The sequence below is a fragment of the Streptomyces sp. NPDC028368 genome, assembly GCF_055565615.1.
This window is the reverse complement of the sequence record NZ_JBVHTY010000002.1, coordinates 228,380-284,119: the sequence shown is the minus strand read 5'-3', so window position 1 is coordinate 284,119 and position 55,740 is coordinate 228,380. Positions and strand designations below refer to the sequence as shown.

The window sequence follows — 55,740 nt, the reverse complement described above, 5'->3', positions numbered from 1 at the left end:
CCGACCCGCTGCCGCCCTACACCCCCCAGACGCTCGGCGGCGAGGCCGAACGGCTGGGCGACCTCGAGGAGATCTACACCGCGCTGGTCGTCGGACTGCGCGCGTACGTCGCCAAGAACGGCTTCAACAGCGTCGTCATCGGGCTCTCCGGCGGCATCGACTCCGCGCTGGTCGCCGCGCTCGCCTGCGACGCGCTGGGCCCGGCGCACGTCCACGCCGTCGCGATGCCCTCGCGCTACTCGTCGGACCACTCCCTCACCGACGCCGCCGACCTCGCGCACCGCACCGGACTCGCCTTCCGTACGGTCCCGATCGCCCCGATGTTCGACGCGTACATGGAGGCCCTGGGCCTGACCGGGCTCGCCGAGGAGAACCTTCAGTCGCGGCTGCGCGGGACGACGCTGATGGCGATCTCCAACCAGGAGGGCCACCTCGTCCTCGCCCCGGGCAACAAGTCCGAGCTGGCGTGCGGCTATTCGACGCTCTACGGGGACTCGGTGGGCGCGTACGGCCCGATCAAGGACGTCTACAAGACCGTCATCTTCCAGCTCGCCCGCTGGCGCAACCAGGCGGCGGCCGACCGCGGCCAGACCCCGCCGATCCCGGAGAACACCCTCACCAAGCCCCCGAGCGCCGAACTGCGCCCCGGCCAGGTCGACACCGATTCCCTACCCGACTACGACATCCTGGACCGTGTCCTGGAGCTGTACGTCGACCGGGACCGGGGCCGCGAGGAGATCGTGGCGCAGGGCTTCGATGCGGAGCTGGTGACGCGGGTGCTGCGGATGGTCGACCGCGCCGAGTACAAGCGCCGCCAGTACCCGCCGGGCACCAAGACCTCCGCCAAGGGCTTCGGCAAGGACCGACGGCTGCCGATCACCAACCACTGGCGCGAGGGCGCGTAGCGCTTGGCTTTTGGCCCCACGTTTTTGGCTTTCCCGCCGTGGTGGTTTGTCGCCGTTACGCCTGCGGCCCCTCCGCTGCGCTTGGCGGGCCTCCCACGTTGTTGTCTTTCCCGCCGTGGTGGTGTTTCGCCGTTGCGCCTGCGGCGGGCGTGGTTTTGTCGGGTGCGGTGCCACACCTCCGGACTCCGTCCTGCGGCGCGGCCCCTCCCACGGGTGGGTGGAAGACGGGCCGGTGGGGGCGCACGTTGAGGGTTTGGTGCACCTCGGATCCACAGGGCACAGCTGACCACTGACGTGTGTCCCCACCGGCCTTTCTTTTTCCCACCCTCAACGGGGAGGGGGCGGGCCGTAGCGGCGGAGCCGTGTAGGGCCGGTCCCGCAGCCGAACAGCCCCGCGCAGCGGCACCGCCCGCCGCAGGCGCAACGGAGAGAAACCACCACGGCGGGACAGACAAAAACGTGGGGAGAAACCTAGGCGGCTCGCGCCGGCCCGGCGGCCGCGTCGTCGGAGGAAGAGGCCACCGCCTCCCGGGCCTCGCCGCGGGCCACGATGCGGGACGGGTCGTGGGTGTCGCGGTCCAGGAGGCCGGCCAGTACGGCTACGGCCAGGCCCAGGGCTGCGAGGGCGGCACCTACCAGGGTGGGGGAGGTCCAGCCCCAGCCGGCCGAGAGGGCCAGGCCGCCCGCCCAGGCGCCGCCCGCGTTGGCGAGGTTGAAGGCGGACTGGTTGGAGGCGGCGGCCAGGGTGGGGGCCTGGTGGGCCTTGTTCATGACCAGCATCTGGAGGGGGGTGGTGGTCATGAAGCCGACGGCGCCGATGAGGACGACGGTGACCAGGGCAGCCCATTTCACCTGGGCGGTGAAGTGGAAGGCGGCCAGGAGGAGGGCGAGGGCCGCCAGGGAGCCGTAGAGGGTGGGGCGCAGGGCGCGGTCGGTGAGGGGGCCCGCGGCCAGCGCGCCGAGGGTCATGCCGATGCCGAAGAGGGCGAGGACGATCGGGACCGAGCCCTCGGAGTAGCCGGTGATCCTGGTCATCATCGAGGCGAGGTAGCTGTAGACCGCGAAGATGCCGGCGAAGCCGAAGACGGTGGTCAGGAGGCCGAGGAGGACCTGGCGGTTGCCCAGGGTGCGCAGTTCGCGGGCCAGGCCGGTGCGCTCCTCGGCGGGGAGCGGTGGGACGAGGCGGGCGAGGGAAGCCATCGCGGCGAGGCCGATGGCGGCCACGACGAGGAAGGTGGCGCGCCAGCCGAGGTGCTGGCCGAGCAGGGTGGCGGCGGGGACGCCGATGATGTTGGCGATGGTCAGGCCGAGGAACATGGTGGCCACCGCGCGCGCCTGGCGGCCCTCGCGTACCAGCCGGGCGGCGACCACCGCGCCGACGCCGAAGAACGCGCCGTGCGGGAGGCCTGCCAGCAGCCGGCCGGCGATCAGCAGGCCGAAGGTGGGGGCGACGGCGGTGGCGAGGTTGCCGACCGTGAAGACCGCCATGAGGAGGACCAGCAGCCGCTTGCGGGGGATGCGGGAGCCGAGGGCGGTCAGGAGCGGGGCGCCGATGACGACGCCGAGGGCGTAGGCGGAGACGAGGTAGCCGGCGGTGGGCACCGAGGTGCCCAGGTCGTCCGCGACGTTGGGCAGCAGGCCCATCATCACGAATTCCGTGGTGCCGATTCCGAAGGCCGAGATCGCGAGAGCGAGCAGAGCCATGGGCATGTGGATCTGGACCTTCCGGGGAGACGAGGGGGTGTTCACGCACAGTTCGTTCAGGTACGGAACAAAGTGTCTCAGGTCCAGTATTCCGGCATGGGAACGGGACGTTAAGGTCCCGCGTCGGGCGGCCGCCCCGTAGCCGCGTCAGATCTTGACGGAGGCCGCGAGCGGGAGGTGGTCGCTGCCGGTGGCCTTCAGCGTCCAGGCGGCGACCGGGTCGATCCCCTTCATCATGATCTGATCGATCCGGGCCATCGGGAAGGCGGCCGGCCAGCTGAAGCCGAAGCCGTCGCCCGCGGCGCCCTGGGCGGAGCGCATCTGGGAGGTGACCGGGGCCAGCGAGCGGTCGTTCATGGTGCCGTTGAGGTCGCCGAGCAGCATCACCTTGCGCAGCGGGTCGGCGGCGATCGCCTCGCCCAGCGCCTTGGCGCTGCCGTCGCGCTGGCCCGCGGTGAAGCCCGCCTCGACCTTGACCCGTACGGACGGCAGATGCGCGACGTAGACGCCGACCTGCCGGCCGTCGGCGGCGGTGACGGTGGCGCGCAGCGCGCGGGTCCAGCCCATCTTGATGTCCACCGGCCTGGCGTCGGTCAGCGGCCGCTTGCTCCAGAGGCCGACGGTGCCCTCGACCGTGTGGTACGGGTACGCCTTCGCCAGTTCCCGCTTGTAGGTGGGCAGGGCGGTGCCGGTCAGCTCCTCGAGGGCGACCACATCGGCCTTGGAGCGCACGATGTCCTGGGCGGTGGCCGCCGGGTCGGGGTTGTCGGCGTTGACGTTGTGGGTGACGACGGTGAGGTTTCCGCCGGTGCCCGCCTTGTCGGTGAGCTGTCCGCCGAAGAGGTTGAGCCAGACGGCGGCCGGCAGGACGAGGGCGACCAGCGCGGTCGCCGAGCGGCGCAGCACCGCGAGGACCAGGAGGAGCAGTACGCCGAGGCCGAGCCAGGGCAGGAAGGTTTCGAGCAGACTGCCCAGGTTTCCGACGTCGTTGGGGATCCGGGCGTGCAGGAACATCAGCAGCGCGGTCAGTAGGGCGAGCACCGCGAGCACGATGCCGCGGCGCCACATCCCGTCCGGGCGCCACCAGTTCCGCAGGCGTCCGGCCCGGGAGCCGGCCCGCTCGGGGTTGTGCCCCTGTCCCGGCTCCGTCATATATGCCTGCGCCATGTAGCTGTCCTCACTGCCTTGCTTCTGCGCCTCGCCTGTGGTCCCCGACCCTAGGCGATGGCCTTAATGCGTCTTCTTAGATCCGCACTGCTGTCGGATCCGTGCTGGGCTGTCCTGCCGGGTGTCCCGGCCGTTCTCGCCAGTGAGGACGGGGTGGCGGCGGGCCGGGGTTCCGGCGCGCGGGATCGTGACAGCGGCTGTGACACAACGGGCATGATCCGGTCATGTGGAGCGGGACATTCCGGGCGCTCAACGGGGCGGCCCGGCGCCGGGGTTCAGCCCGCTGCCGCCGGTGGCCCGGGGCGTACGCCTTCGAGGACCATGTCGACGATGTCCTCCGCGAGCCCGTCGGGAAGTTCCTTCCATTCGTGGAGGATGGCGCGGGCCAGCATCGGGCCGACGAAGAGGTCGGCGAGGGTTTCGACGTCATGGTCGGTACGGATCTCGCCGTTGGCCATGCCGCGCCGCAGCACGCGGTGCACCGCCTCGTTACGGGCCCGTACGACCGTCTCGTGGTACTGGACCCACAGCTCCGGGTGTGCCTCGACATGGCTGACGACGGTGCGCAGCAGCGCGGAGTTGCGCTTGGCCAGTCCGCGGCGGCGCAGGAATTCCAGCAGCGAAACCAGGTCGTCGCGTACCGATTCGCCGGCCAGCGGCGGGGGCGGCGCGTCCAGGGAGCGCATGACGTCGAGCATCAGGGCATTCTTGCCGGACCAGCGGCGGTAGACCGTGGCCTTGCCCACGCCCGCCTCGCGGGCGATGCGCTCCATCGAGAGTTCACCGATGGCGGCACCGCCCTCGATCAGGTGAAGGACGGCCTCGATGATGGCGGTGTCGGCCGCGGCGCTGCGCGGTCTGCCGCGGCGCTCGGGGGCCACCGGGCCCGGCTCGGCACCGGCTGCCGCCGCCTCGGACTCTCCCGCCGCCCGGCTCATCCCTGTACGCCCGCCTCTCGCTGTCCGCTCGGCTCCGCGTCATGCGGTGCCGGTTCCATTTTGCCGGGCAGGAAGGCGGCGACCACCACGGCGCCCACCACGGCGATGGAGGCCGAGCCCAGGGCGGTGACGTGCATGGCGTGCACGAACGCGTCCCGGGCGGCGGTGACCAGACCCTGACCGGCCGGGCCCAGGTGGCGGGCGAGGCCGAGGGTGGCTTCGATGGATTCACCGGCCGCATGGCGCGCGGCGGCCGGTACGCCGGGCAGTGCGCCGAGCCGGTGCTGGATGCCATCGCGGTAGGTGGTGGACAGCACCGAGCCCATTACGGCCACGCCGAGGGTGCCGCCGACCTGCCGGAAGACGTTGTTCAGCGCCGAGCCGGAGCCGGCCTTCTCGCGCGGCAGCGACTGCATGATGGCGACGGTGACCGGCGGCATGATGTGCGCCATTCCGGTGCCCTGGAGGAAGAACAGCACCTCCAGGACCCAGATCGGGGTGTCGGTGTCCAGCAGCAGCAGACCGGACATGGTGACGGCGATGGCCAGCATGCCGGCGGTGCACACCGCGCGGGCGCCGAAGCGGTCCACGGCGTGCCGGGCCCGCGGCGAGAAGGTCATCTGGGCGACCGCCAGCGGCAGGATCAGCAGACCGGCCTCCAGCGGGCTGTAGCCGCGCACGCTCTGTACGTAGAAGACGATGAAGAAGGTGACGCCCATCAGCGCGAAGAAGACCAGCGCGACGGCGGCGACGGCGGCCGAGAAGGCGGGCTTGCGGAAGTGGCCGATGTCTATGGAGGGGTGGTCGCTGCGCTTCTGGTGCAGGACGAACACGGTCAGTACGGCGAGGCCGGCGGCTATCGTGCCCAGCACCTGCGGGTCGGTGAAGTCGGCGAGCTGGCCGCCCTTGATGATCCCGTAGACCAGCAGGACCAGGCCGATGACGGACAGCACCACGCCGAACGGGTCCAGCCGGCCGGGGCTGGGGTCCTTGGAGTCGGGCACCAGGACGGCCATCGCGGCCAGCGCCAGCAGCACGATCGGGACGTTGACGAGGAAGACCGAGCCCCACCAGAAGTAGTCGAGGAGGAGGCCGCCGGCGATCGGGCCGATCGCGATGGCCAGGCCCACGCCGCCGGCCCAGATGCCGATCGCCCTGGGCTGCTCCTCGCGCTCGAAGACGTTCATCAGGATGGCGAGGGTGGCGGGCATGACGAAGGCGCCGCCCAGGCCCATCACGGCGCGGAAGGCGATCAGCTCGGCGGGCGATACGGCCATCCCGGCGAGGACGGAGCCGGCGCCGAAGACCGCCAGGCCCGACAGCAGCACCTTTTTACGGCCGAGGCGGTCGCCGAGCAGGCCGGAGGTGAACAGCAGGCCGGCGAAGACGAGGGTGTAGGCGTTGATGGCCCACTCCAGCTCGCTCTGGGTGGCGCCGAGGCCGGCGGGGGCCGGGGTCGCGATCGTCTTCATCGCGACGTTGAGGATGGAGTTGTCCAGCACCACTATCAGCAGGCTGAGCATGAGGACGGACAGGATCGCCCAGCGGCGCCGGTAGATCTTGTCGGGGACCTGGCGGTCGGGCGGGGCGCCGGGTGCGGTGGGAGAGGAGGCCATGACGTCCACCATACGCCTTTTCGATACGGACCCGTTCCGTATCGATGAATTCGCCGTCGATGCGGCCGCCCGCGCCGGTGAATGCGCAGGTCATGACCCCGTCATCCGCGCGGGCCCGACCCTCTTCCCCTGTACACGCCACGCATGCCAGCATGGAGGGGAGTCCGGGGACGCCGTCAGGGCGCCTCGAGATGATGAACAGGAGCCGTCACCATGACGCAGCTTTCGCCTGCCCAGAAGCCGGTCGACAAGTCCCTGTACGGGGGTACCGGCTCGCGCCGCATCACGGTCCGCGACATCGCCGCCGCCAAGGAGCGCGGCGAGAAGTGGCCGATGCTCACCGCCTATGACGCGATGACCGCCTCCGTCTTCGACGAGGCCGGCATCCCCGTCCTGCTCGTCGGCGACTCGATGGGCAACTGCCATCTCGGCTACGAGTCCACCGTGCCGGTCACGATGGACGAGATCACCCTGCTGTCCGCCGCCGTCGTCCGCGGCACCAAGCGCGCCCTGGTCGTCGGCGATCTGCCGTTCGGCTCGTACCAGGAGGGCCCGGTGCAGGCGCTGCGCAACGCCACGCGTCTGGTCAAGGAAGCGGGCGTGGGCGCCGTCAAGCTGGAGGGCGGGGAGCGCTCCGCGGACCAGGTGGAACTGCTGGTCTCGTCCGGCATCCCGGTGATGGCCCACGTCGGGCTGACCCCGCAGTCCGTCAACGCCTTCGGCGGCTACCCCGTCCAGGGCCGTGGCGAGGAGGCGGCCCAGCAGCTGCTGCGGGACGCCAAGGCGGTGCAGGACGCGGGCGCCTTCGCGGTCGTTCTGGAGGCCGTACCGGCGGAACTGGCCGCCGAGGTCACCCGCTCCCTGCACGTCCCGACCGTCGGCATCGGCGCGGGCCTGGACTGCGACGCCCAGGTGCTGGTGTGGACCGACATGGCGGGCATGACGGCGGGCCGGTTGCCGAAGTTCGTGAAGAAGTACCTCGAGCTGCGTGAGCTGCTCGGCGGGGCGGCGAAGGCGTTCGCACAGGACGTGGTCGGCGGGACGTTCCCGGCACCGGAGCACACCTTCCACTGATCCCCGGTACACCGGCCCGACAGGCCGCCGACAGCCGCTCGCACCGGCTGTCGGCGGCCTGTCGGCGCGTTGTCGGTGGCCACTGGCATCTTTGGGGGCATGACGCGACAGACGATATCCACCAAGGGCGGCAACGCCGTGGAGGTGCGCGGACTGGTCAAGCACTTCGGCGACGTCAAGGCCGTCGACGGTGTGGACCTGGACGTGCGGGAAGGCACCGTACTCGGCGTGCTCGGCCCCAACGGCGCCGGCAAGACGACCCTCGTACGGTGCCTGTCCACGCTCCTGGTGCCGGACGCCGGCCGCGCCGTGGTGGCCGGCTTCGACGTGGTGCGCCAGCCCCGCGCGCTGCGCCGCACGATCGGCCTGACCGGGCAGTACGCCTCGGTCGACGAGAAGCTTTCGGGGTGGGAGAACCTCTACATGATCGGGCGGCTGCTCGATCTGTCCCGCAAGGACGCCCGCAGGCGCGCGGACGAGATGCTGGAGCGGTTCTCGCTGACCGACGCCGCCAAGCGCCCCGCCGCCAAGTACTCCGGCGGGATGCGCCGCCGGCTGGACCTGGCCGCCTCGATGATCGGCCACCCGGCGGTGCTCTATCTGGACGAGCCGACGACCGGGCTCGACCCCCGTACCCGTAACGAGGTGTGGGAGGAGGTCCGGCGAATGGTGTCCGAGGGCGCGACAGTGCTGCTCACCACCCAGTACATGGAAGAGGCCGAGCAGCTGGCCGACGAGCTGACGGTCATCGACCGCGGCCGGGTGATCGCCGAGGGCCGGGTCGACGAGCTCAAGGCCAAGGTCGGCGGCCGGACGCTGCAGATCCGGCCGGCCGAGCCCGGCGAGCTGGACCGGATGGTGGGCGCCATCGCGCAGGCCGGTCTGGACGGCATCGCGGGCGCGACCGCTGACCACGACGGGGGTGTGGTCAACGTCCCGATCATCAGCGACGAGCAGCTGACCGCCGTGGTCGGCATGCTCGGGCAGCGGGGCTTCACGCTCTCCGGAATCAGCACCCATCTGCCCAGCCTGGACGAGGTGTTCCTGGCCGTCACGGGCCAGAAGACCTCCGAGGCCACCGGCTCCGGGGACGTCAAGGACGAGAGTTACGCGGAGGTATCGGCATGACTACGGCCACACTGACGGCGCCGGCCCTGAAGCCGGGCGCCGATGAGGGCCGGATCGGCCTGCGCGCCAATCTGCGGCACATCGGTGCGCTGGCGCGGCGCAACGCCCTGCAGATCAAGCAGGACCCGGAGTCGATGATGGACGTCCTGTTGATGCCCGTCATCTTCATCCTGCTGTTCACCTACGTCCTCGGCGGCGCCATCGCCGGCAAGGGCCATCAGCACGGCTACATCCAGTACCTGGTCCCCGGCATGATGGCGATGATGGGCATGAACATCGCCATGGCGGTGGGCAGCGGCGTCAACGACGACTTCCGCAAGGGGGTCATGGACCGCTTCCGGACCATGCCGATAGCCCGGTCCTCGGTCCTGATCGCCAAGATCGTCGTCGAGATCGGCCGGATGCTGATCGCCATCGCGATCCTGCTCGGCATGGGCTTTCTGCTGGGCCTGGAGATCAAGGGCGGCGTCCTCGCCCTCCTCGGCGCCATCGCGCTCGCCGTGGCCTTCGGCACCGCCCTGATGTGGATCTTCATCCTGCTGGGGCTCAGCGTGCAGACCCCGCAGGCGGTGCAGGGCATGGCGATGCTGGTGCTGATGCCGCTGCAGTTCGGCTCGTCGATCTTCGCGCCGCCGACGACGATGCCCGGCTGGCTGGAGGGCTTCACCAAGGTCAATCCGCTCTCCAACCTGGCGGACGCGGCCCGTGCCCTGCTCAACGGCCAGGGCGCGGTGGCGCACCCGACGCTGATGACCCTCGGCTGGACGGTCGCCATCACGGCCGTCGCCATGCCGCTCGCGGTCCGGAAGTTCCGCAACAAGACCTGACGCACGTGCCGCGAAGGATCTCTCCGCGGCACATCCATCGCCCGGCTCGCGTCAGATGAGGGCGGTGGCCTCTTCCAGGGAGAGGCCACCGCCTTCGGCGTACCCGCGCTCGTACGCCGCGTCGCCCAGCAGCGCCCGCACGGCCGCCTCCGTACGTCTGCGGTCCTCCCGTACGAGCAGCGGCGGCGCGTGCGAGGCCGACCGCAGTGCGTCGTACGCCCCCACCAGGCGCGCCGCGTCCGGACCGCCCCGCTCACCGTGTACGGCCATCAACACCCGCGCCCCGGTGAGGAGTTGAATCACCGCGAGATCCGGTGCGACCATCTGCGCCAGTTCGTCCTGCGTCAGCTCCAGCGCCGCCCGGAACCTGGGCAACAGATCCGCGCCGCGCCCCTCCTCGACATCCAGCGAGACCAGCGACAGCTCCAGGACCCCGGCGAACAGCTCCGGGGCGCGCGGCCCGAACGTCTCGCGCACCGTCTCCAGTTCCGCGCGCGCCTCCGCCGTACGCCCCTGGACGGCCATATGCGTCGCCAGCGTCAGACGTGCGAACGGCACCGCGTCGCGGCCGCTGCCGGCCTCCTTGTCCTGCTCCAGGATCTCGCGCAGCAGCCGCTCCCCCGCCTCCGCCTGGCCGTCCTCGAGCAGGACGCCGCCGAGCCGGCCGCGCAGCAGCAGGGTCTGGCCGTGCGCGCCCAGGTCCTCGGCACAGACCATCGCCGCCCGGTAGTCCTGCGCCGCGAGCCCGTACTCGCCGCGCTTCTCCCGCGTTTCGCCGCGCCCCGCCAGTGCCTCGGCGGTGCCCCAGGCGTCGCCGATCCGGAGGAAGATGCGCAAGGCCTCGTCGGCGTCCGCGAGCGCCTGCTCCAGGACGCCGGCGTGGTCGTTGAGGACCTTGGAGCGCAGTTGCAGGACGTAGGCGAGCTCCCAGTCGAAGCCGAAGCCGCGGCTGGCGCGCACCGCGCCGTCGACCAGCTCCGCCAGCTGCTCGAACCGGCCGGAGATCAGCACCGCGTAGTACCACAGAACGCCCGGCATCCGGCAGGTCTGCGGCATCCCGGCGCGGTAGGCGGCGATGATCCCCGTCAGCTCCGCGCTCATCTGGGGGCTGCGCAGCGCCTCGATGTCGCTCTCGTGGCAGGAGAGCGCCACCAGGCGCACCCCACGGCGGGCCTCCAGGAGCAGCTCGGGGGCCATCGGCGGCGGCTTGTCGATGGGCCGCTCGAACAGATCGGGGGCGGCGGTGAGCGGCGCCAGGAAGGGATTGGGGCCGAGCGCTCCGGCCGCGCGCGCCCAGTGGCGGGCGTCGCCGAGGTGGTCGCGCAGCGACCAGAACCAGTGCAGGGACAGGACCAGGCAGAGCGCCTCGTCCTCGTCGCGGGCGGCGACGGCGCGGCGCAGCGCGGTGCGCAGATTGTCGTGTTCGAGCTCGAGGCGGTCCATCGCGGCGCGCTGGCCGGGGCCGCGCAGCAACGGGTCGGTGGTACGGGCCAGTTCGCGGTAGGCGACCAGATGGCGGCGCTCGGCGCCGGCCCGTTCGCCGGCCTCGTCCAGCCGCTCGCCGGCGTACTCCCCCACCGTCTCCAGCAGCCGGTAGCGCATCTGCCCGTCCGGCGCCGGCGCCGCCACCACCAGCGATTTGTCGATCAGCGAGCCGAGCAGCGCGGCCACGTCCCGCCCGTCGACGCCGTTGCCCGCGCACACCTCCTCGGCGGCCGTCAGATCGCAGCCGCCGGCGAAGACCGACAGCCGGCGCAGGACCGCCCGCTCGGGCTCGTCGGTCAGGTCCCAGGACCAGTCCACGACTGCGCGCAGGGTCTGCTGGCGGGGCAGCAGCGTACGGCTGCCGCTGGTCAGCAGCCGGAAGCGGTCGTCGAGCCGGCCGGCGATCTGCCGCGGGGAGAGCAACCGCAGCCGGGCGGCGGCGAGTTCGATGGCCAGCGGCAGCCCGTCCAGGCGGCGGCAGATCTCGGCGCAGGCCGCGGCGCTCTCCTCGTCGGCGTCGGCCCGGAAGCCGGGGCGGGCGGCGGCCCCGCGGTCGGCGAGCAGGCGCAGCGCCACCGGGTCGGGCAGTGGCTCGACCGGCCGCAGCACCTCGCCCGGTACGGCCAGCGGCTCGCGGCTGGTCGCCAGGACCGTGACGCCGGGGCACTCGGCCAGCAGCCGCTCGGCGAGTTCGGCGGCGGCGCCGATCACATGCTCGCAGTTGTCGAGGACGAGGAGCATCCGGCGGTCCGCGCACTGCTCGGCGAGCCGGGCGAGCGGGTCCAGCGCGGTGGGGTCGCCGGCGGCCCGCAGTCCCTCGGCGGCGGTGCCGCGGACGACGGTCTCGCGGGCGCCGAGCGCGGTGAGCACCGCCTCGGGCACCGTCGCGGGATCGTCCACCGGCGCCAGCTCCGCCAGCCATACGCCGTGCGGCCAGGCCTCGGGCAGCGCGGCCGCGGCGCTCTCGGCGCCCTCCTGTGAGAGGCGGGTCTTGCCGGCGCCGCCCGGCCCCAGCAGGGTCACCAGGCGGTGGGCGGCGAGGTCGGCGCACAGTGCGGCGATGTCGGCGTCGCGGCCGACGAAGGAGGTGAGGCGGGCGCGGAGGTTGCCGGGGCGCCGGGCCGTCGCGGGCCTCACGGGGGCCGGGGCGGGTGTCGTGGCAGGGGCCGGGGCAGGGGCCGGGGCGGGCGTCCGCGCCGGCGCCGGGCGCAGCAGCTCGGCGTGCAGGGCGCGCAGTTCGGGGCCGGGGTCGGCGCCGAGGCGTTCGGCGAGAGCGGTGCGTATGCCCTCGTACACGGCGAGCGCCTCGGCGCCGCGCCCGGCGGCCCGCAGGGCGCGCAGCCGCAGGGCCTGGAGGGGCTCGTCCAGGGGGTGGTCCTGGCAGAGCGCGGCCAGGGTGGGCAGTGCCCGCTCCGGGCGGCCCAGGGCGAGGTCGGCGGCGAGACGGCCGCGCTGGGCGTCCAGGCGGCGGCTCTCGGCACGCGCCGCCAGGGCGCCCGCATCGGGCAGATCGGCCAGCGCCGGGCCGCGCCAGAGCGCCAGCGCCTCGTCGAGGAGGGCGGCGGCGCTCGCCGGGTTTGCCTCCGCGAGCGCCCGGCCGCCCTGGGTGGCCAGGTGCTCGAAACGGTGCAGGTCGACGGCCTCGGGCTCGGCGCACAGGCGGTAGCCGCCGTCGACCGAGACGATGGCGGCGTGGCCCAGGGCCCGGCGCAGCCGGCCGACCAGTGCCTGGAGGGCGCCGGCCGCGTCGGCGGGCGGCTCCGTGCCCCAGACGTCGGCGATCAGCAGGTCCGCGGGCAGCGCCCGGCCGGGGCGCAGCGCGAGCGCCGCGAGCAGGGCGCGCAGGCGTGCGCCGCCGAGGGCGACGGGGGTCCCGTCGGCCCGGCCGGCCTGCGTGGTGCCGAGAATTCCGTAGCGCACCGAGCCATTGTCGTTCACGGCCGCGCCGCCCACCCTGCGCTCACACCTCTCGTATCCCTGAAAAACCCCTGATATCGCGGGGGTCGCCCCCGGATATTGCCCCTGAGGTCCACTGTGCCCGGAACCCGGCGGGTACCGCGCGGCGTTTTCCGCACGAGGTGGCCGATGGGGAACCGTGCGCCGAGGGCCGTAGCGCGGTTACGGTCATGGCTGCCCACCACGACTCTCGGGAGCACGGCACCATGACCACAGCAATTCAGCGCGCCGACCGCCGCATCAGCCCGGTCTTTCTCGCGCTCGTCGCCGTCATGGCGGTATCGGGATGGGCGGTGTGGAGCGGGACCATAGCGGCCAACACCGGCTTCGCGGTCTTCTTGTTCGTGGTGTCCGGCTGGGTGGTGTCGCTGTGCCTGCATGAGTACGCGCACGCCCGTACCGCGCTGCACAGCGGCGACATCTCGGTGGGCGCCAAGGGCTATCTGACGCTGAACCCTCTCAAGTACACCCACGCGCTGCTGAGCATCGTGCTGCCGGTGATCTTCGTGATCATGGGCGGGATCGGGCTGCCGGGCGGCGCGGTGTTCATCGAGCGAAGCCGGATCCAGGGCCGCTGGCGGCACAGCCTGATCTCGGCGGCCGGACCGCTGACGAACATCCTGTTCGCGGCGGTGTGCACCGCTCCGTTCTGGCTGCACGGACTGGACGGCGTGCCGGCTCCGTTCCGCTTCGCGCTGGCGTTCCTCGCGCTGCTGCAGGTGACCGCCGCGATCTTGAACTTTGTGCCGGTGCCGGGGCTGGACGGCTATGGCGTGATCGAGCCGTGGCTGTCGCTGAAGCTGCGGCGGCAGGTGGAGCCGTTCGCGCCGTTCGGGCTGCTGGCGGTCTTCGGGCTGCTGTGGGTGCCGGAGATCAACCACGTGTTCTTCGACTTGGTCGATGCGATCCTGCGCGGGCTCGGCGTCTCCCAGCTGGACACCTACCTCGGCCAGGAGTTCTTCCGGTTCTGGCGGGGTGAGCCGGACCTCTCGCAGTTCAGCGGCCTGTTCTGAGGGTCAGCCGGCCGCTTCGGCCTGTTGCGCCCGCTCCAGCTTCGTCCTGCGCACGTAGAACCACGCCATGTTGCTGGAGATGCCCGCCATCAGGACCCAGACGATGCCGATGAAGCTGCCGTTCACGAAGGACACGACGGCCGCGGCGACGGCGAGGACGCACAGGGCGATGGCCATGAGGGCGAGTCGCCGGGACGGGCCGGGCGGGAGCAAGCGGGGCATGGGTTCGGCTCCTGGAGGAAGGATCGGGCATTCCCACCCAGTGTCCCCCATGCCCCGACGGCACCGCGGACCGCCTCAGACGTCCGTGATCCGCAGACCGGCGTGCGCCCGGTAGCGCTTGTTGGCCGAGATCAGGTTGGCGACCAGCGACTCGACCTGATGGGCGTTGCGCAGCCGGCCCGCGAAGACGCCGCGCATCCCGGGGATACGGGCGGCCAGCGCCTGCACCAGATCGGTGTCCGCGCGGGCCTCACCCAGCACCATCACATCGGTGTCGATCTGCTCGACCTCCGGGTCCTGCAGCAACACCGCGGACAGGTGGTGGAAGGCGGCGGTGACCCGGGACTCGGGCAGCAGGGCCGCGGCCTGCTCGGCGGCGCTGCCCTCCTCCGGCTTGAGCGCGTAGGCGCCCTTCCTGTCGAAGCCCAGCGGGTTGACGCAGTCGATGACGAGCTTGCCGGCCAGCTCCTCGCGCAGCGCCTCCAGGGTCTTGGCGTGGCCCTCCCAGGGCACGGCGACGATCACCACATCGCTGCGCCGGGCGCATTCGGCGTTCTCAGCGCCCTCGATGCCCAGGCCGAGTTCGTCGGCGGCGGTCCGGGCACGCTCGGCCACCCGGGAACCGATGATCACCTTCTGGCCGGCCCTGGCGAGCCGGTAGGCCAGGCCGCGGCCCTGGTCGCCGGTGCCGCCGAGGACACCGACGACGAGGCCGGAGACGTCCGGGAGGTCCCAGGGGTCGCGCTTGAGGGCGGCCTTGGCGCGGGTCGCGGCGTTCGGGGACTGGGCAGCAGCATCAGGAGTAGTCATGACAGCGATACTGTCACGCCGATACGGCCGTACCACGACCGGTCGCGCCGTCAGCGGGCCTGCGATCGCCACGCCGGCAGGCGTCCGTTGACGCCGTGGCCCGGCCCGCGTTCAGGCCTTCACGCTCCCTTCCGTCAGGCCCGTACGCCAGTACCGCTGGAGCACCAGCATCAGCACCATCAGCGGCACCACGGACAGGAACGCGCCGCCCACCGTGTACTGGTAGAGCACCGGTTTGCGGTCGGAGAAGCCGATCCAGGACGTCAGGCCCAGCTGGATCGGATAGAGGTCGGAGTCCGAGAGCATCACGAGTGGCAGGAAGTAGTTGTTCCAGATGTGCACGAACTGGAACAGAAAGACGGTGACCAGCGCCGGCGTCATCATCCGCAGACCGAGCCGGCCGAAGATCCTCGCCTCGCCCGCGCCGTCGATCCGGGCCGCCTCCAGGAGCGAGTCGGGCACCGCGGCGGCGGCGTAGATCCGGCACAGATAGACGCCGAACGGGCTGACCACACTGGGGATCAGCACCGCCCAGTACGTGTTGGCCAGGCCCAGCGAGCTGAAGAGGAAGTAGAGCGGGAGGGCGATCGCGGTGCCCGGCACGAGGACCCCGGCGAGCACCAGGTTGAAGACCGCCTCCCGGCCGCGGAAGGGGAATTTGGCGAGCGCATAGCCGGCCGCGGCGGACAGCAGCGTGGCGCAGACCGCGCCGATCCCCGCGTAGAGCAGGGAGTTGGCGAACCAGCGGGCGTAGATGCCGTGGTCGTAGGTGAGGACGTCGAGGAGGTTGCCGAGGGGGCGCGGGTGGCCGGAGAACCAGAAGCCGAAGGTGCCGAAGAGGTCGGCGCTGGACTTGGTGGACGAGACGATCAGCCAGTAGACCGGCACCAGGAAGTAGAGCGCCGCGATGGCCAGCAGCGATGCGGTGATGATCCGGTAGCGGACCGGGGGCCGGGTCAGAGGCCGGGTCATCCGCGCTCCTTCGTACGCCCGCCGACCAGCCGCAGAAAGCCGAAGGACGCCGTGCACGCCACCAGCGCGAGCAGCACCGCCTCGGCCGCCGCCACATGCTGGTTGTTGCCGATGAACGCCTCGCTGTAGGCGTGCAGGTTGGGGGTGAAGCCGGTGTCGATGGAGGAGGCCAGGGGGCGCAGCACCTTGGGTTCGGCGAACAGCTGGAGGGTGCCGATGATGCTGAAGACGCAGGTCAGTACGAGTGCGGGCCGGATCAGCGGGATCTTGATGTGCCGGGCGATCTGCCAGGCGTTCGCGCCGTCGATCCGCGCCGCCTCGTACAGCTCGCCGGGGACGGACTTGAGCTGGGCGATCAGCACCAGCATGTTGTAGCCGGTGAACTGCCAGGTGACGATGTTGGCGATGGACCACAGGACGGTGCCGCGGGCGAGGAAGTCGACGTCCCAGCCCACGGATTGGGCGATCTTCACCAGCGGGCTGATCCCGGGGACGTAGAGAAAGCCCCACAGGATCGAGGCGATCACACCGGGGACGCCGTACGGGAGGAAGAAGGCGCTGCGGAAGAAGGGGATGCCGCGGGCACTGGCGCTCTCCAGGAGCAGGGCGAGGGCGGTGGCCAGCACGATCATCAGCGGCACCTGGACGGCGCCGAAGAGCAGCACCCGGCCGAAACCGGCCAGGAACTGCTCGTCGGAGAGCGCGTGGGTGTAGTTGGCGAGGCCGGCGAACGCCTCGTGTTCCTGGCCTCCGAGGCCGAGCGGGCCGGTGCGTTCGGTCTTGTGCAGGCTCTGGTAGACGGCGTAGACGATCGGCGCGATGAAGCAGAGGGTGAACAGGGCGAGGAAGGGCAGGACGAAGCCGGCCGCGGCGCGGGCGTTACGGGCCCGGGTGCGCGAGGCGCGGCCGGTAGGACGTCGGACGTCCCGCCTCTTGGGGGTGACCGGCTCCGGACGGCTCAGCGTGTCCCGGCTCACGCTCCGCTCTCCACCTTCAGGCCCTTGCCCTTGAGGTCGGCGATGGTCTGGCCCTGGACCTTCTTCAGTACGGAGCGGAAGGAGGCGCCGGTGCCGAGCGCGTCGGTGAAGGCGTCGCCGAGCCGCTGGTAGAGGGTGTCGACGCCGGGTCCCCACTGCCAGCTGGTGTCGACGTGCGCACCCGCGTCCGCGAAGATCTTGCTGTACTCCTGGCCGCCGAAGAACGGCTTGTCGACGTCGAGGTCGGTGGTGGCGTAGCCCTTCTTGGCGCTGGGGAAGCCGTAGCCGCCGTCGATGAGCAGGCCGATCGACTCCGGGTCGGTGTTGAGCCAGACGGCGAAGTCCAGGGCATCCTTGGGGTAGCTCGCCTTGGCGAAGACGGCGGTGGTCGAGCCGCCCCAGTTGGCGAAGACATGCCCACCCGCCTTCCACTGGGGCAGCGGCGCCGCCCGCCATGTGCCCTTGGTGCCCGGTGCGTTGCCGGCCAGCAGCGCATCGCCCCAGCTGGCGCCGACCCAGGCGGCGATGGCGCCGGTCTGCAGATCCTTGTACCAGGCGTTCTGCCGGTCGGGGATGGTCTTGATGAGCTTCTGTTTGACGAGGGCTTCCCAGTAGTCGGCCACCTTGCGGGTGGGCTCGTCGTCGACGGAGATGATCCAGGTGTCGCCGCTGGTGGCGTACCACTTGGCGCCCGCCTGCCAGGCCAGCCCGGCCAGCCGGTTGCCGTTGGTGGCGGAGAAGGTCTCGATCCAGGCGCCCTTCTTACGGATCACCTTGGCGGCCGCCTCGTACTCGTCCCAGGTCGTAGGAGGTTGGACGTCCCACCTCTCGAACAGGTCCTGACGGACGAACAGGCCCATCGGGCCGGACGCCTGGGGGATGGCGTATATGCCCTTGCCGAACACCGACTGCTTCCACTGCCAGCCGAAGAACTTGTCCTTGTGGCGGGCGGCCCCGAGCGGGGCGAGATCGAGCAGCCCGTTGTCGAGGAGGAAGCTGGGGATCACCGGGAACTCGATCTGGCCCAGGTCCGGCGGGTTGCCCGCCTTGATGGCGGCGTGCATCTTCGCGTACTGCTCGCCGTCGACGGCCGACACCTTCTCGACCTTGACCTGCACCTCGGGGTTCTTGCGGTTCCACAGGTCGACGGGCTTGTCGATGCCGGGCACCCAGGACCAGAAGGTCAGATCGATCTTCTGGCCCTTCTTGCGTTCCTTGGGCGCACCGCCGGCGTCGTCGCCGCTGTCGCCGCAGCCGGCGAGCGCGAAGGACGCCGCGACGGCGGCCGCCCCGCCCAGGACCGATCTGCGATGCACGTCGTTGCTGGTCATGCGGTCTCCTCCACGGGGATGCGGCGGAAGGTGATCGTCGAGTAGGCGCTGTAGTCGCCGGTTTCGTAGAGCAGTCCGACGCTCGCCGGGTCCAGCCGTACGAGGTCGGAGTAGGCGGCGGGCAGCCCGGAGACGGTGTGGGTACACCGCCAGGTCAGGCCGCGGTCGCGGCTGGTGCGCAGGGTCAGCAGGGCGCGGGCGGCCGGGCAGGCAGGCCCGGAGAACAGCAGCTCGTCGCGGTCGGCGAGGTGCAGCAGGCTGCCCTGGCAGACCGGTCCGGCCAGGCCCGCCTGCGGGCGGAAGGGGGCGACGAGGTGTGCGCCGCCGTCGGCCGAGCGGGCGTCGGCGCGGTGCCAGGCGGCGGTGGTGTCGGTACGGGTGTTCAGGTAGAGGCTGCCGTCGGGGAGTTCGGCGGCGGTGGTCTCGTTGGGCGCCACGGAGCCGGGGGTGCCGCCGTCGGTGTAGCCGATCCGCCAGGTGGCGCCGTCGTCGTCGCTGAGCAGCGCGTGCCCGCCGTTGCAGCGGGCCTCGGTGCCGTTGCCGTCCGGGACGGTGGGCGGGACGGAGTGGTTGGCGGGGACGACGAGGCGTCCGGCGTACGGGCCGTGGCGCAGCCGCAGCGCGTGGCCGGGGCCGGTGGCGTACCAGCGCCACTCGGGGTGCTTGACCTGGTCGGTGATCTCGCGGGGCGGGCTCCAGTTGGCCCCGTCGTCGTCGCTGTGCTGGATCCAGATGCGGCGGCCGTCGACGGGCGGGACCTGCCCGCGGCGGATGCGGTCCTCGGTGGCGTCGGCGGCGTTGCGGACCTGGAGGAGCAGCACCCGGCCGCCGGCGAGGACGACCGGGGCGGGGTTGCCGGCGGTGCCGGTGCCGTTGCGGGCGACGACCTGCAGCGGGCCCCAGGTGCGGCCGTCGTCCATGGAGCGTTTGAGTACGACATCGATGTCGCCCCAGTCGGCGGCCGAGGCGACCCGGCCCTCGGCGAAGGCGAGCACGGCCCCGGAGCGCGCCCGCACCACGGCCGGAATCCGGAAGCTCGTATACCCCTCGGTCCCGGCCCGGTACGGCACTGAGCTCTCGTACACCACGGGTCACCCCCAACGGCCGGACGTAGGATGTCCTCTGTCCTGCGGTGACCATAAAGAGGGCCCAACTGACCGTCAAGGCACCCGACATACCCCGTTTTCGTGTCGGCAAAGGGGTCCTCGACACCGGGTGAAATCGCGGTGAACGAAAGGATCTGCGGGATCGGCAGCGCGCCGGTGGTCAGCGGCCCGGGAGCACGCCCGGTACGGCTCGGGGCGGCCCTATTCGGTGAGCCTGCGGCGGATGCCGTCGAAGTGCCGGTGCATGGCCTCGACGGCGCGGTCGCCGTCACCCGCCTCCAATGCCTCCACGATCGCCAGATGCTGACGGTAGGTCAGCTCCGGATCCTGGCCGTCGTCGGCGCGGTCCTCGCGCACCCGCCGCAGCGCCGCCCAGAACGCGTCCAGCACCTCGCTCAGGAGGTGGTTGCCCAGCGAGCGGTACAGGGCCTGATGGAAGGCCCGGTCGGTGGCGCTCAGAACCTGGCCGCCGCGCGCCTCCATCGCCATCTGCTCCACCAGGTTCCGCAGGACGGCGAGGTCCTTGGCGGGCAGACTGCGGGCGACGGCGGGGATCAGCCCGGCCTCCAACGCCTCGCGGACCTCCATCAGCTCGTACAGGCTGGGCGCACCGTGCTGGTGGCGGACCGCGGCACGGAAGGCGACGCCCTCGACGAACGGTTCGAGGGTGAGCGGGCCGACGTAGGTGCCGAAGCCGTGCCGGATCTCGACGATGCGCATGGCCTGCAGCGCCTTGAGCGCCTCGCGGACCGAGTTACGGCTGACCTGCAGCAGGTTGACCAGCTCGGTCTCGGGAGGCAGTGGATCGCCCGGCGCCAGCCGCTGCCGCAGGATGAGCTGCTTGATCCGCCCCTGGACGTCCTCCGCCATCGTGCCGTGCGCCATGTGGTCACTCTCCCTCTCCCGCGGCCGCCGTGTGCACCGGCCCGTTCGGCGCCGCCCTCCCGCGTTGTACCGCGAGTCTGTCGCCCGAGCGCCGGTGCGCGCGTCTATTGTGACCGTGACGTAGGACATCCCATGTCCCACGTTCTGGACATCCCATGTCCCACGTCCCACCTACAGCCGTCCGGAGCCGCTGGAGCCCCCATGGCACTCCCCGCACCGCTGCGCGGCGTCATCCCGCCCGTCTGCACTCCGCTCGACCCGCACGGTGAGGTCGACTCCGCCTCCATGACGCGCCTGGTGACGCACCTCGTCGAAGGCGGCGTCCACGGGCTGTTCGCGCTCGGCTCCACCAGCGAGGTCGCCTACCTCACCGACGCCCAGCGCACCACCGCCCTGGAGACCGTCGTCAAGGCCGCGGACGGCCGGGTCCCGGTACTCGCCGGGGTCATCGACACCACCACGCCACGGGTCCTCGGCCACGCCAGGACCGCCGCCGCGCTGGGCGCCGACGCCCTGGTCGCCACCGCGCCCTTCTACACCCGCACCCACCCGCGCGAGATCGCCGCGCACTTCCGCCACCTCCGGGCGGCCGTGGACCTCCCCCTGTTCGCGTACGACATCCCGATGGCCGTCCACAACAAGCTGCCGGCCACCGTCGTCCGCGAACTGGCCGAGGACAGCACCCTCGCCGGCGTGAAGGACAGCAGCGGCGACGAGGGCGGGCTGCGCCGCCTGATCGTCGCGCTCGGCGGCCGCACCGCCCGGCACACCGGCCCCGCACCCGACTTCTGCGTCCTGACCGGCTCCGAACTCACCGTGGACGCCGCCCTGTTGGCGGGCGCCGACGGCGTCGTCCCGGGCCTCGGCAATGTCGACCCGGCGGGCTACGCGCGGCTCTACGAGGCGGCGCGGGCCGGCGACTGGGTGCGGGCGGCCACCGAACAGGAGCGCCTGGTCGCGCTGTTCTCCATGGTCGACATCGGCCCGCCGGACGAGATGGGCCGCAGCTCCGCCGCGCTGGGCTCCTTCAAGGCCGCCCTGTGGCTCCTCGGGGTGATCGACCACGGCGCCACCGCCTTCCCGCAGATCCCGCTGAGCGGGGAGGCGGTCGCCGAGGTAGGACGTCGGCTGACCGCCGCCGGGCTGCCGCCGGTGCGGTGAGCCCGTACGGGTGACCCCGCGGGAAACCGCAACGAGGCCGCGGCGTCCCGCGGCAGGATGCGGGCCCATGGATGCCGTACGGGTAGCGCTGCTGCGCGAGGTGCTCGCCGGAACCGAATGGGTGCAGGCCACCCGGCGCTTCGCCGGATCGCTGCGGGCCTCGGTCGCCGCACACGACGGCGGCCTGCTGCTGGTCGGCAGCGCCGGGTACGAGCCCTGGCACCTGGCCGCCCACCTGGACGACGAGGCCGCCTGGTCGGGCCTGCCGGAGCTGTCGCCGACGCTCGTACGGCACCGCGTCCCCGGTGGCGTGCCGGCCCATCTGTCCGTAGGGCTCGGCCGGTTGGAGGCCGCCGGGCGCGGCGCGACGCTCCTGGTCGTCACGCCGCAGCAGCCCGGTGCGGGGCTTTTGGAGCGGGTGCACGACGCCCGCCGCAACGGCGCGACGGTGCTCGCGCTGGACGGCGGCGACCACGATCTGCACGCCCTGGCCCATGACGCGCTGGCCGCACCCGGCCGGACCCAGGACCTCGATCTCGACACGGTGCAGCACCTGGTGAGCGCGGCCGCCGGCGAAAACAGCCTGCCCGCCCCTTCGAGCGGCACCCCCCGCCGCCGCTTCCGCGACCGGCTGGCCCGCCTCGCGGACGAGCTGATGGCCCCACCGCCGCCGCGGTGGTGAACCCGGACACCCGACGTCCCACGCCCGACCGCCCCCGACCCCCGGGCCCCTGAGGCTCCCTATGGCCTCTCAGGCGTTCCCCCCGCCCTTCCCTTCATCCGGCCCCTCGCCCTTCGTGTCGTCGTGCCACTTGGGGTCGGTCTCCCACTCCAGATTGCGCTCCTGGGCACTCTCCATGGCGTGCGCCGCTTCCTCGCGGGTGGCGTACGGGCCGAAGCGGTCGGCGGCCCGGCACTCGGGGCCCTCCTCGACCGTCTGGTGTTTCAGGCAGTAGTACCACTCGCCCGGCTTGCCGACCGTACGCCTCTTGAACAGCGCCATTACCGCCTCCTGTGGGGTGACTCCCGTGCCGCCATCCTGCCCGATGGCCCGCAGATACACTCGCTGGCATGTCTGGCCAGTCGCTTCTTGTCCCGGGGAGCATCTCCCCCACCCGCCCCGTCCCCGCCTCGATCCCGCGTCCCGAGTACGTCGGGAAGGACGCACCGACCCCGTACACCGGGCCCGAGGTGCAGGACGCCGAAACGATCGAGAAGATGCGGATCGCCGGCCGGATCGCCGCGCAGGCGATGGAGGAGGCCGCCAAGCACATCGCGCCGGGCGTGACGACCGATGAACTGGACCGGGTCGCCCATGAGTTCATGTGCGACCACGGCGCGTACCCGTCCACGCTCGGCTACCGCAGCTTCCCCAAGTCCCTGTGCTCCTCGCTCAACGAGGTCATCTGTCACGGCATCCCCGACTCGACCGTCCTGAAGGACGGCGACATCGTGAACCTGGATGTCACCGCGTACATCAACGGTGTGCACGGCGACAACAACGCCACCTACCTGTGCGGCGAGGTGGACGAGGAGTCCAGGCTCCTGGTGGAGCGCACCCGCGAGGCGCTGAACCGCGCGATCAAGGCGGTCAAGCCGGGCCGCCAGATCAACATCATCGGCCGGGTCATCGAGTCGTACGCCAAGCGCTTCGGCTACGGAGTCGTCCGCGACTTCACCGGTCACGGCATCAACTCCTCCTTCCACTCCGGTCTGATCGTTCCGCACTACGACAGCCCGCACCACACCACCGACATCAAGCCCGGCATGACGTTCACCATCGAGCCGATGCTGACGCTGGGCACGCATGAGTACGACATGTGGGAGGACGGCTGGACGGTGGTCACCAAGGACCGCAAGCGGACCGCGCAGTTCGAGCACACCCTGGTGGTGACGGAGACGGGCGCCGAGATCCTCACGCTTCCTTGATCTCCGCCTTCACGCGTCCTTGACGCAAACGGGGCCGAATTTTACCGACAGGGTGTCGGGAACAACGGTAGGCTGGTTACCGACAGGCTGTCGGGAACGGGTTGACCGAGGCGAACCGAAGCAGTTAGGTAAGCCTAAGTTGCGGCAGCGGATCAGCCAACCCCTGTTCCCGTCCGCTCCCCCTCGGCCCCGGAGGCCCGCCTTGGAAGCGTCCAGCCCGACCCCGTCCCCTGCTCCTTTCTCGACGGTCATCCGCACCGCCTCGCACGAGCAGCACACCGAGGCCGAGAACTCCTCGTTCATGAGTGACCTCCTGGGCGGCAGGCTGGGGGTCGCGGCCTACCGGCGCTATACCGAGCAGCTGTGGTTCGTCTACCGGGCCCTGGAGGAGACCTCCAGGGCCCTTGCCGACGATCCGGTGGCGGGCCCCTTCATCCGCCCGGAGCTGGCCCGCGCCGCCGAGCTGGAGCGCGACCTCACCCACCTCGGCGGCGCCTCCTGGCACAGCGGCCTGGAGCCGCTGCCCGCCACCGCCGCCTACGCCGACCGCGTCCGCACCTGCGCCCGCGACTGGCCGGCCGGCTATGTCGCTCACCACTACACCCGCTATCTCGGCGACCTCTCCGGCGGCCAGATCATCCGCGGTACGGCCGAGAAGGCCTGGGGCTTCGCGCGCAAGGGCGACGGTGTGCGGTTCTACGTCTTCGAGGACATAGGCAACCCCGCCGCCTTCAAGCGCGAGTACCGCGAGCTGCTGGACGCCCTGCCGGTGAACGACCTGGAGAAGCAGCGGGTGGTCGACGAGTGCAAGCGCGCGTTCGCGCTGAACAGTGCGGTCTTCCGGGAGCTGGGCGAGGAGTTTCCGCTCAGCGCCTGACCGCCTGCCGCCCGACCGCCTGCTGCCTGATCCCGGCGAGCACGACGCGGCCGCCGATCTCGATGGCACCGTCGGGCAGCGGCCGGGTCAGGATCTGCGAGCCGGCGCCCTGGCGGATGTCCAGGGCCCGGCCCAGCTCATGAGTGAGGGTGAGCGCCGCGGCGCCGGTGGCCTCGTCCTCGACGATGCCCCCGGTGCCGGCACCGGCTCCACCGGAGCGGCCGACGCCGCGCCCATCGTCACGGCGCGGAAAGCCGCGGGCCCGTACGTCCCCCGCCACCTCGTCCCGCCAGGCCCACGCATACAGCCAGCCCTCCCCCGGCGGCGGCGCGGGAAGCGCGTCGACCTCGTCCGGGGAGCCGTACTCCTCGGTCCGGCGCCCGGTCGCCCACTCCGGGCGGCCGCGCACCCAGGTGAACTCCCCGTCGTATGCGACCGCCACCTCGCCGGCGGGCGGGCGCAGCGCCGTCACCGGGCGGCCGAGGTGGCGCAGCAGCCAGGCCACGCCGACCAGCGGATGCCCGGCGAACGGCAGGCGGTGGCCCGGGGTGTGGATGTCGACCACGCCGCGGGCCTCGTCGTCGATGAACACCGTTTCGCTGAAGCCGAGTTGGGCGGCGAGGGCCTGTCGGTCCGCCGTCGCCGGGCAGGCCGCACCGTCGCGCACCACGCCCAGGACGTTGCCGCCCCGCCCCTCGCTCCCGCAGAACACCCGGAGCACGTGCAGTGCGGTCACCCCCGGGTCGGTGGCCCCCGGGTCGGTGCCGCGGTCGGTGCCACCTGGGTCGGTGGTTCCTGGATCAGTCGTCCCCGCGTTGGTCATCCCTGCATTCAACAGCACCCCGCGGAACAACCGCGGAGCCGAAGTGCCGCGGAGCCGAATAGCACCGGTCATGACCCGTCGCAGGCGAGGCCCCTTACCTTGACCGACCGATGACGATTCCGTGACGGGAGGAGCGCCAATCCGTGACCGGGTCGTTGTCCGTGAGAGCGGGATCACTGGCCAGGGTGGGCAGAAAGAGGTAAGCCTCAGATAACTTAGGGCTGCCTTAGTGGCAACCCTGATGTCCGTCCCCCGTTATTGCACCGCCCGACCCCGCCTGGAGTCCTGTATGCGAGCCCACCGCTCCTCCGTCGTCGCTGCCATCGCCGTGGCCGCGACCCTGACCGCCGTCGCCGGCTGCGCCGAGAAGAGCGACGGCAAGGGCACGGGCGGCAAGGGCGTGGTCGAGGTGACCGCGACCGACAGCGAGTGCACGCTTTCGGCCAAGGAGTTCCCGGCGGGGCATGTGCAGTTCGCCGTGCAGAACAAGGGCTCCAAGGTCACCGAGATGTATGTCTACGCGCCCGGCGACCGGATCGTGACCGAGCGGGAGAACATCGGCCCCGGTACGAAGGTCGAGATCACCGCAGAGATCAAGCCCGGTACGTACGAGGTGGCGTGCAAGCCCGGCATGAAGGGCGACGGCATCCGCCAGAAGGTGACCGCGAGCGGCAAGGGGGCGACGGCCAAGCGGGACCCCAAGCTGGACGCCGCGGTCGCCGCGTACCGCAAGTACGCCCAGGAGCAGGCCGACCAGACCATCCCCGCGGCGCAGAAGTTCGCCGACGCGGTGAAGAAGGGCGATCTCGAGGCCGCGAAGAAGGCCTACGCGGTGTCGCGGGTGGGCTGGGAGCGGACCGAGCCGGTGGCCGAGTCGTTCGGTGACATCGACCCCAAGGTGGATGTGCGCGAGGACGGGCTGTCGGGCGGCCAGAAGTGGACCGGCTGGCACAAGCTGGAGAAGTCCCTGTGGGACGACAAGAAGATCTCCGGGGACGACAAGAAGCTCGCCGACCGGCTGATGGCCGACCTGAAGGACTGGCAGAAGCGGGTGGGCAAGGCCGTGATCACCCCGACCAGCATGGCCAACGGCGCCAAGGAGCTGCTCGACGAGGTGGCCACCGGCAAGGTCACCGGTGAGGAAGAGCGCTACAGCCACACCGACCTGATCGACTTCCACGCCAATGTCGAGGGTGCCCAGAAGGCGTACGAGCTGCTGAAGCCGGTCGTCGCCAAGAACGACGCGGCACTGGCCAAGGAGCTGGACAAGCAGTTCAAGGCGATCCTCGGACAGCTCGACAAGCACCGAGACAGCAAGTCCGCCGACGGCTTCGCCTCCTACGACACGGTCGGCAAGGGCGAGCGCAAGGGGCTGTCCGACGGCGTCAACGCGCTGGCGGAGCCGCTGTCGAAGCTGGCCGCCGCGGTGGCCGAAGCCAAGTAGTCCGGCGCGAGGGACGGGTCAAGGTCATGGGTCAAGGGGTCAAGGGGTCTTCCTGTGTCGAATGACGAGACGAACGAGGTTCCGGCCGGTCGCACGCCTTCACGGCGGTCGCTGCTGGGCTGGGGCGGCGCGGGGCTGGCGCTCGGCGCGGTCGCGGCCGGCGGTACGGCGGCGGCGCTGCGTACCGGCAGCGACGCCCAGCCCGCCGGGGCGGATGCGACGGCGGGCGCCGCGGTCGCCTTCCACGGCAAGCACCAGGCCGGGATCGCCACCGCGGTCCAGGACCGGCTGCACTTCGCCGCCTTCGATGTCACAACCGACGACCGCGACGAGCTGATCGCGCTGCTGAAGGAGTGGACGAAGGCGGCGGCGCGGATGACCGCGGGCGACGCGGTCGGCGACGGCGCGGTCGGCGGTCTGGCCGAGGCGCCGCCGGACGACACCGGCGAGGCGCTGGGCCTGCCGCCCTCCCGGCTCACCCTGACCTTCGGCATCGGACCGTCGCTGTTCGAGAAGGACGGCAAGGACCGGTTCGGCATCGGCAAGCGGCGCCCCGAGGCGCTGATCGATCTGCCGAAGTTCCCCGGCGACAACCTCGACAGGACGCGCAGCGGCGGCGATCTGTGCGTGCAGGCGTGCGCGGACGACCCGCAGGTGGCGGTCCACGCGATCCGCAACCTGGCCCGGATCGGCATGGGCAAGATAGCCATCCGCTGGTCGCAGCTCGGCTTCGGCAAGACGTCCTCGACGACGCCGGAGGCCCAGACGCCGCGCAACATGATGGGTTTCAAGGACGGCACCCACAACATCGCGGGTACCGACGGCGCGGCCCTGGACAAGCATGTGTGGGTCGGCGAGAAGGACGGCAAGGGCGACGCGGGCTGGATGGCCGGCGGCTCGTACCTCGTCGCGCGGCGGATCCGGATGCATATCGAGACCTGGGACCGCACCTCGCTCAAGGAGCAGGAGGACGTCTTCGGCCGGAACAAGGGCGAGGGCGCGCCGGCCGGCAAGAAGCACGAGCGGGACACCCCGCATCTGAAGTCGATGCTGCCGACCGCACATGTCCGCCTCGCGCACCCGGACTCCAACGGCGGGGTGCGGATCCTGCGCCGCGGCTACTCCTTCACCGACGGTACGGACGGCCTGGGGCGGCTGGACGCGGGGCTGTTCTTCCTCGCCTACCAGCGCGATGTCCGCCATGGTTTCGTCCCGCTCCAGCAGAAGCTGGCGGCCGACGACGCGCTCAACGAATACATCCAGCACGTGGGTTCGGCGGTTTTCGCGGTTCCTCCGGGCGTCCGGAACGCGGACGACTGGTGGGGCCGGGAGCTCTTCGCCTGACGCTCGCGGCGTCGTCAGATCCCCGTACGAGTCCCCCGAAGGAAGGGAAGCAACCGACGTGTTCGGCAACTACCTGATCGGTCTGCGCGAGGGCCTGGAAGCCAGCCTCGTGGTCTGCATCCTCATCGCCTATCTGGTCAAAACGGGCCGGCGGGAGGCGCTGCGGCCGGTCTGGATCGGCATCACGCTCGCCGTGGTGCTGTCGTTCGCGTTCGGCGCGGCGCTCCAGTTCGGTTCGCAGACCCTGACGTTCCAGGCGCAGGAGGGGCTCGGCGGCTCGCTGTCGGTCATCGCGGTGTGCCTGGTGACGTGGATGGTCTTCTGGATGCGGCGCACCGCGCGGCATCTGAAGAAGGAGCTGCACGGCAAGCTGGACGCGGCGCTGCGGATGGGCACGGTGGCCCTGGTGATCACCGCGTTCCTGTCGGTGGGCCGGGAGGGCCTGGAGACCGCGCTGTTCATCTGGACCGCGGCCCAGTCCGCGAACGACGGCGTACGGCCGCTGATCGGGGCGCTGCTGGGCCTGGCGACGGCCGTGGTGCTGGGCTGGCTGTTCTACCGCGGCGCGGTGCGGATCAACCTGGCGAAGTTCTTCACCTGGACCGGCGCGATGCTGGTCGTGGTCGCGGCGGGCGTGCTGGCGTACGGGTTCCACGATCTGCAGGAGGCCGGGCTGCTGCCGGGCCTGAGCTCCCAGGCGTTCGACATCAGCGCGCAGATCCCGGTCGACAGCTGGTACGGCACGCTGCTGAAGGGCATCTTCAACTTCCAGCCGGACCCGACGGTTCTTCAGGTCACGGTGTGGGCTCTGTATCTGGTCCCCACGCTCGGATTCTTCTTCGCCCCCGGTAGGGTGGCGCCGAATCGTGCCACCCCGGCAGCCACTCAGTCCGCCCCGGTCGCCCCGAAGGAGCCCCAGCCCCATGACACGCAGGTCGCCGTTCCGGGTGCCCGCACTACTGACGTCGGCAGCGGCGGCGATGGTGATACTGAGCGGGTGCATGACGGTGCACGGCGAGCGGGAGAAGCTGCCGGCGGTAACGAAGGCTGAGGGCGCCAAGGCCCTGCGGCACTTCACCGACGGCTTCAACAAGGCCTACCGCACGCTCAACCCCAAGCGGAACTCCTCCTACGAGGCCGGCGCGCTGCTGGCCATCGACCAGGCGCAGATAAAGGCGGCGCGCGGCACGAATCCGCACGGCTACCCGAACTACAACGCGGTGACGTTCAAGGACGCGCACTTCAGCGTGCCCAAGCAGACGGGCTGGCCGAAGTCGTTCATCGCGGACGCGGTCAGCAACCGTCAGGACAGCAGCGGCCAGTACATCCGCTGGTACCTGGTGTTCAGCCGGGACAGCATCGATGCGCAGTGGCGTGCGGTGTATCTGGCGACGTTCAAGAACAACGCGGCGCCCAAGATCAAGACGGACGCCGACGGCTTCGCCGAGTCGGTGCCCGCCGGCGGAAAGTCGGGCCTGACGGTGGACCCGGGCAAGCTGAGCCAGACGTACGCGGACTACCTCTCCGCCGGCAAGGGCGACGACTTCGCGCCCGGCCCGAACACCGACGGCTGGCGGGCCGGCCGGGCCAAGGAGGCCAACGGCGTGGGCTCGCGGATCGATTACCGCGACACCGCCGCGGACTTCCCGCCCCTCGCTCTGCGCACGACGGACGGCGGGGCGCTGGCGTTCTTCGCGACGTACTACCACCGGCAGAAGACGGTGTCCTCGGGGAGCATCATCACGATCACGCCGGAGCTGCGGGGCATCATGCAGGGCCCGATGAAGAAGACCAATCGGATGGCCTTCACCAACCTGTCGGCGCAGGCGGTCAAGGTGCCGGCCAAGGGCTCAGGCGGCAAGATCGCCATACTGAACCGGCTCGATGCCAAGACGACGGCGCGGGCGCTGTAGTAGCACGCAGGCGCCGTCACACGCGGCAGACGCCGGCCCACGCGGCAGGCGCTATCGGTCGCGTCATCGCTCCACCGGTACACGGGGGGCCGTCGGTTTCCGGCGGCCCCTTCGCCGTACGGGAGCGCGGGCGCAGGGGAACCGGGCCCGCCCCTCCGCAGGCTCAGCGGCCGATCGGCCAGGCCGCCGTCTCGTGGTCGGGCGCGCCCTCGAGGAACTCGGCGCAGGCGTCGGTGAGCGATTCCAGGAGCGTCAGCGGGTCGGGCAGCGGCAGCTCGGGGCCGCGCAGCCAGGTCACCGCGGGCTGTTCACCGGGGAGCGTGGAGGGCGGCAGGAGGACGTAGCTGCCGCGGCAGTGCCAGCGCAGCCCGGGGTGCTCGTCCAGGGTCTCGGGGTGGCAGTCCAGCTCGCAGGGCCACCACTCGTCCTCGTCGTCCGGGGTGCCGCGGGTGGCGGTGAAGAACAGCATCCGGCCGTCGCCGAAGCCGGCGCCGCTGAGGGTGATCGGGCCGACGTCGATGCCCGCCGCGTCCAGCCGGCCCAGTGCGCTGCGGCCCGCTTCGACGGGGACGTCCAGCACGTCGTGGGCGATGCCGGTGGCGGTGATGAAGTTGGCCTGCGGGAAGGTCTCCACCCAGGCGGCGACCTTGTCGCGGTCGGTGGTGGCGACGGTCTGCCAGCCGAAGGAGACGGGATGCCGGCCGGGGGTGGGACAGCCGATGCGTTCACAGGAGCAGCCGTAGCCGGAGGGGTGCGCCGCCGGGGCCACCGGGAAACCCGCGTCGGCCGCCGCGAGCAGCAGGTCCTCGCGGCTGCGCGCAGCCATCGACCCCGTGTCCGTATCGCCGCCGTCCGTTCCGCTCTTCGGGCGGCGCAGCCACTGGGAGAACCTGCTCTTGCGGTCCATCTATCCCCTCACTTCGAGCGGTGGTCTGGGATCAATGCTGCCACCATCCTGCGCCTCGGGTGACCGGTGTGCGGATCCGGGGTGAACGAATGAGGGGTGAATCCCGGCATTTACCGTCATCACCGGCAATCCGCCGGGTCGGTCAGTCGCGTGGCCGCAGACCGCGCAACACCAGGTCGACCAGGGTGTCGACATAGTCGTAGGTCAGTTCGCCGGTGCGCATCAGCCAGCGCTGTGAGAAGGGACTCAGCAGCATCTCGGCGCCGATCCGGACGTCGACGTCCGGGCCCAGCTCGCCGGCTTCCTGGGCGGCACGGAGCCGGTCGACGTAGACGCGGATGCCGGGTTCCATGAGGCGGCCGACGAAAGTGCGGGAGAGCTCCTCGTCGTTGGCGCCGGCCGCCGCGAGGGCGCGGTAGGGAGCCTGCCAGGCGGCGTCGTTGAACTCGTCGGCGGTGGCGCGCAGTACGCACTTGAGGTCGGCGGCGAGGTCGCCGGTGTCGGGGAGCCCCTCCTGGTCGTACTCGTCGACGACGGCACCGAAGGCGTCGAGGAGGACGGCGGCCTTGGAGGGCCACCAGCGGTAGATCGTCTGCTTGCCGACGCCGGCGCGGGAGGCGATGCCTTCGATGGTGAGCTTCTCGTAGCCGACCTCGCCGACGAGGGCGAGGGCGGCGTCGAAGATCGCCTGACGGGAGCGTTCGCTGCGGCGGGAGGAGTCGGGGGCTGCCTTGTTGGCCATGCGGCCGAGTTTATCGAGCGATAAGGCGAGACGTGTCGTCTTGAAGTCGCTTGACGAGACGGATCGTCTTGCGTCACGCTCGACGTCGAGCGAGACGATCCGTCTCGTTGGAGGTTGACGGAAGGACAGACCATGAGCAAGGGAAACGCAGGCGGCATGCTCGGGGGGTGGGGGTCCCCCCGCGCCGTTCAGGCGTGGGGGAGCGCCCGCAACAAGCTCTCCCGCGGCGCGCTGCGCGGCGGCGGGAACGGCGGCCACGCCGCCGGAGGGCGCCCCGACCCGCAGGCGCAGCGGCGCGAGCTGCTGCGCAGACTCCAGGAGGGGCGAGGGGGCGCCGGGCGGTAGCGGGCCGCTCAGGCCCAGTCGTCGCCCCAGGACGCGTCCCGGGCGGCACGGTAATCGGCGCCGTGCCGCTTGGTGACGGTGGTGCGCCGCAGCCCCTCCTCCGCGGTGCACAGGTCCAACAGGACCTGGCCCTTGCGGAGTTGGGGCTTACGGACGATCCGGGCCGGGGCCGCGGACGCGTCGAGGGTGGTGGCCGCGACGTAGCTGAACTTCTCGTCCTCGTACGGCAGGGAGCCGCCCTTGACCTGGCGGTGCAGCGAGGAGCGGCTGACCCGCGCCGAGAAGTGGCACCAGTCCTCCCCGGGGACGATCGGGCAGGTGTCGCTGTGCGGGCATGGCGCGACGACCCGCAGGCCGGCCGCGATGAGCTGGTCGCGGGCCTCGCGGATGCGGAGGTAGCCGTCGGGTGTGCCCGGTTCGATCAGCACGACGGCGCGGGCGGCGGCCGCGGCCTCGACCACGGCGCGGCGGGCCTCGGGGCGCAGCTCGCCCAGGACGTAGGAGACGGTCACCAGGTCGGTGCCGTCCGGGACGGTCAGGCCCTCGCCGATGACCTGGCGCTGCCACCGGGTGTCGGGCAGGATCCCCGAGGCCAGCTCGCGGCCGAGGTCGAGGGCGGGCTGCGCCCAGTCCAGGACGGTGCTGCGGTGGCCTTCCCAGGTGGCCGCGGCGGCCCAGGTGGCGGCGCCGGTGCCGCCGCCGATGTCGACATGGGTGGCCGGGGACCAGTTGGGGACGCGGGCGGCGAAGGCGGTCAGCGCGGCCCGTACGGCCTCGAAGGTGGCGGGCATGCGGTAGGCGGCGTACGCGGCGACATCGGCGCGGTCCCGCAGCACCGGGGCGTCGGTGGGGGTGGTGCCCCGGTAGTTGGCGATCAGCCGGTCGACGGCCTGCGCGGCCTGCTTGGGCGGCAGGCCGTCGAGCAGGCCGGCCAGGGCGGCGCGCAGTTCCTCGTACATTCGGCCAAGTTTACGGGGCGGCCGCCCGCCCCCGGTCCGCTCAGCGGATGACCGCGCGGGCCAGGCAGGTGGCGGCGGCCGCGCGCGGGGCGCTGCCGCCGTTGCCGCGCCGGGGGTGGACGGTGTTGGCGAGGAGAACCAGAAAGGTGTCGGTGGCGCGATCGAGGACGAGGCTGGTGCCGGTGAAGCCGGTGTGCCCGGCCGCGCCCCGCCCCGCCAACTCCCCCATGAAATACGGCTGGTCGACGCCGAAGCCGAGGCCCGGGGGATCGAGCAGGGCGGCCACGGCCGCCGGCCCCAGGATGCGCGCGGAGCCGTACGCGCCGCCGCCCAGGAGCGCCCGGCACAGCACGGCCAGGTCCTGCGCGGTGGAGAAGAGGCCCGCGTGGCCCGCGACGCCGCCCAGCGCCCAGGCGTTCTCGTCGTGCACCACACCACGCAGCAGACCCCGGTCCACCTTGCCCCACGGCCGCCGCTGGTCCTCGGTCGCCGCCACGCCCGGCGGCGCCAGCGGCCCGTAGGAGGTACTGGTCATCCCGAGCGGGCGGGTGATGCCCTCCCGTACGAGGACGTCCAGGCCGCGCCCGGTGCACGACTCCAGGACCAGCTGCAGCGCGATGAGATTGAGGTCGGAGTAGCGGTAGGCGCCGCCGGGCGGTCCGGCCGGGGCGGCCGCCTCCGCCCACAGCAGCGCCAGCTGGGCGGCGCGGCCCGTGCGGTCGAAGAACGGCAGCTCGGGGCGCAGGCCCGAGGTGTGGGTGAGCAGCCGGCGGACGGTGCTGCCCGGCGCGAAAGCGGGCAGGTGGGCGTGCACCTCGTCGTCCAGGTCCAGGCGGCCGCACTCCACCTGCTGCATCGTGACGACGGCGGTGAAGAGCTTGGTGAGGGAGGCGAGGTCGAAGACCGTGCCGATGCGCATCGGTTCCCACAGGTCGCGGGGCAGGTCGAGGCCGCGGCAGCGCTCGGGGTCGTACGCGCGGTAGCGCACCGCCCAGCCCGTGGCGGCCTCGGCGGCGACGAGCGGGCCGCGGCCGGCCAGCACCACCGCGCCCGCGCACCAGGCGGGCCGTCCCTCGGGCAGCGCCCGCACGCCGTCCACCAGCCGGGCCGTCCACGCGGGGTCGAGGCCCGCCTGGGCCGGTGTGCCGTGTCGCAGTCGTGGTGCGTTCAGAGTGTGTTCCTCTCACCCGCCGTGCCCGGGTTGCTCTCCCCCCTACGCTGCCACGGGCGGCACATCCCCAGGAAGCTCACGAGCGCCAGAACGGCGCAGGAAAGCTGCACGACGGCCATCGGTACGGCGGTCCGCTCGCCCGCGATGCCCACCAGAGGGGAGGCGACGGAGCCGAGGAGGAACGTGGAGGTGCCCAGCAGCGCGGAGGCGGAGCCGGCCGCGTGCGGGGTGCGCAGCAGCGCCAGGGTGTTGGTGCTCGGCATGACCAGGCCCATCGCCGACATCAGGACGAAGAGCCCTGCGGCCATCGGCACCAGGCCGGCCTTGCCGAAGATCCCCGAGGACATCAGCAGCAGGCCCGCCGCGGCGAGGGCGACCAGCGTCAGGCCGATACCCAGCACCTTTTCGAAGCTGACCCGGCCGACCAGCAGCTTGCCGTTGATCTGGCCGACCAGGACCAGGCCGACCGAGTTGAGCCCGAACAGCAGGCTGAAGGTCTGCGGCGAGGCGCCGTAGATCTCCTGGACGACGAACGGCGAGGCGGAGATGTAGGCGAAGAGGGCCGCGAAGGCGAAGGCTCCGACGAGGAGGTAGCCGGAGAAGGAGCGGTCGGCGAGCAGATCGCGCATGGTGCGCAGGGCCTCGCCCAGGCCGCCGGAGTGGCGCCGGGCCGGCGGCAGGGTCTCGTCCAGCTTGCGCCACGTCAGGAGCGTGAGCAGCACGCCGACGACGGTCAGGACGACGAAGACGCCGCGCCAGTCGGTGATCCTCAGGATCTGGCCGCCGATCAGGGGTGCCACCACCGGGGCGACGCCCGAGATCAGCATCAGCGTGGAGAAGAACCGGGCCATCTCCACGCCGTCGTAGAGGTCGCGTACCACCGCCCGCGCGATGACGATGCCGGCCGCGCCCGCCAGGCCCTGCAACAGGCGGAAGGCGATGAGGATTTCGGCGTTCGTGGCGATGGCGCACAGCGCGGTGGCCAGGATGTAGATCACCATGCCGGCCAGCAGCGGGCGGCGGCGTCCCCACTTGTCGCTCATCGGGCCGACGATCATCTGGCCCAGGGCCATGCCCGCCAGACAGGTGGTGAGGGTCAGCTGCACGGTGGCGGCCGGGCTGCGCAGGGCGGCGGTGACCTGCGGCAGGGCCGGCAGATACATGTCCATGGAGAGCGGCGGGACCGCCGTGAGGCCGCCGAGGACGAGGGTCACCAGGAGGCTGGTGCGGCGGGACGCGGCCGGTGCTGCCGCCGCGCCCCGCTCGGCTATGGCGGGCTGGTCCTTGGTCTCGGCCGCGCTGGGGCCGGGCTCCGTCATGAGCGTCTCCATGGGTGGTTGATGGCTGCACCATGGTGGCACGCGCACGGCGGCGCCCGGCCGGTTCGGGCCCGTCCATTGGTCCTACGCCGGAGGTCCGGCCGGATGTACTGCCGGGCCTACGCCGGACATCCGACGTCCGACGTCCCACGTCCTCCCTCAGGCGGGCCTTCCGGGGGCGGGATGTCAGGCGGGCTTGAGACCCGGGTCGCCCGCCTCGGTGACGAACGAGGCGGCGGTCCGCACGGGCGCCCCGGGGGTGGTGACGGCAGACACGGTCCGGTAGTCACCGCGGGCGCTGTCCTGGCCGAGGGTGACGGTCACATAGCCGCGCCGCCCGTTGTAGAACTTCAGATGCGGGTTGGCGGCCATGTACGTGCCCCAGTTGGCGGGCTTGTCCGCACCGTCCTGGCCGCTGGCGATGGACGTGGTCACGAACTCCACGCCCGCGGTGCGCGAGGCGGGGTCCTTGAAGTCCTTCTTGATGTCGAAGGCGTAGTGGACGTGCACATCACCGGTGAGGACGACGAGGTTGTCCGCCCCGGCCGACTCCGCACCGGCCAGCACCCGCTCCCGGGACGCCGTATAGCCGTCCCAGCCGTCCATGCTCACCTTGTAGTCCGCACTGGTGGCACTGCGCCGTTCGGAGAAGGTGACCTGCTGCGGCAGCACGTTCCAGCGGGCGGTGGACGCGCGCCAGCCGTCGATCAGCCAGCGCTCCTGGGCCGCGCCGGTCAGGGTGCGCCGGGGGTCCTTCGACTCCGGGCCCGGCGCGTGCCAGCCGTCCCCGTAGGCCTGGTCGGAGCGGTACTGGCGGGTGTCGAGGATGTCGAACTGGGCGAGCCGGCCGTAGTGGACGCGGCGGTAGAGCTGGGCGTCGGAGCCCTTGGGCCGCTGCGGGCGGCGCAGCGGCTGGTTCTCCCAGTACGCGCGGTAGGCGGCGGCCCGGCGGACGAGGAATTCGGCGGGCGGGACGTTGTCCTCGCTGATGTCACCGGCGTAGTTGTTCTCCACCTCGTGGTCGTCCCAGGTGACGATGAAGGGGTGCGCGGCGTGGGCGGCCTGCAGGTCGGGGTCGGACTTGTAGAGGGCGTAGCGCAGCCGGTAGTCGTCCAGGGTGACCGTCTCGCGGTTGAAGAGCGCGGGCAGCGTGCGGTCGGTGTAGTTGCGGGCGCCGCCCACCGCGCTGACCGGGTACTCGTAGAGATAGTCGCCGAGGTGGAAGACGACGTCGAGGTCCTCCTCCGCGAGGTGCTTGTAGGCCGTGAAGTAGCCGTCGTGGTAGGCCTGGCAGGAGACCGCGGCGAGCTTCAGCTCGGAGATCCTGGCGCCGCGGGCGGGCGCGGTGCGGGTGCGGCCGACGGGGCTGATCCAGCTGCCGGCGCGGAAGCGGTAGTAGTAGACGCGGTCGGGGGCGAGGCCGGTGGGCTCGATGTGTACGGAGTGGTTGAACTCCGGGTGTGCATCGGCGCTGCCCTTGCCCGCGATCCGCTGGAACCGCTCGTCGTAGGCGACCTCCCAGCGGACCGTGACCCTGGCGCCGGGCATGCCGCCGCCCACGTCGTACGGGCGCGGGGCGAGCCGGGTCCACAGCACCACGGAGCCGGGCAGCGGGTCGCCGGAGGCCACGCCGAGGGTGAAGGGGTTCTCGCTGATCTTCCGGGCGTCGGCCTCCGCCGCGTAGGCGGCGCCGGTGCCGGGCAGGTTGGTCGCGAAGGCGAGCGCGGTGGCGGCGCCGGTGACGGTGAGAAAGCGACGGCGGCCGAAGTGCGCGGCGGCGGCCCTGATCTCCTGCTCGTGTGCCGGGGTCTGCTGCTGGTGCGCGGCGTGCTGAGTCATCTGCCCCTCCCCTGACGGTGGTTGTCACCAGTGATTGGAGGGGTCGGGCCTGGCGCGGCGCTTGCGCCGGCCCGACGCATACATGACAGCTGGATGACAATCCGCTGCGCCCGGCCGTTGCCGCGGCGCGGGGCTGTTCGGCCGCGGCCCTCGTAGGATTTCGGGCATGGCTGAACTGATGGTGCGCGACGGCACCTGGATCTTCGACGGCAACGCCGTACGCATCGTGCCGGGGCGCGAGCGCGGGGTGCACCGGCTGCGGCAGGACCTCGGCGAGGTCGCCGTGCCGCTGGCCGCGATAGCCTCGATCGCCTACGAACCGGCGCGCAAGGGCGGCCGGTTGCGGCTGCGGCTCCGGGACGGCGCGGACCCGCTGCTCCAGGTGACCGGCGGCGGACTGCCGGACGACGCCAACCCCTATCAGGTCGCCGTGGACCCCGCACGCGTCGATGTCGCCGAGTACCTGGTGGACGCGGTACGGCAGGCCCTGATGCTCGAGCAGATCCCCGACGGCCCCACCGACCGCTTCCTCCTGCCGGGGCCCTCCATACCGCTGTCGGCCGCCGGGGTGGACGGCCTCGCCACCTTCGACGGCGAACGGGTGCGCCTCGAGTGGCGCTGGAACACCAGCGAGCCCAAGCGGCAGTTCGGCCCCCGGGACTTCGCGCTCGCCGACCTGGAGGCGGTGGAGTGGCGGGCCGCCGCCGGCCTGGAGTCCGGCTATCTCCGCTTCCGGCCGCGCGGCGTCGTACCGCACCCCAGGCCGGAACACGACCCGAACTCCATCGAACTGTGGGGCTTCAAGAAGGAGAGCGGCACCACGGCCCTGCTGGCGGCGGCGGTGGCGGCGCGGCTGCCGCATCCGTCGGCGCCGGGCCGCACCTCGGCGCCGGCGCTCGCCCCGGCCGCTCCGGCCGCTCCGGCCGCTCTGGAGAAGCCCGCCGCGCCGCCGCCCGCCGACGACCACGACGCTCTGCTGCGGCGGCTGCGCGAACTGGGCGAACTGCGCCGCGACGGCGTCCTCACCGACGAGGAGTTCACCGCCGCCAAGGCCGCGGTCCTGGGGCGCTTCCACGCGGACGGCTGAGCCCGGCGCGGCCCCGGCCGGTCCGCTCCCCGTACGGCGTTTACGCTGCCGCCATGGCACAGAACACGAACGAGGCCGACGCGACGGACGAGAGGGACCGAGCGGAGACGGCACCGGCCAACGGCAAGGTGGCCGTGGTCACCGGCGCCGGTTCCGGCATCGGACGGGCGGTCGCAACGGAGCTGATCACCGCCGGCTGGCACGTGGTCCTGGCCGGGAGGCGCCCCGAGCCGCTGGACGAGATGTCCCGGCGGTTCGGCCACCTCGGCGCGGACGGCCCCACGGTCCTGCCGGTGCCCACCGATGTCACCCGCCCCGACGAGGTCGGCGCCCTCTTCGCCGCCGTCCGCGACCGCTTCGGCCGCGTGGACCTGCTCTTCAACAACGCGGGCACGTTCGGCAGGCCCCGCCCCGTGGAGCAGCTGTCGTACGACGACTGGCGCGCGGTCGTCGACGTCAACCTCACCGGCTCCTTCCTCTGCGCCCAGGCCGCGTTCCGCACCATGAAGGAGCAGGACCCGCAGGGCGGCCGGATCATCAACAACGGCTCGATCTCCGCGCATGTGCCGCGGCCGCACTCGATCGCCTACACCGCCACCAAGCACGCCATGACGGGTCTGACCAAGTCCCTCTCCCTGGACGGCCGTCCGTACCGGATCGCCTGCGGCCAGATCGACATCGGCAACGCCGCGACCGAGATGACCGGCCGGATGCAGACCGGCATCCTTCAGGCGAACGGCCAAACGGCGGTCGAGCCGGTGATGGACGCGGCGGATGTCGCCCGTACGGTGCTGCACATGGCCGAGCTGCCGCTGGAGGCGAATGTCCAGTTCGCGACGGTGATGGCGACCAACATGCCGTACATCGGGCGGGGCTGAAATCCTCACCGCCGAAGGGGAATAGCCGGGCGGGAGCGTCGCGTTCCCCCGACATGACAGAGGACAACGCCACCCAGGACAGCGCCCGGACCACCCCCGAGGTCCTGCGCTACACCGCTTTCTCGCAGGACCCCAAGGGCGGCAACCCCGCCGGCGTCGTACTGGACGCCACCGGCCTGGACGACGCCGCGCAACTGGCCATAGCGGCCGAGCTGGGCTATTCGGAGACGGCGTTCCTCACCGCACCGCCCGAGGGTCTGGGCGGCGCCCCGGGCCGCGCCTTCACCATCCGCTACTTCAGCCCGCTCGCCGAGGTGGCGTTCTGCGGCCATGCGACGGTCGCCACCGCCGTCGCCCTCGCCGAGCGCATCGGCCCCGGCGACCTGGTCTTCGCCACCCAGGCGGGCCCGGTCCCGGTCACCGTGCGGGAGGAGTCCGGCACCCTCCAGGCCACCCTCACCAGCGTCGAGCCCCACGTCACGGACGTCACCGACGCCGACCTCACCGAGGCCCTGGCCGCCCTCGGCTGGCCCGCCACCGACCTGGACCCGGCCCTGGCGCCCCGTATCGCCTTCGCCGGCAACAACCACCTGGTCCTCGCCGCCGCCACCCGCGCCCGCCTCGCCGAGCTCGACTACGACTTCGACCGCCTGGCCGCCCTGATGCACCGCCTCGACCTGACCACCCTCCAACTGGTCTGGCGCGAGTCGGAGTCGGTCTTCCACGTCCGTGACCCGTTCCCGGTCGGCGGCGTCGTCGAGGACCCGGCAACGGGCGCGGCGGCCGCCGCCTTCGGCGCGTACGCGAGGGAGCTGGGCCTGGTCACGGCACCGGCCACGCTCACCCTGCACCAGGGGCACGATCTGGGGCGGCCCGGTCTGCTGACGGTGGAGCTGCGGGCGGGCGATGCGCGCACGCATGTGAGGGGGACGGCTACGGTCATCCCTGATGCGTGACTGCGGGAACGGGAAAAAATAGTTCCGCGAACTGCCGTGAACGTGCCGCGAACCGCGAAACCTGCCGGGAACTTTCGTTGGCGGGAACTTTCGCGGAACGTAACGGGGAACGTAACGGGGAACTTTCACGGAACCCGGACGGGGAAATTAGTGAGCTCGTCGGTGAACTCAGTACTGAACTCAGTACACTTCGGCCAGTGAACTTGGTTCACCCTGGATAACGAAGGTTCGCGGAGCAGGAACTACTGTCACAGGCCCGCGCACAGAAGACGGACCCAGCTCCGGAGGCAAGCCGGAGCCAGGCCCGTCGTGCGTGTGAAGTCGGGTGGGTCCGGCCGATCATCTGGCGGCCGGACCTGCCTGACAGCAGTGTCCGTACCTGTCGGCCCACGCCTCCCGATCCCGCCCAGCCTGGGCTACCGCCTACAGCTGGTGCAAGATTCTCTCCACACACCCCGCAAGGGGACCGAGCGCGACCAGCAGCGCGACCGTCACCTCCGCCCACTGGGGCAGACGGCTCCGCTCGCGGCCCCGCCTCGCACGCCGACGCCTTGCCTTCATCCTTGACTCCCTTCACCTCGTACTGCTCCTCGCTCCGCGAGCGAGGCCCCCGGCCGTCCCGGCCGGCGAGCGGTGGAGAGGTGATGGCACATCAAGTGACGCCGATCATAACGCCGTTGGTGCCGGCGCCGGGCCGGGTTCGGCAAGCGCCCACGGCGCAGCCCCTTACCTCGCGCGCCCTCCGGTGACACCCTTCTTCATGCACATGCCAGTCAGCTGCGGCAGAAGGAGCGTCCCGCGTGAGCCGAACCAGGCGTCCTCCCGCAGACCGGCGGGCCGTGGACCGGCGGCGGCGCGCACGTCAAGACCACCGGCCGGGTGTTCTTCACCTACCAGGGCCGCCAGGCCTCCTGCTCCGGCGACGCCGTCACCAGCGCGAACAAGAGCACGGTGATCACGGCGGGGCACTGTGTGAAGCTGGACGGCGTCTGGCACACCAACTGGGTCTTCGTCCCCGGCTACCACGACGGCCAGGCCCCGTACGGCAAATGGGCGGCCGCCAAGAACCTCTACACCAAGGCCCAGTCGTCCTGACCGAGCAGCGCCGACGCCGCGAGCACGATCAGCAGCAGCACCCCGAACACCCATAGCGGCCGGGCACGGCGGACACCTTCCCGTATCCGGCCGCTGCGGCGCACCCGCCCGGACGCCGGCCGGGTGGCCCGCGGACGGTGCCACCCCACCGCCCTGCCGATCCGCCGCTTCCAGTAGACCAGCCGGTAGTAGTGCCTGAGCACCCTCGCCCCCGTACGTCCATTCGACTGAAACTCTCCTGAGAGTAGCGGCCGTACGGGAGCGAGGAGGCCGCGTCACGGGGCGGGGACCGTCATCCCAGGCCGGCCGACCGCAGGAGCTCCTTGCCCAGGCCGGCCGCGGCCGAGTGCTCGGCATCCCGCGCCGCCTTCCCCACCGCAGGCGTCGCCCTCCGCACCGCCGCACCGGCCGCCCTGCCCGCCGCGGGAACCGCCCCCTTCTCGGCCTTGGTGCCGACACGGCTCGCCAGGTCCGTCGCCTTCTGCGCGGCACCGTCCAGCGAGCCGCCCAGCTTGCGGGCCTGGATCACGGTCAGCCCGCCCAGGTCACGGGGCTTGGGCGAGTCGGCGGCCTGGGCGGCGGCCGGTCCCAGCGTCAAGGCGGCCGCGGCCAGGGCGGTTGCCGTAAGGACTCGTCGCATCAGGGCTCCTTCGGAAGGGGAGATGAGGGGCTCGGGTGCTGAGAACGACGGTCCGGCCCGCCCGGACACGAACCAGTGCACTCCAAAGGCGTTCCGCCACCCGCACAGCCCGGCGACCCACCACCCGACCAGCATTCGAACGGCACATCACATAAGAGCAAAGGCCCTCCGATGCGGCATCGGCGGCCCGATAAAATCCGCCGCGTGCCGTCGACGGGCGAGTTCTCCGCGGATGTCCACCAGCAACTCCGTTTCGCTGTGCTCGGCCCGCTCCAGGCCTGGCGCGGCGACGCGCAGGTGGATCTCGGGCCGGTTCGGGAACAGGCGCTGCTGACCGCGTTGTTGCTTCGAGCGGGTATGACGGTCAGTCGGCAGCAGCTGCTCGACGGGGTGTGGGGCGCGGAGCCCCCGGGCACGGGCGCCAAGGTGATCCCGGCCTATGTGCACCGGCTGCGCAGGCGCCTGGATGTCCGGGGAGAGGGATCGGCGGACTCCATGATCCTCACCGGCCGCGGCGGCTATCGCTTCGTCCCGCAGAACTCATGGGTGGACGTGACACGGTGGGAGGAGATCGTCGCCGAAGGGCGTTCGGCGAGGGACTCCGGACACCTCGACGCCGCGGTGGATGCGTGGTCCGGAGCACTGGAACTGTTCCGGGGCGAGCCCTTGGCCGGAATCCCCGGGCCCTTCGCGGAGGGCGAGCGCTTACGGCTGGCGGAGCACCGGCTCGTGCTGGTGCAGTACAAGCTGGACTGCCAGCTCCGGCTGGGACGGCACACCGAGGCGGTGGGCGAGCTGTTCGCCCTGACGGCGACGCACCCGTACAACGAGGCGCTGGCCGCCTTGCTGATGCGTGCCCTCCACGCCGGCAACCGGCAGGCCGATGCGCTGGACGTCTTCGCCACGGTGCGCCGCCGTCTGGTGCGCGAGCAGGGGGCGGAGCCGGGCGCCGAACTGCGACGGGTGCACGAGGCGGTCCTCCGTGGCGATGACGCCTTTTTCCCCGGCACCGCCGGGGAACAGAACCGGCCCACACAGCAGCTCAGGGCGCAGCCGGCCGAACCGCGGCATCCGGCTGCCGCTCGCCGGCAGCGCCGCGTACGCAATGAACTGCCTGTCGACATCGGCAACTTGACCGGCCGGGAGCGAGAGCTCGAACTGCTCGTCGCGCCCGCCGACGCACGGATGGTGACCGTCCGCGCGGTGGACGGCATGGCTGGGGTCGGCAAAACCGCCCTGGTGGTGCGCGCGGCGCGAACGCTGCGGGAGCAGTACCCCGACGGCTGCCTGTTCGTGGAGCTGCACGGGCACCGCGAAGACCGCAGGACGGTGGGACGGCAAGGAGTGCTGCGCCGGTTGCTGCGGGCGGTGGGCGCCGGCGAGGGGGAAGACTTCGAAGATCTCGACGAGTTGGCCGCATCCTGGCGGGCGGCGACCGCTCCCCTTCGGCTGCTCCTCGTGCTCGACGACGCCGCCGGCGCCGAGCAGGTGCGACCGCTGCTGCCCGCCGGTGCCGGCAGCATGGTGGTGGTGACGAGCCGGCAGCGCCTGACGGGATTGGACGCGGACCGCAGGATCTCGCTGACGCCTCTCGGCATCGACGAGGCGGCGGGACTGCTGGCCCGCATCGTGGGCGGCGAGGGGTCCGACCGCGAGCGTGCGGCCGTACGCGAGCTGGCCACGCTGTGCGATCGGCTTCCGCTGGCGCTGCGCATCGTCGGGGCTCGGATCCAGAACCGCCCGTTGTGGGCGGTGGAAGCCATGGCGGCGCGCCTGGCCGACGACGAGCACCGACTGGACGAGCTCGCCGTGGAGGACCGCAGCGTGGAGGCGGCGTTCCAGATCTCCTACGGTCAGCTTCCGGCCGCCGAGCGGCGTGCCTTCCGTGCCCTGGGCCAGTCGCCCACCGTGCAGGTCGACCGGCTGGCGCTGGCCGCCATGCTCGACTGGACGCCCGCCGCTGCGGAGCGTGCCCTGGGGGGCCTGGTCGACGCGAGTCTGGCGCAGCAGGTGACCGCCGACCGCTACCGGTTGCACGACCTGGTGGCGGTCTACGCCAGGCGTGTCGGGGCCGCGTGCCCCGACGAGGTCGCGGCGGCCCGGACCGGTGCCTTCCGGCTGTATGTGGCCGCCGCCCGCTGCGCCAGCGACTGGGGCGCCTCGGCCTTCCTGACCGGTCCGCAGGGCAGTGGGCCCTTCGCGGACTGGGAGGAGGCATCGGCCTGGCTGGACGCGGCGGGCGGTGAGCTGGTCGATGTGATCGGTCACGCGACGGCCGTGGGTCATCTCGACGATGCCTGCTGGATCGCCGAGGGCCTGGTCACCTACCTCACCCGGCAGGGCAGGTTCCACGAGTGCCGCACCGCACTGGAGATCCTGATGCCCCTGGTCGGGCGGGCCACCGACCGGCGGATGGTCTCCGCACTGCGCACCGGGCTGGGCGTCATGTACGGCCTGCGGGGCCGCTACCAGCAGGCCCGTACCTGGTTGACGGAAGCGCAGGACATCAGCCGCCGGGCCGGTGACCTGCACGAGCTGGCCAGAGCCGCGGCCGGTCTCGGGACCTTCGCCAATCTGGCGGGGCGCATAGCCGAGTCCATGACCCATTTCGCCGAAGTCGCCGCCCTGTCGGGGAAGTTGGACGACGACTGGCTCACGGGGGTGGTCATGACCCGCGTCGGCGACATACATCACCGGCTCGGCGAGCACGACAAGGCCTACGACTGCTACGCGGAGGCGATCGCCCTCGCCGAGAAGACCGGCAGTCCCAGGCTCTACGGCATGACACTGCTCCGCCTTGGGGTTCTCCAACTCGACCTCGGCCGGCACGCCGACGCCGTCGGCACACTGGGGAAGGCCGAGGACCTGGCCAGGCGCCTCGGGGATGCCCCCTTGCACTCCGCCGCCCTCGACAGACTGTCCACCGCCGAAGCGGGCCTGGGCAACCCGGAGGCGGCTGCCGCACTCCGCCGCCGGTCACGCGCGGTGCTGGGCGAGCAGACCGGTACCGAGTCGGAGATCGCGACTCGCCGTCGGCTGATCTGGCGCAACGTCGCGGCGGAAGACCTGGCCGGGACGCGCGATTTCTTCGAACGGGGCACCACCCTCCCCGATACCGACGTCGACCGCGCGAGAATCTCCCGCGCTCTGGACGGCATACGCCTCCGGCGCCGGCCGGGCGCCGGCGAGTGACAGCGGCTCGGGCGGCGCCGGCCCGGCCATCCGTGGCCGGGCCGACGTCTCCGCCCCGTCAGGAACCTACGAGGGGCTCCCGTCCGGAACCTACGAGGGGCTCCCGTCCGGATTCCTCCACCGGACCCCGTCGTCGCCGTCGTGGGCGATGGTCTGGGTCATGGCGTTACCAGCCATCGGGTAGTTCGGATGCAGGGTGAAATAGCCGATGACGTTCTGGATCGCGGTCGCGTCGCACACCCCGTCGCCGCGGATGCAGAACCGCTGGACCGGAACGCCCGGGAACTCCTCCGGCCCCGTGCCGGGTGAGGTGAATCCAAGGGCGCTCCAGCCCTTCGGCACACGAGCCCAAAAGCCGGTGCCGGGCTGCATCGGGTCGGCGTAGAGCATGCCGTTGACCTGCTCGCGCGGTATGCCGGTGTCGCCGTTGGCGATCTTCTGGAGCACCTGGTCCGCGGCCTGTGCGCCTTGGGAGTAGCCGACGATCGTAAGGCGTGCGTCCGGGTGGTCGCGGTGCGTCTCCTCGGCCTTGGCCAGCAGGTTCCGGTACCCCTCGGTCACGCTGTCGTCGTAGCTCGGCGCGCCCGGGTCCAGTTTGTCGCCTCGGCCGTTCTCCCACGGTCCGGCGCTCGCCGGGTAGCAGACCTGAATCCAACTGCCCTGCTGCAGCTGGTCGTTCGCGGCACGATAGGTGGTGGTGCACTCGGGCTCGTCCGCCGCGCCGGTCGTGCCGCCGAGCTCGAGGTAGTAGTGGTCGACGGAATCGGCCTGAGCGACGGTGGGGACCGCGACGCCGGTGGCCGCCGTCAGTGCCGCCGTTATGGCCGCGGTGCCAACGGCCCGTACCAGCCTGCCCTTTTTCGCCATTACCTGGCTTCCCCCTCGGGTCGTGACCTGCCCTGTAAGAACGGACCAGACGCTAGCCACGGCCGTTCACATCGCGATGACATCCCGATGACTGCGCCGGTAGCCGGGCCGATGCGCACCGCGGAGGGGGCTCAGCCGAGCGGTAGCGGAGGTGCGAGCGGCCGGGTGAGCGGCTGGGTGAGCGGCTGGGTGAGCGGGGCTGCCGGCCGGGCGGACGGCTTACCGGGCCGGCTCGGCCGGTCGGCCGCGGCGGGTGCGTCGATGCTGCACATCGCCTCGGAGGTGAACACCCCGGTCGCGGAGTCGATCGGGCCCGGCTTTACCCGGCCCTGCTCATCGAGCTGCTGGTACTTGGCGCGGTTGAGGCCGAACGTCATCTGGCGCTTGCCGTCCGGGCTGGAGTAGGTCACCGACTCGGCGCCCCATACCGCTCCGGTGTGCCCCCAGAACCGCCCGCACGACGTGTCGACCGCGCCTACGCCGAGCCCGTAGCGCATCAGGAGATTGCCCTGGGCGTCCTTGGCGTCGACGGTGGTCTGCATCTGGCGGAGTTCGGCGCGGGCGAGCAACTTGCCGGTCAGCAGCGCCCGGTAGAAGTCGTTCACATCCTCCATCGTCGAGATCAGCGCACCGGCGGTGCCGGCCCAGGACATGTCGTAGGTGCTGTAGTCACGGGCCGGGTCGATCAACCCGTAGAAGGACTCGTACATCTTGGAATGCGGGCCCGAAATACGGGCGGAGGCCGGGAAATAGGTGTGCTTCAGCCCGGCCTTACGGATGACGTTCCGGGTGATGTATTCCTGCGGATTCTGCCCGGTGACCTTCTGCAGCAGCATTCCGGCGATGACGTAATTGGTGTTGGAGTAGGACCACTTCTCGCCCGGCTTACCGGTCGGCTGTGCGCGCAGGCCGTAGCGGGCCAGTTCGTCCGGGTCGAAGTGACGGTAGCGGTTGGTGTCCAGGCTGTCGGTCTTGAGCTGAAGGAGGGAGGGAAAGGCGGAGGTGATGTAGTCGGCGATACCGCTGGTGTGGTTGAGCAGCATGCGTACGGTGATTTTCCGGCCGCGTTCGCCGGGGACGAGGTCCGGGAGGTAGCGGGCTATCGGCGCGTCCAGGTCGATCCGGCCCTTGCCGACCTCCTGGAGCACGGCGACCGAAGTGAACGCCTTGGTGATGCTGCCCATGCGGTGCTGCATTTCGGGGCGGACGGGGCGCTTGGTGGCGACGTCGGCGATACCGGCGGCGCCCCGCCACTCGTCCCGGCCGTTCCGCACGGCGGCATAGACGCCGTACATGCCGGCCGAGTGGATTGCCGCCAGCTTCTTGTCCAGGGCCTTGTGGTCGAGACGGCCCGGCCGGCTCGGGTGTTCCACCCGGTCCAGGACGGTGCGGGCGCTCGCCGCGGAATGGGGAGTGGAAGCGAAAGCGGAAAGGGACGGGATTGGCGACGTGGGGGTGGCGGCGGCAGCCCGGTCCGGCGCCGCCGCTGCCACGAGCGAGAGCAGAACGGCCGTGGTGGTACCGGCGATATATGCACGACGGCGGCGGTCGGGGTGGGTCAAAGGCATGGCGTCTCCCGTTACGTCATAGCCACAACGTGCCAATTGGCGGCTGAGAGCCATCCGTCAACTGCCAATTGCCCGTTGGTCTTTGCTGGTGATCTCGGTCTCCTCGATTCTCCCGACCGGCACCTGCGCGGCCCTCCTCCCCTGGAACGACCTTTCTCATCAGGACTGATGACATGTGTCATCTGTGCACGGTCCGGGAGTGTGCTTGCGAGGAGCACCGGTGCCAGGACATGTGCCGGGAGTGCGCGCACAGTTCATGACGAAGGTGGCCTGGAACAGCGGCGCGGTGTCGAGCAACTCCGGACCGAGCAGCGGCATGACCGCCGAACTCGTCCCGGAGAAAGGAGAAAGGGACACCGGAGAAAACCGGAGGGATTCTTCGGGGAGGGGTCGATCCGGCCGCGTCCCGTTCGTCACCGTCTGCGTGCCTCAACCCAGCTACGCGATCCGGTCCGCCTCCCGGATCGCCTCGAACGGGATCCCGGTGGCCTCGGCCGCCCTGTGGCGCTCCTCTCCCCCACCGCCACAGGATCGCCACGCCGCACTGAGAAACACCCGGAAACAGCCACGAAGAGCGCCTGTTGTGCCGCAGGGCCCCAGAAGCAAAGATGACCCCTGACCTGGTGTCTTGCCAGATCAGGGGCCCTCTGCCGGCTAGCCGGCGGACGAGTCGGCCTGTACGCCGGGTTCTGTCTCCCCCGGTCCTTGCGGGCCGAGGGGAGGCGGCCATCCATCTAGGGCTGTCGTTGCCGACAGCCTCGTGCGGTCTACCCGCGGACTCGGGCGGGCAGCCCTCGATCGTCCGCGCAGAGCCGTCGTCCCAGCCGGGATGGCGGCTCCTCTTGACCTTGCTCCGGGTGGGGTTTACCTAGCCCTCCGAGTCACCTCGGAGGCTGGTGGTCTCTTACACCACCGTTTCACCCTTACCGGGACCTTGCGGCCCCGGCGGTCTGTTTTCTGTGGCACTGTCCCGCGGGTCACCCCGGGTGGGCGTTACCCACCACCCTGCCCTGTGGAGCCCGGACGTTCCTCGGGAGAACCGTCAAGGTCCTCACGCGGCCGCCCGGCCGGCTCGTCCGCCGTGCCGCCCATGCTACCTGGCGGGACACCGCGCCTTGACCTTGCCGCAGCGGCAACGTTTCTACTGGCCGCATGAGGATCGGAGAACTCGCCGCGCTGGCGGGGATCAGCACCCGCACGGTGCGCCACTACCACCAGGTGGGCCTGCTGCCGGAGCCGGAGCGGCGGGCCAATGGCTATCGGGAGTACGGGATGCGCGATGCGGTGGTGCTCGCGCGGGTGCGGCGGCTGACGGAGCTGGGGCTCGGTCTGGAGGAGGTCAGGGATGTGCTGGCCGATGACGCCGGGCGGGAGCTGAGGGAGGTGCTCGTGGAGCTGGATGCGGATCTGGCGCGGCAGGAGGCGGAGATACGGGGCCGCCGGGCGCGGCTGGCGGCGCTGCTGCGGCGGGCAAAGGAGCACGGCGGGCTGCCGGAGGAGGGGCCCGTATCGGAGCAACTGGCGGAGCTGTTCGCGCGGATGGCCCGTACCTCGGCCGCACGCCCCGGCCCCGAGCCCGCGATGGCGGCGACCGAACGGGAGGTGCTGGCGCTGCTCGAGTCCACGGCCGGAGAGGGCGCGGGCAGGCGGATGGTGGAGCTGCTCGCGGAGGTGACGGCCGCGCCGGGGGCGATGGAGCGGACGTACGAGGTGTACGAGCTGCTCGACTCGCTGGCGCAGGCCGAGCCGGACGATCCGCGGGTGGCCCAGGCCGCGCGGGCGCTCGCCGACTGCATTCCGGACGCGGTGACAGCCGAGACGGGCGTGGCGGCGTGGGCGCGGGCGGCCGGGCCGTGCGCGGAGGCGGACGGCGGATTCCTGGCGGCGTACTACGCGCATTTCGCGCCCGCGCAGGCACGGGCCGTACGCGAGGCCATCCGGCTGGTCGCGGAGCGTGCCCGGGGAGCCGGCGCGGCGCGCTGCGCCTGCTGGCCGCCCATGAGGCCCGGTGGCTGGTGAGCCTGGGGTGCTGGGTGGCGCGGCGGCGGATCGGGGTGGCGGCGGGCGAGCGGGCCCTGCCGTACGCGGCGGGGCAGGCGGCGGTCGTCTACGCCCTGACGTTTGTGTGCGTGGTGGAGACGGTCGGGGTGAGCGTGCTGCTCGCGGACCATCCGGTGGCGCATGGCGTGATGCTGGCTGTCGATATCTACACGGTGCTGATGATGCTGGGGTTCCAGGCGGCGGCGGTCACCCGGCCGCATGTGCTCGGCGCGGACTCCCTCCGGCTGCGCGACGGCGCCCGCAGGGAGCTGCGGATACCCCTGGAGGCGATCGTCTCGGTGCGTCATGACCTGCGGTCCCCCAAAGACGGCGAGGGCAAGGACGGGGTGGCGGCCCTGGCGGTGGGCGGGCAGACGTCGGTGACCGTGGAGCTGGCCGAACCGGTCGTTGCCGTACGGATGCTGGGGCGGCGGGAGCGGGTGCGTACGGTGCGGTTCCATGCCGATGACGCGCGGGGCGCGGTGGCGGCCGTACGGGCGGCGGCGGCCGGACCGGCGGCGGTCAGGCAGGGGTGAAGCGGACCGGGCTGTGGCCCGGGTCGGCGGCGGTCAGGCGGACCTGGATGCGGTGGCCGAGGGGCAGGTCCGGGCCATCGGGGGCGGATTCGATGCGGCCGATGACCGCCGGGTCGTAGAGGTGGACGGTGCCCTGGGTCCGATCGTCCCGCTCGGTCTCGACCACCAGGGCGTCGAAGGTCTCGCCCACCCGGTCGCGGAGCAGCGCCGCCTCCACCAGGTCGACACAGGCCCGTTCGACCTGGTTGGCGTGCTGGGTGCCGGTCTCCATCTCGTGCGGCAGGGCGGCCAGCGCGCCGCGGACCCAGTCGGCCGGTGCGGCGCCGGCCGAGGCCGCCAGGCACAGTTCGGAGGTGTAGCGGTCGACGAGCCGTCTCAGCGGCGCGGTGGCGTGCGCGTACGGGGCGGCGACGGCGGCGTGCTGCGCGGCACCGGCGTCCGGGGCGGCGCCGTCGAAGGCGGTGTAGCCGGCGCCGCGCAGCAAGGTGGTGCACTCCTGGAGGAAGGCCGCGTGGGTGGCGCGGCGCGGGTCGAGGGTGCGGATGAGCGCGGCGTACGAGGTGTGGTGGGGCCAGTCGACGCCGAGGGCGCGGGCGGTCAGCCGCAGGCGGGCCACGGAACCGTCGGGGGCGATCGGCAGCGTACGCAGAATGCCGGTGCCGGAGGCGAGCATCAGCTCGGCCGCGGCCATTCCGGTGAGCAGGGAGATCTGCGCGTTCCAGCCCTCGGCCGGGAGCGGGGCACGGTAGGCGAGGGTGTAGCAGCCGTGGTGCTCGACGATCTGCTGCTCGGGGACGCTGAGGGAGATCGCGCCCCGGGCGACCTCCAGCTCCTCCCGGAGCAGGCCGATCTCGCGGAGCAGGGCGAGCGGTTCCTCGGCCGTCCTGTCGTCGATGACCCGCTGGACGCCGGCGTAGTCGAGCCGGGCGCGGGAGCGGACCATGGCGCGGCGTACGGAGGTGGTGGCCAGGGCGCCGTGCGTGTCGAGGTCGAGCTGCCACAGGACGGCCGGACGGTCCTGGTCGGGCAGGAGGCTGGCGGCGCCCTCGCTGAGGGTGTGCGGGTACAGCGGGACCCGTTCGTCGGGGAAGTAGAGGGTGGCCACGCGGTGGTGCGCCTCGGCGTCCAGGGCACCGCCCGGGGTCACGAAGGAGGCGACGTCGGCGATGGCGTAGTGGAGACGGAAGCCTCCGCCGGGCCGCCGGGACAGGAACATGGCCTGGTCGAGGTCGAGGGAGCCGGGCGGGTCGACGGTGAAGAGGGGGATGTCGGTGGCGTCCTCGAGGGTGTGCTCGGTCACCACTGCGCCGTCGGCGGCCGGGATGCGCGGGGCACGGGCGGCGCTGTCCGCCTCGGCCTGTGCCGTGGGCGGGAAGTGGTCCGGGATCTCCATCTTTGCGCGCAGGTCATGCAGCGCGGCGCGCAGCGGGGCCTCGGCAGCGTCGGTCACATGCATATGGCGACGGGGCATGGAACCGAGCGTATGGCGGGTGGGCGCTGCTGGCGCGGTGTGATCGTCCGCCCCGGGCCAGGGGTTTCCCGCCGGGGGCGCGGGTTCTCCGGCCGCCCGTCGCAGGCCCTACGCTTTCCCGGGGCCGCACCCCCGCCCGTACCGCCGTGAAGGAGAACACCGTGCTCGTGCTGTTGCCGCCGTCCGAAGGGAAGGCCGCGGGAGGTACTGGGGCGACGTTGGACGTGGGATCACTGTCGCTGACGGGGCTGACCGCATCGCGTGAGGCGGTACTGGAGGAGCTCGTCGAGCTGTGTGCGGCGGACGAGACCAAGGCCCAGGAGGTGCTCGGGCTCAGCGAGGGGCTGAAGGGCGAGATCGCCAAGAACGCCGGGTTGCGCACGGCGGGGACCCGGCCGGCCGGGGAGATCTACACCGGGGTGCTCTACGACGCCCTGGGGCTGGCCTCGCTGGACGCGCGGGCGCGGAAGGTGGCGGAGGAGTCGCTGCTGGTGTTCTCGGGGCTGTGGGGCGCCGTACGGATCGGCGACCGGATCCCGTCCTACCGCTGCTCGATGGGCGTGAAGCTGCCCGCGCTGGGTGCGCTGGGCGCGTACTGGCGGGCGCCGATGGCCGAGGTGATGCCCGAGGCGGCCGGGGACGGGCTGGTGCTCGATCTGCGGTCGGCGGCGTATGCGACGGCGTGGCGGCCCAAGGGCGAGGCGGCGGGGCGGACCGCCACGGTGCGGGTGCTGCAGTCGAAGATCGTGGACGGGGTGGAGAAGCGGTCGGTGGTCAGCCACTTCAACAAGGCGACCAAGGGGCGGCTGGTCCGGGACCTGCTGATGGCGGGTCTGCGGCCGCGGGATCCCGCGGAGCTGGTGGAGGCGCTGCGCGGGCTCGGTTACGTGGTGGAGGCCGAGGCCCCGGCCAAGGGCGGCAAGGCGTGGGGCGTCGACGTGATCGTGACGGAGTTGTAGGACGTCCCACGTCCCACCTCCCAGCACTGGGAGTCGGCCTCGGGCTCGGCCTCCGACCCGGACCCGCACTCGGCTTCGGCTTCGACTTCGGCTTCGGCTTCGGCTTCGGCTTCGGCTTCGGCTTCGGACCGAGCTCGGCAGTTCATTGCAACATGCGCAACGACCGTTGCGAGGAATGGGGCGGGGGACGCACTATGGGCGGCGTGACTAGCGCCGCCCCCTCCCCCGCGCCCGATTCCACCCCCGCGCCCGCCGCCGCCCCTTCGGTCCTCGGGCTCGCCCCCGTCATTCCGGTCGTCGTCGTGCAGGACGCCGCCGACGCCGTACCGCTGGCCCGTGCGCTCGTCACGGGCGGGCTCCCCGCGATCGAGGTGACCCTGCGGACGCCCGCCGCGCTGGACGCCATCCGGGCCATCGCCGACGAGGTCCCGGACGCGGTGGTCGGCGCCGGCACCCTGCTCACCCCGGAGCATGTCGAGGCGGCCCGCGCGGCCGGCTCCCGGTTCCTGGTCAGCCCCGGCTGGTCACCCCGGCTGCTGGGCGCGATGAAGGACTCCGGGATGCCGTTCCTGCCGGGCGTCTCGACGGCCTCGGAGGTGGTGACCCTGCTCGACGAGGGCATCACCGAGCTGAAGTTCTTCCCGGCCGAGGCGGCCGGTGGGACGTCCTACCTCAGGTCGCTGGCCGCGCCGCTGCCGCAGGCCCGCTTCTGCCCCACCGGCGGGATCGGCCTGGCCTCGGCGCCCTCGTATCTGGCGCTGCCGAACGTGGGGTGTGTCGGCGGCACCTGGATGCTCCCGGCCGACGCGCTGGCCGCGAAGGACTGGGCACGGGTGCGCCAACTCGCCCAGGAGGCGGCGGAGTTGGCGGCCTGAGCCGTCCGAGCGGCCTGAGCGGTGGCCTGACGGCTGCCTGACAGCTGCCTGCACGCAACAAAGGGCCCGGGACATGGGACGTCGGACGTCCCATGTCCCGGGCCCTTTCCCGTGGGCGGGTCGCTACCGCAGATGCCCCGTATCGTTCAGCAGCCGCAGCGAGGCGTTCCCGTCGGCGTAGTACGCGATCGCCGACAGCGACGCCGCGGACAGCTCCATCCGGAACAGCGACTCGGGCGGTGCGCCCAGCGCCAGCCGGACCAGGGTCTTGATCGGCGTGACGTGGGTGACCAGCAGGACGGTCTTTCCGGCGTACCGGGCGATCAGCTTGTCGCGGGCGACCGAGACCCGGCGGGCGACCGTGGCGAACGATTCGCCGCCGCCGGTGGGCGCCGCCTTGGCGGAGCGCAGCCAGGCATCGAGGTCCTCGGGGAAGCGCTCGCGCACCTCGGCGAAGGTCAGCCCCTCCCAGGCCCCGAAGTCGGTCTCGCGCAGACCCTCCTCGATACGGACCTCCAGACCGAGCCGGGCCGCGACCGTCTGCGCGGTCTCCCGGCAGCGCCGCAGCGGTGAGCTGACGACGGCCTGGACCGTGCCGCGGGCGGCGAGCGCGGCGGCGGTGGCCTCGGCCTGGCGGTGGCCGACGGCGGAGAGTTCGGGGTCGCTGCCGCCGCTGCCGGAGAACCGCTTCTCGGGCGTCAGCGCGGTCTCGCCGTGCCGCAGCAGGACGAAGGTCGCGGGCGCGCCGAGGTCGGGAGCGCCCCAGCCGACCGGCGGGGCCGCGGCCTCATCGGCCGACGAGGCGGCCGCCTCGTCCGCGGCCTCATCGGCGGCGCGTGCCGCGGCGCTGCGGGCGGGCGCGGCCGGGGCGGCGAGCGCCGCGCGGGAATCGCGCGGCTCCCACTGCTTGCCGGTCTTGCCCGCGTCCATCGCCTCGTTGGCGAGCCGGTCCGCGTGCTTGTTCTTCTCCCGCGGAATCCACTCGTAGGTGACCTGATCGGGCGGGAAGATCGTCTTGGCCTCGGCGGCCAGCGGCTTCATGTCCGGGTGCTTGATCTTCCAGCGGCCCGACATCTGCTCGACGACCAGCTTGGAGTCCATCCGGACATGGACGGCGGCCTGCGGGTCCAGGGCGAGCGCGGCGCGCAGCCCGGCCAGCAGGCCCTTGTACTCGGCAACGTTGTTGGTCGCGGTGCCGATGTACTCGGCGGCCTCGGCCAGCGCCTCACCCGTCTCCGGGTCGAGGACCACCGCGCCGTAGCCGGCCGGCCCCGGGTTGCCCCGGGATCCGCCGTCCGCCTCGACGATGAACTTCCGCGCCATGACCTACAGACCCGAGTCGGGCGTACGGACCAGGATGCGGGTGCAGTTCTCGCACCGCAGAACGGTGTCAGCGGCGGCCGCCCGGACGTCGTTGACCTCGGTGATGTTCAGCTCCAGGCGGCAGCCCTCGCAGCGGCGCTGGTAGAGGCGGGCGGCGCCGACGCCGCCCTCCTTGGTGCGGATCTTGTCGTAGAGCTTGAGAAGGTCGGCCGGGATGTCGGCGACGGTCAGCTCGCGCTCCTTGGTGGCCGTGCCGGCCTCGGCGTCGATCTCGGCGAACGCGGCGTCGCGGCGGGCCGCGGCGTCGTCGGCCTTGGCCTGGATGGCCGCGACCCGGGTGGTGAGCTCGGCGACCCGCTCCTGGGCGGCCTCGCGGCGCTCCATGACCTCCAGGACGACGTCCTCCAGGTCGCCCTGCCGCTTGGCCAGCGAGGTCAGTTCGTGCTGGAGGTTCTCCAGGTCCTTAGGGGAGGTGACGGCGCCGGAGTCCAGGCGCTTCTGGTCGCGGGCGGCGCGCTGGCGCACCTGGTCCACGTCCTGCTCGGCCTTGGTCTGCTCGCGGCTGGTGTCGCTCTCCTCGGTCTGCGCGGCGACGAGCAGGTCGCGCTGCTGGGTGAGGTCGGCCTCCAGGGTCTGCAGCTCGGCGAGCTCGGGCAGGTTCTTGCGCCGGTGCGCGAGCTGGGTGAGCCTCACGTCCAGCGCCTGGACGTCGAGGAGGCGGATCTGGTCGGCGGGCGCGGCGTTCAGCGGGGGGCTCCTGTGGTGTGCGATTTTTCAACGGGGGTGGTGAGCGGGGCGGACGCCGCGTGGGCGGTCCAGGGGTCGGTGACCGTACGGGAGACATGCGTGCGCAGGCCCCAGCCGTGCCGGTCGGAGACCGCGTCGAGCTGGGCCGCGGCCTGCTCGCACCACGGCCATTCGGTGGCCCAGTGGGCGGCGTCGAGCAGCGCCGGCGGGCTGTTCCCGGTGGTCTGCGTGGCCTCGGAGGCCGGGTGGTGGCGCAGGTCGGCGGTGAGGAACGCATCCACACCGGCCGCCCGTACGTCGTCGAAGAGGCTGTCACCGGAGCCGCCGGAGACGGCGACCGTACGGATCTCGCGGTCGGGGTCGCCGGCCGCCCGGATGCCCTGGGCGGTGGCGGGCAGCCGCGCGGCCACGTACGAGGCCAGGTCGGCCAGCGTCATCGGGTGCGCCAGCTCGCAGATCCGGCCCAGGCCGCGGCGGCCGGCCGGATCGCTCGGGTCCGGCACCAGCGGGCCGAGGATCCGCAGATCCAGGGCGCCGGCCAGGGCGTCGGAGACACCGGGGTCGGCGGTGTCGGCGTTGGTGTGCGCGACATGCAGCGCGATGTCGTGCTTGATCAG

Annotated in this window: 50 protein-coding genes, 1 other RNA gene and 1 pseudogene (2 of these 52 only partly in view); 23 read left to right on the top strand and 29 right to left on the bottom strand. The window is 71.9% G+C overall.

Translation table 11 applies throughout. The features are described from left to right. Nucleotides 1-905, top strand: partial view of an NAD+ synthase gene (locus tag ACZ4S3_RS04835; RefSeq protein ID WP_467925701.1) — the 3' portion only. Its footprint begins 850 nt before the window's first position; only the last 905 of its 1,755 coding nucleotides appear in the window; its start codon lies beyond the left edge, outside the window; it ends in the stop codon at nt 903-905. Between the two features lie 471 nt (nt 906-1,376). On the opposite strand, the gene ACZ4S3_RS04830 is transcribed toward ACZ4S3_RS04835, so the two are convergent. From ACZ4S3_RS04830 to ACZ4S3_RS04815, 4 genes are all read right to left on the bottom strand, one after another. Next, nucleotides 1,377-2,615, bottom strand: a complete 1,239-nt coding sequence (locus ACZ4S3_RS04830; protein WP_467925699.1) for an MFS transporter — start codon at nt 2,613-2,615, stop codon at nt 1,377-1,379. Nucleotides 2,616-2,756: 141 nt separating this feature from the next. Beyond that, entirely contained in the window at nt 2,757-3,761 is a 1,005-nt protein-coding gene (locus ACZ4S3_RS04825) for an endonuclease/exonuclease/phosphatase family protein (protein ID WP_467927298.1), read from the bottom strand. Nucleotides 3,762-4,051: 290 nt separating this feature from the next. Beyond that, nucleotides 4,052-4,714 carry a TetR/AcrR family transcriptional regulator gene (locus ACZ4S3_RS04820; RefSeq protein WP_467925697.1) on the bottom strand — a complete coding sequence of 221 codons (663 nt, stop codon included), beginning with the start codon at nt 4,712-4,714 and terminating at the stop codon, nt 4,052-4,054. Beyond that, nucleotides 4,711-6,330, bottom strand: coding sequence for an MFS transporter (locus ACZ4S3_RS04815; protein ID WP_467925694.1), 1,620 nt, complete (start codon nt 6,328-6,330; stop codon nt 4,711-4,713). Before ACZ4S3_RS04815 ends, ACZ4S3_RS04820 begins: the two co-directional genes overlap by 4 nt. A 213-nt stretch (nt 6,331-6,543) precedes the next feature. Here ACZ4S3_RS04815 and panB point away from each other — a divergent pair, with 213 nt between their 5' ends. The 3 genes from panB to ACZ4S3_RS04800 all read left to right on the top strand — a co-directional run bounded on the left by panB (nt 6,544) and on the right by ACZ4S3_RS04800 (nt 9,359). Continuing rightward, entirely contained in the window at nt 6,544-7,404 is an 861-nt protein-coding gene (gene panB / locus ACZ4S3_RS04810; protein ID WP_467925692.1) for a 3-methyl-2-oxobutanoate hydroxymethyltransferase, read from the top strand. Between the two features lie 99 nt (nt 7,405-7,503). Beyond that, nucleotides 7,504-8,532 (top strand): ATP-binding cassette domain-containing protein, encoded by a 1,029-nt coding sequence (locus tag ACZ4S3_RS04805; protein WP_467925690.1) that lies wholly within the window; start codon nt 7,504-7,506, stop codon nt 8,530-8,532. Next, entirely contained in the window at nt 8,529-9,359 is an 831-nt protein-coding gene (locus ACZ4S3_RS04800; protein ID WP_467925687.1) for an ABC transporter permease, read from the top strand. The genes ACZ4S3_RS04805 and ACZ4S3_RS04800 overlap by 4 nt, the downstream gene beginning before the upstream one ends. Before the next feature lie 51 nt (nt 9,360-9,410). On the opposite strand, the gene ACZ4S3_RS04795 is transcribed toward ACZ4S3_RS04800, so the two are convergent. Next, nucleotides 9,411-12,782 carry an AfsR/SARP family transcriptional regulator gene (locus ACZ4S3_RS04795; protein ID WP_467925685.1) on the bottom strand — a complete coding sequence of 1,124 codons (3,372 nt, stop codon included), beginning with the start codon at nt 12,780-12,782 and terminating at the stop codon, nt 9,411-9,413. A gap of 224 nt (nt 12,783-13,006) precedes the next feature. On the opposite strand from ACZ4S3_RS04795, the gene ACZ4S3_RS04790 reads away from it, so the two are divergent. Continuing rightward, nucleotides 13,007-13,813, top strand: a complete 807-nt coding sequence (locus ACZ4S3_RS04790) for a site-2 protease family protein (protein WP_467925683.1) — start codon at nt 13,007-13,009, stop codon at nt 13,811-13,813. Nucleotides 13,814-13,816: 3 nt separating this feature from the next. On the opposite strand, the gene ACZ4S3_RS04785 is transcribed toward ACZ4S3_RS04790, so the two are convergent. From ACZ4S3_RS04785 to ACZ4S3_RS04755, 7 genes are all read right to left on the bottom strand, one after another. Continuing rightward, entirely contained in the window at nt 13,817-14,035 is a 219-nt protein-coding gene (locus ACZ4S3_RS04785) for a hypothetical protein (protein WP_467925681.1), read from the bottom strand. 75 nt (nt 14,036-14,110) lie between these two features. After that, nucleotides 14,111-14,845 (bottom strand): NADPH-dependent F420 reductase, encoded by a 735-nt coding sequence (npdG, locus tag ACZ4S3_RS04780; RefSeq protein WP_467925678.1) that lies wholly within the window; start codon nt 14,843-14,845, stop codon nt 14,111-14,113. A gap of 111 nt (nt 14,846-14,956) precedes the next feature. Beyond that, nucleotides 14,957-15,817, bottom strand: a complete 861-nt coding sequence (locus ACZ4S3_RS04775; protein WP_467925676.1) for a carbohydrate ABC transporter permease — start codon at nt 15,815-15,817, stop codon at nt 14,957-14,959. After that, nucleotides 15,814-16,794, bottom strand: a complete 981-nt coding sequence (locus ACZ4S3_RS04770; protein ID WP_467925672.1) for a carbohydrate ABC transporter permease — start codon at nt 16,792-16,794, stop codon at nt 15,814-15,816. The genes ACZ4S3_RS04775 and ACZ4S3_RS04770 overlap by 4 nt, the downstream gene beginning before the upstream one ends. Further along, nucleotides 16,791-18,125 (bottom strand): ABC transporter substrate-binding protein, encoded by a 1,335-nt coding sequence (locus ACZ4S3_RS04765; RefSeq protein ID WP_467925670.1) that lies wholly within the window; start codon nt 18,123-18,125, stop codon nt 16,791-16,793. Before ACZ4S3_RS04765 ends, ACZ4S3_RS04770 begins: the two co-directional genes overlap by 4 nt. Beyond that, the gene (locus ACZ4S3_RS04760) at nt 18,122-19,213 is read right to left on the bottom strand and encodes a sialidase family protein (RefSeq protein WP_467925668.1); all 1,092 of its coding nucleotides are present in this window, start codon (nt 19,211-19,213) and stop codon (nt 18,122-18,124) included. Before ACZ4S3_RS04760 ends, ACZ4S3_RS04765 begins: the two co-directional genes overlap by 4 nt. A gap of 219 nt (nt 19,214-19,432) precedes the next feature. Further along, nucleotides 19,433-20,116 (bottom strand): FadR/GntR family transcriptional regulator, encoded by a 684-nt coding sequence (locus tag ACZ4S3_RS04755; RefSeq protein ID WP_467925666.1) that lies wholly within the window; start codon nt 20,114-20,116, stop codon nt 19,433-19,435. 201 nt (nt 20,117-20,317) lie between these two features. Here ACZ4S3_RS04755 and ACZ4S3_RS04750 point away from each other — a divergent pair, with 201 nt between their 5' ends. Both ACZ4S3_RS04750 and ACZ4S3_RS04745 read left to right on the top strand, forming a co-directional pair. Further along, on the top strand, nt 20,318-21,277 hold the full coding sequence (locus ACZ4S3_RS04750; protein ID WP_467925664.1) for a dihydrodipicolinate synthase family protein: 960 nt from the start codon (nt 20,318-20,320) through the stop codon (nt 21,275-21,277). Between the two features lie 67 nt (nt 21,278-21,344). Further along, on the top strand, nt 21,345-21,959 hold the full coding sequence (locus ACZ4S3_RS04745) for a hypothetical protein (protein WP_467925662.1): 615 nt from the start codon (nt 21,345-21,347) through the stop codon (nt 21,957-21,959). Nucleotides 21,960-22,028: 69 nt separating this feature from the next. On the opposite strand, the gene ACZ4S3_RS04740 is transcribed toward ACZ4S3_RS04745, so the two are convergent. After that, a complete protein-coding gene (locus ACZ4S3_RS04740; protein WP_467925661.1) occupies nt 22,029-22,280 on the bottom strand; it encodes a hypothetical protein in 252 nt (83 codons plus the stop codon). A gap of 68 nt (nt 22,281-22,348) precedes the next feature. Between ACZ4S3_RS04740 and map the strand changes: the two genes are divergently transcribed. Both map and ACZ4S3_RS04730 read left to right on the top strand, forming a co-directional pair. Continuing rightward, a complete protein-coding gene (gene map / locus ACZ4S3_RS04735; RefSeq protein WP_467925660.1) occupies nt 22,349-23,206 on the top strand; it encodes a type I methionyl aminopeptidase in 858 nt (285 codons plus the stop codon). Between the two features lie 202 nt (nt 23,207-23,408). Further along, nucleotides 23,409-24,083, top strand: coding sequence for a biliverdin-producing heme oxygenase (locus ACZ4S3_RS04730; RefSeq protein WP_467925659.1), 675 nt, complete (start codon nt 23,409-23,411; stop codon nt 24,081-24,083). Here the strand turns inward: ACZ4S3_RS04730 and ACZ4S3_RS04725 are convergent. Continuing rightward, nucleotides 24,073-24,819, bottom strand: coding sequence for a PhzF family phenazine biosynthesis protein (locus tag ACZ4S3_RS04725; protein ID WP_467927294.1), 747 nt, complete (start codon nt 24,817-24,819; stop codon nt 24,073-24,075). The genes ACZ4S3_RS04730 and ACZ4S3_RS04725 overlap by 11 nt on opposite strands. A 376-nt stretch (nt 24,820-25,195) precedes the next feature. Between ACZ4S3_RS04725 and efeO the strand changes: the two genes are divergently transcribed. Genes efeO through ACZ4S3_RS04705 form a run of 4 tightly spaced genes read left to right on the top strand, consistent with a single transcriptional unit; the run spans nt 25,196 to nt 29,607 of the window. After that, nucleotides 25,196-26,350, top strand: a complete 1,155-nt coding sequence (gene efeO / locus ACZ4S3_RS04720; protein ID WP_467925658.1) for an iron uptake system protein EfeO — start codon at nt 25,196-25,198, stop codon at nt 26,348-26,350. A gap of 54 nt (nt 26,351-26,404) precedes the next feature. Then, complete coding sequence (gene efeB, locus ACZ4S3_RS04715) at nt 26,405-27,694, top strand: iron uptake transporter deferrochelatase/peroxidase subunit (RefSeq protein ID WP_467925657.1); 1,290 nt, start codon at nt 26,405-26,407, stop codon at nt 27,692-27,694. Nucleotides 27,695-27,752: 58 nt separating this feature from the next. Next, complete coding sequence (gene efeU / locus ACZ4S3_RS04710) at nt 27,753-28,745, top strand: iron uptake transporter permease EfeU (protein WP_467925656.1); 993 nt, start codon at nt 27,753-27,755, stop codon at nt 28,743-28,745. Continuing rightward, nucleotides 28,696-29,607, top strand: a complete 912-nt coding sequence (locus ACZ4S3_RS04705; RefSeq protein WP_467925655.1) for an SCO2278 family lipoprotein — start codon at nt 28,696-28,698, stop codon at nt 29,605-29,607. Before efeU ends, ACZ4S3_RS04705 begins: the two co-directional genes overlap by 50 nt. Before the next feature lie 163 nt (nt 29,608-29,770). On the opposite strand, the gene ACZ4S3_RS04700 is transcribed toward ACZ4S3_RS04705, so the two are convergent. Next, nucleotides 29,771-30,514 (bottom strand): bifunctional DNA primase/polymerase, encoded by a 744-nt coding sequence (locus ACZ4S3_RS04700; RefSeq protein WP_467925653.1) that lies wholly within the window; start codon nt 30,512-30,514, stop codon nt 29,771-29,773. 142 nt (nt 30,515-30,656) lie between these two features. Continuing rightward, nucleotides 30,657-31,256 carry a TetR/AcrR family transcriptional regulator gene (locus ACZ4S3_RS04695; protein ID WP_467925650.1) on the bottom strand — a complete coding sequence of 200 codons (600 nt, stop codon included), beginning with the start codon at nt 31,254-31,256 and terminating at the stop codon, nt 30,657-30,659. 132 nt (nt 31,257-31,388) lie between these two features. On the opposite strand from ACZ4S3_RS04695, the gene ACZ4S3_RS04690 reads away from it, so the two are divergent. Then, entirely contained in the window at nt 31,389-31,601 is a 213-nt protein-coding gene (locus tag ACZ4S3_RS04690; protein ID WP_467925648.1) for a DUF6243 family protein, read from the top strand. A gap of 8 nt (nt 31,602-31,609) precedes the next feature. Here the strand turns inward: ACZ4S3_RS04690 and ACZ4S3_RS04685 are convergent, their stop codons facing one another. The 4 genes from ACZ4S3_RS04685 to ACZ4S3_RS04670 all read right to left on the bottom strand — a co-directional run bounded on the left by ACZ4S3_RS04685 (nt 31,610) and on the right by ACZ4S3_RS04670 (nt 36,889). Further along, nucleotides 31,610-32,560 (bottom strand): small ribosomal subunit Rsm22 family protein, encoded by a 951-nt coding sequence (locus tag ACZ4S3_RS04685; RefSeq protein ID WP_467925645.1) that lies wholly within the window; start codon nt 32,558-32,560, stop codon nt 31,610-31,612. Nucleotides 32,561-32,600: 40 nt separating this feature from the next. Beyond that, entirely contained in the window at nt 32,601-33,650 is a 1,050-nt protein-coding gene (locus tag ACZ4S3_RS04680; protein WP_467927290.1) for a serine hydrolase domain-containing protein, read from the bottom strand. A gap of 77 nt (nt 33,651-33,727) precedes the next feature. After that, nucleotides 33,728-35,050: a multidrug effflux MFS transporter gene (locus ACZ4S3_RS04675; RefSeq protein ID WP_467925643.1), complete on the bottom strand. Its 1,323-nt coding sequence runs from the start codon at nt 35,048-35,050 to the stop codon at nt 33,728-33,730. Nucleotides 35,051-35,236: 186 nt separating this feature from the next. After that, a complete protein-coding gene (locus ACZ4S3_RS04670; RefSeq protein WP_467925641.1) occupies nt 35,237-36,889 on the bottom strand; it encodes an alkaline phosphatase D family protein in 1,653 nt (550 codons plus the stop codon). Between the two features lie 166 nt (nt 36,890-37,055). Between ACZ4S3_RS04670 and ACZ4S3_RS04665 the strand changes: the two genes are divergently transcribed. From ACZ4S3_RS04665 to ACZ4S3_RS04650, 4 genes and pseudogenes are all read left to right on the top strand, one after another. Next, complete coding sequence (locus ACZ4S3_RS04665) at nt 37,056-37,976, top strand: DUF4429 domain-containing protein (RefSeq protein WP_467925639.1); 921 nt, start codon at nt 37,056-37,058, stop codon at nt 37,974-37,976. 53 nt (nt 37,977-38,029) lie between these two features. Further along, a complete protein-coding gene (locus ACZ4S3_RS04660; protein ID WP_467925637.1) occupies nt 38,030-38,854 on the top strand; it encodes an SDR family oxidoreductase in 825 nt (274 codons plus the stop codon). Between the two features lie 53 nt (nt 38,855-38,907). After that, entirely contained in the window at nt 38,908-39,810 is a 903-nt protein-coding gene (locus ACZ4S3_RS04655; protein ID WP_467925635.1) for a PhzF family phenazine biosynthesis protein, read from the top strand. An 822-nt stretch (nt 39,811-40,632) separates the two neighbouring features. After that, nucleotides 40,633-40,887: pseudogene (locus ACZ4S3_RS04650) on the top strand (peptidase); the annotation flags it as partial. Here the strand turns inward: ACZ4S3_RS04650 and ACZ4S3_RS04645 are convergent. Both ACZ4S3_RS04645 and ACZ4S3_RS04640 read right to left on the bottom strand, forming a co-directional pair. Beyond that, nucleotides 40,881-41,108, bottom strand: coding sequence for a hypothetical protein (locus ACZ4S3_RS04645; protein ID WP_467925633.1), 228 nt, complete (start codon nt 41,106-41,108; stop codon nt 40,881-40,883). The pseudogene ACZ4S3_RS04650 and the gene ACZ4S3_RS04645 sit on opposite strands and share 7 nt — an antisense overlap. 89 nt (nt 41,109-41,197) lie before the next feature. Continuing rightward, nucleotides 41,198-41,545, bottom strand: coding sequence for an ATP-binding protein (locus ACZ4S3_RS04640; RefSeq protein ID WP_467925632.1), 348 nt, complete (start codon nt 41,543-41,545; stop codon nt 41,198-41,200). Between the two features lie 204 nt (nt 41,546-41,749). On the opposite strand from ACZ4S3_RS04640, the gene ACZ4S3_RS04635 reads away from it, so the two are divergent. Continuing rightward, entirely contained in the window at nt 41,750-44,737 is a 2,988-nt protein-coding gene (locus ACZ4S3_RS04635) for an AfsR/SARP family transcriptional regulator (protein WP_467925630.1), read from the top strand. 90 nt (nt 44,738-44,827) lie between these two features. Here ACZ4S3_RS04635 and ACZ4S3_RS04630 read toward each other — a convergent pair whose 3' ends face one another. The 3 genes from ACZ4S3_RS04630 to rnpB all read right to left on the bottom strand — a co-directional run bounded on the left by ACZ4S3_RS04630 (nt 44,828) and on the right by rnpB (nt 48,247). Then, nucleotides 44,828-45,604: a PE-PPE domain-containing protein gene (locus tag ACZ4S3_RS04630; protein WP_467925628.1), complete on the bottom strand. Its 777-nt coding sequence runs from the start codon at nt 45,602-45,604 to the stop codon at nt 44,828-44,830. A 131-nt stretch (nt 45,605-45,735) separates the two neighbouring features. Next, nucleotides 45,736-47,172, bottom strand: coding sequence for a serine hydrolase domain-containing protein (locus tag ACZ4S3_RS04625; protein ID WP_467925626.1), 1,437 nt, complete (start codon nt 47,170-47,172; stop codon nt 45,736-45,738). 662 nt (nt 47,173-47,834) lie between these two features. Beyond that, an RNA gene (rnpB, locus tag ACZ4S3_RS04620) (RNase P RNA component class A) lies at nt 47,835-48,247 on the bottom strand. 77 nt (nt 48,248-48,324) lie between these two features. Here rnpB and ACZ4S3_RS04615 point away from each other — a divergent pair. Together ACZ4S3_RS04615 and ACZ4S3_RS04610 are read left to right on the top strand one after the other, a co-directional pair. Next, nucleotides 48,325-49,191, top strand: coding sequence for a MerR family transcriptional regulator (locus tag ACZ4S3_RS04615; protein WP_467925624.1), 867 nt, complete (start codon nt 48,325-48,327; stop codon nt 49,189-49,191). Further along, complete coding sequence (locus ACZ4S3_RS04610) at nt 49,188-49,748, top strand: hypothetical protein (RefSeq protein WP_467925622.1); 561 nt, start codon at nt 49,188-49,190, stop codon at nt 49,746-49,748. The genes ACZ4S3_RS04615 and ACZ4S3_RS04610 overlap by 4 nt, the downstream gene beginning before the upstream one ends. On the opposite strand, the gene ACZ4S3_RS04605 is transcribed toward ACZ4S3_RS04610, so the two are convergent. Next, complete coding sequence (locus tag ACZ4S3_RS04605) at nt 49,735-51,219, bottom strand: RNB domain-containing ribonuclease (protein WP_467925620.1); 1,485 nt, start codon at nt 51,217-51,219, stop codon at nt 49,735-49,737. The two genes, ACZ4S3_RS04610 and ACZ4S3_RS04605, sit on opposite strands and share 14 nt — an antisense overlap. A 161-nt stretch (nt 51,220-51,380) precedes the next feature. Here ACZ4S3_RS04605 and yaaA point away from each other — a divergent pair, with 161 nt between their 5' ends. Beyond that, on the top strand, nt 51,381-52,178 hold the full coding sequence (gene yaaA, locus ACZ4S3_RS04600) for a peroxide stress protein YaaA (RefSeq protein WP_467925618.1): 798 nt from the start codon (nt 51,381-51,383) through the stop codon (nt 52,176-52,178). A gap of 194 nt (nt 52,179-52,372) precedes the next feature. Beyond that, complete coding sequence (eda, locus tag ACZ4S3_RS04595) at nt 52,373-53,053, top strand: bifunctional 4-hydroxy-2-oxoglutarate aldolase/2-dehydro-3-deoxy-phosphogluconate aldolase (protein WP_467927287.1); 681 nt, start codon at nt 52,373-52,375, stop codon at nt 53,051-53,053. A 123-nt stretch (nt 53,054-53,176) separates the two neighbouring features. Here eda and ACZ4S3_RS04590 read toward each other — a convergent pair whose 3' ends face one another. The 3 genes in view from ACZ4S3_RS04590 to ACZ4S3_RS04580 are tightly spaced (at most 3 nt apart) and all read right to left on the bottom strand, a layout consistent with a single transcriptional unit that may run on beyond the window. Next, nucleotides 53,177-54,376: a bifunctional RNase H/acid phosphatase gene (locus ACZ4S3_RS04590; protein ID WP_467925616.1), complete on the bottom strand. Its 1,200-nt coding sequence runs from the start codon at nt 54,374-54,376 to the stop codon at nt 53,177-53,179. 3 nt (nt 54,377-54,379) lie between these two features. Then, nucleotides 54,380-55,123, bottom strand: coding sequence for a zinc ribbon domain-containing protein (locus tag ACZ4S3_RS04585; RefSeq protein ID WP_467927283.1), 744 nt, complete (start codon nt 55,121-55,123; stop codon nt 54,380-54,382). After that, nucleotides 55,120-55,740, bottom strand: the 3' portion of a protein-coding gene (locus ACZ4S3_RS04580) for a Nif3-like dinuclear metal center hexameric protein (RefSeq protein ID WP_467925614.1). Its footprint extends 264 nt past the window's final position; the window shows 621 of its 885 coding nt (coding positions 265-885); the start codon falls outside the window, past its right edge — the gene reads right to left on this strand; it ends in the stop codon at nt 55,120-55,122. The genes ACZ4S3_RS04585 and ACZ4S3_RS04580 overlap by 4 nt, the downstream gene beginning before the upstream one ends.

Excerpts from the sequence above, each read along its gene's own strand:
- ACZ4S3_RS04740 (WP_467925661.1), bottom strand. The coding sequence starts at position 22,280 with ATGGCGCTGTTCAAGAGGCGTACGGTCGGCAAGCCGGGCGAGTGGTAC.
- ACZ4S3_RS04800 (WP_467925687.1), top strand. The coding sequence starts at position 8,529 with ATGACTACGGCCACACTGACGGCGCCGGCCCTGAAGCCGGGCGCCGAT.
- ACZ4S3_RS04750 (WP_467925664.1), top strand. The coding sequence starts at position 20,318 with ATGGCACTCCCCGCACCGCTGCGCGGCGTCATCCCGCCCGTCTGCACT.
- ACZ4S3_RS04670 (WP_467925641.1), bottom strand. The coding sequence starts at position 36,889 with ATGACTCAGCACGCCGCGCACCAGCAGCAGACCCCGGCACACGAGCAG.
- npdG (WP_467925678.1), bottom strand. The coding sequence starts at position 14,845 with ATGACTACTCCTGATGCTGCTGCCCAGTCCCCGAACGCCGCGACCCGC.
- panB (WP_467925692.1), top strand. The coding sequence starts at position 6,544 with ATGACGCAGCTTTCGCCTGCCCAGAAGCCGGTCGACAAGTCCCTGTAC.
- ACZ4S3_RS04820 (WP_467925697.1), bottom strand. The coding sequence starts at position 4,714 with ATGAGCCGGGCGGCGGGAGAGTCCGAGGCGGCGGCAGCCGGTGCCGAG.
- ACZ4S3_RS04775 (WP_467925676.1), bottom strand. The coding sequence starts at position 15,817 with ATGACCCGGCCTCTGACCCGGCCCCCGGTCCGCTACCGGATCATCACC.
- ACZ4S3_RS04700 (WP_467925653.1), bottom strand. The coding sequence starts at position 30,514 with ATGGACCGCAAGAGCAGGTTCTCCCAGTGGCTGCGCCGCCCGAAGAGC.
- ACZ4S3_RS04630 (WP_467925628.1), bottom strand. The coding sequence starts at position 45,604 with ATGGCGAAAAAGGGCAGGCTGGTACGGGCCGTTGGCACCGCGGCCATA.
- ACZ4S3_RS04790 (WP_467925683.1), top strand. The coding sequence starts at position 13,007 with ATGACCACAGCAATTCAGCGCGCCGACCGCCGCATCAGCCCGGTCTTT.
- ACZ4S3_RS04690 (WP_467925648.1), top strand. The coding sequence starts at position 31,389 with ATGAGCAAGGGAAACGCAGGCGGCATGCTCGGGGGGTGGGGGTCCCCC.
- ACZ4S3_RS04665 (WP_467925639.1), top strand. The coding sequence starts at position 37,056 with ATGGCTGAACTGATGGTGCGCGACGGCACCTGGATCTTCGACGGCAAC.
- ACZ4S3_RS04705 (WP_467925655.1), top strand. The coding sequence starts at position 28,696 with ATGACGGTGCACGGCGAGCGGGAGAAGCTGCCGGCGGTAACGAAGGCT.
- ACZ4S3_RS04755 (WP_467925666.1), bottom strand. The coding sequence starts at position 20,116 with ATGGCGCACGGCACGATGGCGGAGGACGTCCAGGGGCGGATCAAGCAG.
- ACZ4S3_RS04805 (WP_467925690.1), top strand. The coding sequence starts at position 7,504 with ATGACGCGACAGACGATATCCACCAAGGGCGGCAACGCCGTGGAGGTG.
- ACZ4S3_RS04615 (WP_467925624.1), top strand. The coding sequence starts at position 48,325 with ATGAGGATCGGAGAACTCGCCGCGCTGGCGGGGATCAGCACCCGCACG.
- ACZ4S3_RS04785 (WP_467925681.1), bottom strand. The coding sequence starts at position 14,035 with ATGCCCCGCTTGCTCCCGCCCGGCCCGTCCCGGCGACTCGCCCTCATG.
- ACZ4S3_RS04825 (WP_467927298.1), bottom strand. The coding sequence starts at position 3,761 with ATGACGGAGCCGGGACAGGGGCACAACCCCGAGCGGGCCGGCTCCCGG.
- ACZ4S3_RS04695 (WP_467925650.1), bottom strand. The coding sequence starts at position 31,256 with ATGGCCAACAAGGCAGCCCCCGACTCCTCCCGCCGCAGCGAACGCTCC.
- ACZ4S3_RS04655 (WP_467925635.1), top strand. The coding sequence starts at position 38,908 with ATGACAGAGGACAACGCCACCCAGGACAGCGCCCGGACCACCCCCGAG.
- ACZ4S3_RS04675 (WP_467925643.1), bottom strand. The coding sequence starts at position 35,050 with ATGACGGAGCCCGGCCCCAGCGCGGCCGAGACCAAGGACCAGCCCGCC.
- ACZ4S3_RS04625 (WP_467925626.1), bottom strand. The coding sequence starts at position 47,172 with ATGCCTTTGACCCACCCCGACCGCCGCCGTCGTGCATATATCGCCGGT.
- ACZ4S3_RS04660 (WP_467925637.1), top strand. The coding sequence starts at position 38,030 with ATGGCACAGAACACGAACGAGGCCGACGCGACGGACGAGAGGGACCGA.
- map (WP_467925660.1), top strand. The coding sequence starts at position 22,349 with ATGTCTGGCCAGTCGCTTCTTGTCCCGGGGAGCATCTCCCCCACCCGC.
- ACZ4S3_RS04815 (WP_467925694.1), bottom strand. The coding sequence starts at position 6,330 with ATGGCCTCCTCTCCCACCGCACCCGGCGCCCCGCCCGACCGCCAGGTC.
- ACZ4S3_RS04685 (WP_467925645.1), bottom strand. The coding sequence starts at position 32,560 with ATGTACGAGGAACTGCGCGCCGCCCTGGCCGGCCTGCTCGACGGCCTG.
- ACZ4S3_RS04605 (WP_467925620.1), bottom strand. The coding sequence starts at position 51,219 with ATGCCCCGTCGCCATATGCATGTGACCGACGCTGCCGAGGCCCCGCTG.
- ACZ4S3_RS04745 (WP_467925662.1), top strand. The coding sequence starts at position 21,345 with ATGGATGCCGTACGGGTAGCGCTGCTGCGCGAGGTGCTCGCCGGAACC.
- ACZ4S3_RS04830 (WP_467925699.1), bottom strand. The coding sequence starts at position 2,615 with ATGCCCATGGCTCTGCTCGCTCTCGCGATCTCGGCCTTCGGAATCGGC.
- ACZ4S3_RS04765 (WP_467925670.1), bottom strand. The coding sequence starts at position 18,125 with ATGACCAGCAACGACGTGCATCGCAGATCGGTCCTGGGCGGGGCGGCC.
- efeO (WP_467925658.1), top strand. The coding sequence starts at position 25,196 with ATGCGAGCCCACCGCTCCTCCGTCGTCGCTGCCATCGCCGTGGCCGCG.
- ACZ4S3_RS04640 (WP_467925632.1), bottom strand. The coding sequence starts at position 41,545 with ATGCGACGAGTCCTTACGGCAACCGCCCTGGCCGCGGCCGCCTTGACG.
- eda (WP_467927287.1), top strand. The coding sequence starts at position 52,373 with ATGGGCGGCGTGACTAGCGCCGCCCCCTCCCCCGCGCCCGATTCCACC.
- ACZ4S3_RS04590 (WP_467925616.1), bottom strand. The coding sequence starts at position 54,376 with ATGGCGCGGAAGTTCATCGTCGAGGCGGACGGCGGATCCCGGGGCAAC.